Below are 49303 nucleotides of genomic sequence, written 5' to 3'. Positions count from 1 at the left end.
TCCGGGTGGCATGCCTCCTGCAGGCGCGGCTTTGCTTGAAAGCACATCATCTATCCTCAGGATCATGGTGGCTGCTTCCGTAGCAGAACTGATAGCCTGTGTCTTTACTCTGAGGGGCTCAACCACGCCTTCTTTCCACATGTCCACGACTTTTCCAGTGAACACGTTGAGCCCCGCTGTCTTATTGCCCTTCTCATGCTGGCTTCGCATCTCCACAAGCATATCAATGGGGTCAAGACCAGCATTTTCAGCCAGAGTCCTGGGGATGATTTCAAGCGCCTCAGCAAATTTCGCGACAGCCAGCTGTTCCCTGCCTATTAATGTGGCTGAGTATTCTCGCAGGCGCAGCGCCAGTTCAACCTCTGGCGAACCACCACCTGCTACAAGTGTCTCATCCTCAATTGCAACTCCAACAACACGCAACGCGTCATGAAGCGCACGCTCGGCTTCATCCACAACATGCTCGGTTCCTCCGCGAAGAATAATGGAGACTGCCTTGGGGTTGTGGCACCCGGTGACATATGTCATTGCCTCCTCACCGATCTTTTTCTCTTCTACAAGATCTGCTTTTCCAAGGTCAGACTCGCTGATTTCCTTTAGACCTGTCAGTATCTTTGCGCCGGTTGCGCGTGCCAGTTTTTCCATGTCGCTTTTCTTTACGCGCCTTGCTGCGTATATGCCTGCTTTTGCAAGATAATGCTGTGCAATGTCATCTATTCCCTTCTCAACAAAGACCACATTTGCGCCGCTATCGATCACTTTGCTGACCATGTCGTGCAACATCTGTTCTTCCTGGTCAAGGAATAACTGGAGCTGGTCTGGTGATTTTATTGAGATCTCGGCTTTCACTTCTGTCTTTTTGATCTCGAGGGCTTCGTTTAGCAGAAGTATTCTGGCATCATGGACATTCTTTGGCATATTGGTATGGACTCTTTCCTTATCGATTACCATGCCTTCGATCAGCTCTGATGCTTCTATACTGCCACCCACTTTCTTCTCAACTTTGATATCTTCAATATCTGCTGTATATTTGCCATTCTCTTTATCAACCACTGCTAATATGGCATTTACAGCAAGGATGGCGAAAACATCCTTGGACGCTTCAGCTCCCTTTCCGGTAATCGCTGTCACAGCGATTTTTAATAATAAATCCTTATCTTCCAGGGTCACTGGTTTTGCAAGGGTTTTGAGGATTTCTTTTGCTTTTACCGATGCAAGCCTGTATCCGCTGGCGATGACTGTGGGATGCACACCCTGCTCTAAGAGTTCTTCAGCATTCTTCAGGAATTCACCTGCAAGCACTGCTGCCGTTGTTGTGCCATCCCCGACCTCATCATCCTGGGTCTTTGCGACTTCCACGATCATCTTAGCTGCCGGATGCTCGATGGCCATTGTCTGGAGAATGGTCGCACCATCATTCGTGATTACGATATCCCCCAGCGCGTCCACGAGCATTTTATCCATACCCTGTGGTCCCAGGGTCGTTCTGACTGCTGCAGCTACAGCCTTGGCAGCCATGATATTGTTATGCTGCGCTTCTCTTCCTTTTGTTCTTTGACTGCCTTCTCTTAGAATAAAGATTGGCTGTCCTGCTAATTGTCCTGCCATAAATAACCTCCATTTCGATCGTGACCTGGTCTTCAACCTCCGTGCCGGTACACGAAAATCACAAAGCTCTGGATGCTTAAAAGGGATTCGAGCCCGGGCGGGAACGAATTCCATAGTTATTCCGCACACAGTTTTACCTATGTTTGGTGTTTCTATATCATTCTAAACTTACGAGATTACCACGTAGGCTTAGATAATGATCACCCGGTTTACTCTCCATGTAATATGTTAGCATTAATAGCATTTATAAATTTTGGTTATCAGAACAAAGGTGGTTACCAACGCATACTCAAAATCATTGGTAACTTTTTCCGTACCAGTGTAACTTGTTACAACAGGTAAAATCATTATTCAACAAATAGACTCCTCAACATATCCATATTCTCTTTAATCTTCAGTCTTTTATCCCATTTTTCTAAATGTTTCCGTTCTATTAAACCTCCTCCGATCTTTATTATTACTTCAGCAGCTTCTTTTTCATTAGGTACCTTCAGAATTGCTGATTTTTCAAAATCAACTCTTCCTAAGTACTTTTGTTTTGATCTCTTTTCTACCCTGTCTCAATATGTGAGATATTTGTACTGATATCCCTTGATTTCACGTATGAACTCCTTTGCCATTATTCCTGTTGTAACAGGTTACAATAGAATAAGAATTTGCTAACATAATTTTTACTTGCACATGTTGTAACTGTTACACTGGTTTACTGCAAGCATGAAAAACAGTTAAATTTAAATGGTGAACCTATGAATTGGTAACCACCACAAACTCAGATAAACTAATTGGATATGGCAAATCTTGAGACTCAAAAAGCCAAATTTTATAGGACTGCAGGCTAATTTAGGAATAGGGAGCGGCTTTAAACATCCTTATAAATAGTGACGAGTTTATTTCAGTCATAAAGAGACAGAAAGAGGAGGAAAATGACAGAGTACATTAAAGTTCCGCTAGAGAGAATAGCGGTCCTGGTAGGTCCGAAAGGGAGTACCAAAGAATTAATCGAGGAAAAATCAACTGCTACGCTCAATATCGATAGCGATAGCGGGAATGTGGAGATACAGGATCCCAGAGACACACTGAAGGGAGTGCGCGCACGAGAGGTTGTCCATGCTATAGCCCGGGGTTTCAGTCCTGAGAAAGCCCTGAAGCTATTTGATAACGAAGATCTCATGTTCGAAACAATAGATCTATCAAATATCGCCAGGGAAGAAAAAGACCTCGAGCGCATCAAGGGAAGGATCATTGGCAGTGACGGCAAGACACGGGATTTTTTTGAGAACCTGACCAATACGAACATTTCCGTGTATGGAAAAACCGTATCGCTGATCGGATATCCTGAACAGAACGCGGTGGTAAGAAAGGGGATCGACATGCTCCTTAAAGGGGCTGCTCACGGTCTGGTTTATAAGTTCCTTGAGAAAAATAGAAGTGAACTTAAACAGTCTGAAATGGGTTTATATTAGAGTTCTCTGGTTATCGGATACAAGGGGAAGTTAATCCGAAATCAATCCTGCTTTACCTTTTTCGTTCTTCTTGGGAGGTTCTTTCCGTATTTCTGAGAGCTCAGATTTCAGTTCCAAGACGGTTTTTTCAAGTTTTTCCACCCGCTCTGTTAAAAGAGCCAGCTTTTGCTCTATAAGTTCATCAATGTGCATTTGGATGATATTATTAATTCTGCCCATATACAATCCTCGGATCAATAAATGGTTAGTATCTATCAATACCTTCGCCATTATGGAGTATTAACACTACCGATTTTTGTTATTTTATCCTAACAATTCTTAAATATCGTTCTCTCATGCAGGCGCATGAGTTAATACAGGGGCTTTAAGTGTAGCGCGATGGAGCGACTGAGAGACGGAACGAGGCAGAGACCCTTAATTGCGCCCTATGTGGGGGTATCAGATATGAAACAATTCTTGATTATATTCAATCGCCACAGTCGTAGCACTAAAGTTTTTTCAATTCCGTGAATTCCACCCCCAGTGAATTTAAGGTGCTCCTCCAGCTATTGCCTTAAGATGCTTTGCAATGTCGGTTTCTGTTATTATGCCAACAATTCTCTCATCTTCAAGGACTACAAGTCTTCTGACACCCTTTTTTCTCATTAACTTTGCAGCTTCTTCTATGCTTTCATTTTTTGAGACGGTAAACAGGTCTTTGCTCATGATTTCACTGACTTTAACGTCTCCTGGATAGAGTTCCTCCGCCACAACTTTGTTGATTATGTCCTTTTCAGTTACAATACTAACGAAGTCACCTTTATGTTTCACCAGATCTGGGGGTTATAGGAATATTCAAAGATTTTTTTGTTATTTTTGTTATTCGGCATGAGCCTGCTCTCAGGGTCGGTAGCATTTACGGCACTCTCTGATTTTTCAATTTCTTTTTCAATCTTTTCAATCTGTTTCTTGATTTTTTCTTTTTGTTCTTTACTCCCTGATTGGTATCTCTCTTTTAGCTTTTCAGCTATCGTTTTATCGAAGATGTTATCAGGCAGATCATCGATGTTCTTATCACCATATATCCTATCCTCTTCCTCATCCACCCTGATGCCTTCTTCCAGTTCTCTTTCAATGAGTTCCTTCAATTTTGAAAAATCATCTTTTGTGATCGCACTGTAATTTGATGCATTGGCTCTTATCTTTGTCCCATCGATGCATATGTGACCTAGAGATATCATTCCAAGATCTTTTGCAAATTTCACGACTTCCTGAAAGGATGATTTGATAAGTTCAAGATTGTTTTTCCGAAAGTCGCCTATTGTCCTGAAGTCAGGCTGGAGAAGTCCTGCAAGGTACATATATACCACGTTCTCCCTCGCATTTTTTGCTATCTTTCTTGATGACCTTATGCCGTCTATCTGTCCCAGTATCAGCAGCTTGAGGATTATCTTCGGATGATATGCAGGGTGTCCTGCTCCCTCGTATCTTTTTCAATATCGGTTAAATCCATATTCTGAATTATCTTATCTACCAGATAGCAGATATGATTTCTTGGGATGAGATCACGGATATTGGGGGGCAATAATAGCTGCTGGTCTTTTAGGTCTTTATAGAATGTCATATTGTTTTTCAAAACTATATTTGTATGATATAAATGTTTTGAAATATTTTCGCAAGCTATAGACTTGATTTTAGGTAATTTTTTAAGATGCTATAAAGTGATTCGATTAATTATCGGACAGCCTCTTAATAGTGCAGGGCTTGTTAGCGTTTTTTGCTTATAAAGCTTTCTCGCTGATGGTGCAGTTCTGTGTTGAAATGTATTTCTCAACCATTTCCCACCTATTCTCCACAGATCCCTAAAAGCAGCTCAACGCTCTTTCTGTTAGCGTCTTTTTCCTTCAGTACCCTTTCAAATTTCTTTCCTCTGCTGCCGTCTTTGAATTGCATTTAGTACTTCCTCCTTCTTTATTACCTTGATAATGATTTCATCCCCTTCTATATCCCATTTCAGTAAGTCTCCTGGTTTGAGCTTGAAAAAATTCCTTACCATCGCCGGAACAAATGCGTACTGCGTGGTGGGTCTGCTTCTCGGCGACAGTATGGGTTTTACGTTATCGGGTAACGTAATCTGACTCATCTTGGTTAAGCTCCCCTGTGTTTATACTCGATTCTTGTATCTTTCATTTTAAGCTCAGAGTTCGCTTCTTTCAAGTCCTTTTCAGCTATTATTTTTTTACAGAGAGGACAGCCGATGCTCTTTTTTATTTCCCCTAACTGGTAATACAGGGGAATCATCATTCCCCATGTAGCTATAAAAAGTCCAATTATTTCAATGTCAGTTGCCATACTTTCACCCTCTTAGAATTATAACGTCAGCCTTCAAGTCGTCTGATGTCAGCTTGATAATGCCAGCCTTTGCTTTCTTTACAATTGCCCTACCGAATTCGGCCTTGATGAATTTCTCAGCAAACTTCTTGATTGGTTTCTTAGCCTTGGCAGGCTTTTTCGGTTCTATATGTATTGGTTCGACCCTGACCTCATGCTTTGGCTCATGTTTAGGTTCTGGCCTGGGTTCAGTCTTGACTGTCTCGACTGCTTTTTCAACCGCTTTTTCAACCTTTGGCTCTGGCTTTTCAGATGATTTCTCAACCAGCTTTTCGATCCTTCTCTTTAACTCAACTGCAATGTACCTGGGTGAGAGACCGCCTATCCTGATTGCCTCGGCAATCTTTTTATCAACGATTCTTTTAAGTCCATTCAGAACTTTCTCAGCTTCCTGCTTTGCCTCTCTCTCGGTCTTTATCCCTCTGACGATAGATGTTCCCGATCTGCCCTCAGTAACAGAATAACCCGCAGCACCCTTGGTCTTATGCAGGAACAGGTCATGTCCTTCAAAGCCTTTGATGGTAATAGGCTTCCCTTCCACTTCCTCGAAACTGTGTTTATCGGTATCAATATCAAAAGCACAGATAAAGAACTTATCCGGCTTCGCTACGAAATGAGCAGTAGGCTTTAACGGCTTCCTGGGCTGCTGGACTCCTTTGATGAACGGTTTGACCTTATTATAGTCCTCATCTGAGAGATGCCCTGTGGCTAAAACATCTTTCATTTCGCCTTTGGCTGCCTGCTTCTCGATGAGTTTGACCCGTGTACCCCATTCATAGGCATCGTATTTATCCAGGTCAATTCTAAGAATCTTCTCAGCTTTTTTTTTCGCTGTGAGTTCACTTAACTTGCGATCCTGTTCTTCCTTATGCTTTTTCGGCTCTTTTATCTCATACTTTTTCTGGACGATTGTTTTATGCTGCAAAACTACTTTATCACCTACTGGAATAATTGCATAATCCGCAAGGTCAATCCCCAGATTATGAGCTTCCTGTTCAACATCAATCCCGAATGATTGGTTTACGGACTCTATCTGATCCTTCCCAATTCTTTTCTCGGCAAATGCCCTGAACTTCGGAACTAACTGGCGTGCCTCCTCAAGTGAGACCTGGATATTCTTGTATATATCCTTCGCCATCACCTCATCGCTCAGGAATTTTGGGGATGCCAAAGCTCCTGTCGTCAGCATGGTGCTTTCAATATAACTCTTGAACATGAGTTCTGGCACTATGACCTTGGCAGGCTCAGCCTTCGGCTCTGTATGTACAGGTTTGACCTCAACCGGCTCAGGTTTTGCAGGCTCAGCAGCAGGCTTTTCCTTTTCTGCTTTTTCCGCTTTTTCCCGTTTATTCCTCTCTGCAATCGCTCTGGCTCTCATATCTTCCAGGATGCTAAGATACTTCTCAGAGGTCGCCTTTGGAAGTTTTTGAGCGTCCTGTATCAAATCCCTCACAAGATCGGGCACAAACCAGAGACTCCCTATCTCTGCTTTTGAATAATCATCCATGCGGTACTTCTCAAGCTCCCTCCCGATTCTGGCTTCTATTCTCTGAGCTTCGGTAAACTCCTTTGCATTCAGTAGTTCAGCCTCATCTACATCGCCAGGAGTCAATTCACCGGTCTTTAATAACCCTTTATTGGTTCGCCATACCCATTTATCATCCAGGCTGTTGAAATACGGCTGTTCTAGGGAATATAATGTGTCCCCTCTAACCCTGCTCGTACCTACTTGTTTTAAGAGTTTGGGTTCAGTCAGGGTCTTGGGAGTCCACATAACTTTCTCATCGCCTCTCACGCCATGAACCCATAACACGCTCTCGCCTTTCTGCAAGAACTCTTTGAGTTCATTGAATGTCCCGAATACTTTTTGCCACCAGGAAGAAAAGCCTTTCACATAATAATTCCATGACCACGTATTCAGGTGCGGAGCATACAGCGCAGTCCACTGCTCAAGTGTGTATTCAGGTCTCTTGTATTCAGGCTCTTTAGGCTTCTCTTTTTCTGCTGGCTTTTCCTCAGTCTTCTCCTTTTCTTTCTGTCCGAACTGCGTTTCAGCTTGCGCTCCTGTGATCCGGTTTGCGCTCATCAGTGCATACTCAGTCCTCTTTCGCTGCCACGCTCCAATTGAAGGCGACCAATGCCATCCTTCCCCTTTCAGCTTTGAAATAATGTCCTGGGAAGGCTTCTGGTCAAAGAATATCTGGACTCTATCATCTTCCTGATTATCCAGGATATGCCCATCCGTAAACTCAAATTCTCTGGTCTCAGTGACTTCTTTTCTTTGCAGTTGTGCTATTCGGTCTCTTAACCTGTGAATCTCCTGATTATTGTTTTGCAGGTGATATGAGAACCCTTTGCGTCCTGCAAAGTCCTCCGTCAATAACTCTCTTGCCCTCTGTTCTGAGAATCCAAGACTAACAAGCTGCTTTAGTTTTGAATCTCCCTCGATCCCAAGCTCAACCTTTTTCCGTATTATTTTATTCGCTTCAACCATCATTTCTTGAAGTTTCTCAAGGTCTTTTAACTTCTTTTCAAGGAGCGGAACTTCCCCTCCGGCTTCCTCAATCGCTTCCCCTTTGAGCTTCCTGATAATGGTTTTCTCTGCTCTGTCCTTCCAGTCAAGCATCTCCTGGAATCTCTTATCATAAGATGCATTGGCTTTTTCTGCTCGTCTTGTGGGGAATTTCGACCCACCGGTAATGAATGAGCTTATCGTCCTGCCATGCGCTGCCAATTTCTCATTGTACTTCTGGGCATATCCTGCCTGGAACTTCTGCATTTCCTCTATGAGGAGAGCTTTCTGAGCAGGGGTTTTGGCATATCTCTTGAGGTTGTCATATACGTTCTGAACGTCCTGTACGAACCCGCTTATCTCCTGTTCTGCTCTCTTTTCAGGGTCAAAACTTGTCCCCATGTGTGACCTGTCTGCAAGCGTTTTATTGATGAGCGATTTATTGGGTACAAATTCAGTTACTTTTACCGGCTCAGTCTCCGCTTCCTTCTTCTTTTCCTCTGCTGGAAGTGCTTGAACTACGGGTGTCACAGTTGATGATCCCATTATTATCGGGGCATCCTTACCAGTCTCATTGGCTATCTTTTCAGCATAGTACCGCTCAAGTGATTTTCCAGATGCGGGAGGCTCACCATACCCCAAATCCTTCCCAAGAGCTATCGCCATGCTAAGAGCATCATTGCGGTCTCTGAGATTCCCGATCTCACCTTTATAGAGTATGTACCTCAGCATCCCAATTCTATCATTTCGGATTCCTTTATAATCCTGAATGCCGTGAGCCTTTTTCGCCCATTCTTTAACTTCCTCAGTCGGTGCTGTCTCCTTCATATTTTTAGCCTCCGCTTCTTTCTTTTTATCGTAAATGTACTGCGTCAAGCCGGTCAGTCTCGAAAAAATATCGTCCTGCTGTTCTTTCGGCAGTCTATCATAAATTTCTTTATAAGCAGTTTGCCAGTCCGATTTGTATTTCTCTACGCCTTCGGGTGTGTCTATCTCCTTTTCAGATTTATCAAGCCAGTCGTTTAGTACCTGATAGTCGCTCTTGGCAGTCTCAAGTTTTCCAGGCTTTTCGGGTTTAGAGAACATTTCTTCAAGCCCTACTCCGAGCCTGGCATATTCCTTGTAGCTATCCCGCTCCTTATCTTTCAGGGAGTCGTAATACTCCTTTACGGTCTTGAACCCTGATTCCTTAGCTTCCTCCAAGAACCATGCATAGGTTTCTTTTGCCTGCTTTGTGACCTCTTTATCTTTGCCTATCTTCCGCAGGTCAAGAGCATGACCCAGAGTATGCCTGCCGACCTGGATACTGCCTGTGAGAGGGATAAGTCCATGTTCCCCGCATACAAGCCCTTTCTCTGTCAGAATGAGACCCCTGAAACATTCTGGACACCGGAAGGCTGTTTTGCCTTTCAATGCACCGGATGCGATTCTTAATCTGCTTGATCGCTCCCCTTTATCCACGATTAAGCCGGTCATGTCTATATCTGCCATACCTGTATGTGCAGGTTTAACCTTCTCGCAGGCATCCTTCATCCCGCATTCATCACAGGCTACCTTACAGGCTTCTTGTTCTCCCTGATTGCACTGCTCCATCGCATAATCGCAAACCTGAGCTTCGGCTTTTGCAGATTTATCCCCTTCCTTGCCTTTTGGCGATCCGTATGTCTTTATCAGCTTCTCTTTTGCTTCATGATAAGTCAGGTCAGAGACTTCTTTCATGAAGGTCTCAAAGTCCCCTAAATCCTCAGCACCTAACAACTGCTTCCACAGTCTCAATAGCTGCTGCTTCATTATCGGGTTCGGAGGAGAGCCTATAAGGTCTCCTGGGTTCTTTCTCAGACCCATCAGATCAGGGTACTCTTTCAGAACTTCCTCTGGCACTGGCAAACCATGTTTTATCGCTTCCTCGACATGCTCTCTATGGTACTGCGGGAAGCCAAAATCAAACCCTCCTGCGTGCTCGGAGCGCATATCGACATACTCTTTTAGGGTCATCTCCCAGGGCTGCTTTACGTCAGATTTATCAGATTTTTTAACCGGTGCTGCTGCAACGTGCACCGGTACAGGAGCGGGTGCAGAGGTCATCCCGACCTTCTTATACGCAAGGTCAAGTTTTTTCTTAAACTCAACCTCGATCATCGGCAGCAGTTTTAAGAAGTCATCATGAGACCACCATCCAGGGGTTTTCTCATAGAACGGCAGTGGATTGTACGCCGTGCTGCTTTTCTGGTTCTTGAACGCTATGTATTGCTCGACCAGACGTGCAAAGATTTCTTCCTGCCTGCGCCAGTAGCTCCCAAGGTGCGCTCTCAATAACCGTGCCTTCTCCTTTTCCTCTTTTGTCTTTTTCGGAGACAGGCTGAGCATATTATCAACACCGTAATAATTGTTTATCCGTGCTGAGGCTTCGCCTATCAGTTTTAAGTCGTATTTTGGCCCAGTCTGCGGTATCTCGTTTTTTGCTATGTCATCAATAAAGTGAGCAATTTCATGAGCGGTAGCATTCGTACCGGCTATCCCCATTGTAACGGTTTTCTCTGTTGGATGATACATGCCTCCCGCTTGCGATAAGAAGGGATACTTTCCGCTTGTATGAGCAACAGTGATGTTCTCTGTTTTCATTACCGGAATTATGTTGCCGATAACATCTTGAACATCTTTTAGACCTGAAACGATTTCTTCAATCTGCTGCTTTGTGATAGGCTTGCCGTCCTGACGCTTTACCTTGACACCGGCAGTCTCTTTTGTGCCTTCAACGACTGCTGCGCTCACATTCGCAAATGATGTTTTCCAACCCTTCTCATATCGCTCCCTGGCATCCCTGGCTTTTCTAAACTCATGGTATTGCGCTATGACATCGGCAGGAACGGGTTTACCTGTGGAGATCGCCTTCTTGACTTCCTTGATATATTGCTCATGGTAGTGGTCTTTATGTTTCTCAAGCCACTCAGGGGAATTGTAATTCTCAATTGCCTTTTCCCAATAAGGCATCCTACTAAGACTGGTCTCAAGTGTTTTTCGAGCTTGTTTCCAGTTCCATTTCAGGGTCTTATCCTCTGGGTCTTTTTTGAGCTTGGCTGTGAGTTCTTCAAAGTCTTTCTGCTCCCTCTTGACGTAATCAATATTCTTCTGGTACTTTTTGATCTCCTGGTCTCGATAGAATTTTATTGCATCCAGTTCCTTATGACCCCATGCATGCATCTTAGCGGTCTCCTCTGGGGTTATCGGCTGCACTTTTGATATTTCCCGCAGCCTTTCGCTATAAGCCCTGGATACTATCATCCCTGGATCGGTTTCACTTCTCAAGCCGGTCACGGATGGCAGGGAGTCCAGGAATGCCGATACATCTTTACCCACTGCATCAAGCTCCTCACGGTTCTTTGCAGCCTTGGTCCTCGCTATAAGGTCGCTTATCGATGATTCTTTCAGTTCTTTTTCTTTGTACAGCCTATCGATTGTAGCCTGGATAAGCGCATACACCTTATCCATCTTTTCTTGAGGTATATTGTACTTGAAAGATAGCTTGTTTAATTCATGGTTAATGTCTGCTGCTTCTTTAACCGTTTTAGATGCCCGTACCCTCTCCATGATATTCTCGACCAAAGCATCAACTTCGCTTTTTTTCCCGGTCTTGAGTTCTGTATGTACAGGTTTGGCTTCAATGGCTTCAATGTCTGGTAATGGCTTATCGCTTAAAACCGCAACGTGAATACAGTTCCTTGCATCTGTTCCAGGCTTTGTTTTAAGCATGAACTCATCTAAGTCCACGTTATGCTTGATCGCCCAATTATAAACATCAGCAGGGCTTAAATGATAGGTTTCAGCTAAGTATTTGGAGGTTAATGCCTGCCTGCTGCTTTTGGGTATCTTTTTGATCTCTTCTAAACTCAATCTCCTACCTGGAAGTTGTTTTATTGCCTCTGAATATGAGATGTGTTTTCTTGGAAGCTCAGTAGTCCCATGAAGGTTCTCTCTTATCCATCCCTTATTCCAGGCTTCAAGGTACGGTTTTGCTTCTCCAACTTTGCAGTCCTTTATTATCTTCAAAAACTCTTTATTGTGTGCGGGAGCGATTATACCTTCTTTAAAAGCCTTTGCCCCTAACGATTCTGCTAAAGCCAGCTTTTCCTTTTCATTATCTTTCTTTTCTATTTCAAACTCGGTCAGCCTGTGAGAAGTACTTGCTCCTCCTGTTAATGAGATTTGCCCTTTGACCTTGCTCTCTTCCTGCTGTTTTTCTTTCAGAGACTTGATCCATTCCTCAGCCTTACTTTTCCCTATCACCTTTGGAGTTTTTGGTTGGGCCTTATCTTTTCCGAACTCCTCTTTATGGGTCTCTACTGATGGTAGGTCATCAAAAGTAAGCTGTGGATTATCAATAAGTCCACTCATACAACTCCCCGTTCTTTCAGTGAAACAGACCCATCCTTCCCGATAATCATGCTATCAAGGAGGTCTATGCCAAGCAAACCAAAAGCGTCTTTTAATCTCTTGGTCAAATCCATATCCTCTTTTGAGGGCTCTGGATTGCCTGAGGGATGATTATGAACGAATATAACGTGAGCACTGTTATTCAAGACAGCACCTTTTACGGTTTCTCTGGGATGCACTATTGACGCATTTATTGACCCTGTACTGATGTTCTCGATACCCACTACCTGATTTTTCGTATCAAGATGGATAATTTCTGCATGCTCCCTGTCATGATCTTCCATGTTCTTCATGAGCCTGACAACATCTTCAGGAGAGTTGATTTTGACATTGGGTTTCTTCCTCATGATTACCTGCTCAATCCTGAACGTATATGGCAGGTCTTTGCTGTGCTTTGTCTGCTTCTCAAGCTCTTTTTGCTGCTCTTCCAGCAGCTTCTTATACTCCCGCTCCTGCCTGTCAAGGTCAGCCAGCCTCTCTGGATCGCTCTGACTTTTTGCTACCCGCTCCTCAAACTCCCGCTTCTCTTTTTCATAACCTTCTTTTCCAAGAAGCTCCTCAAGGGTTTTCTGCTTATCACGCAGGATCATGTTGCCGGTATCCCCTGCTTCACCATAGATAACTGGGTTCTTCCTTGCACGTTTAATCCTCACAACAGGGCACTGAAAATGGTCTGCAATCTCCTGTATCTCCTCCTTTGTGGGATTCTCGATGAACACCCTGGGATTCGATAGGCTGGCTTTTTGTCGAATTGCAGCACAGGCAATGCAATAGGGGTCACTGCCGGTTCTTAAACAGTCCCTTGTATGAGGGATATATTCAGGTTTCATACCTGCATGTACAGGTACGGCTTTTTTGCCTCTGACCTTTCTATGGATACTTCCGTCCCTGGCGATTATCAGAGTTGGGTTTTTTCTTACACCCTTTCTTACACCCAGGTCTTTTCTAAGCCTGCCATAGCATTTTTCACAGAGATGGAAGGGGAGTGTGCCAATCAAAACTCTTTTAGTGGCTTCTCCCTCGCATATTCCATATGCGTCAGTTGCATATCCTTCACATTTCATTTTATTACCTCTCGCTCTTTGAATGCTACCTCATTTTGCTCAGACCAGCCAAAATCAAGTCATCTGCAGGAATATTCCTCACCCTACAATCCCTCGCCTTGTGATTCGGGCTTTATCTCCGACTATCCAGAGCTTGCCTTTCTTATCAGAACAGAGTAACCCGTGCTTCAAATCATGAATGTAAGCCTGGTTATCAGAGCACTTGCGGTATATGATGGATTCCAGCTTCCCCAGAGCTACAAGCGATTTAGGAATCGAAGGATGCTCAACCCTGATGATTTCAGTGGGCTTCCTGTGATGGAATCTCTTATACATCTCCATCTCTTTGCTGAGGTCTTTTTCAATGCCAACCGGCACGCCTATAGCATCAGCAACCGCCTGCAATTCTTCCCGCGTAGGGTTCTCAATGAATAGTTTATGACCCCATACATCAGTTCCCGCTAACGGATTCTTTTTCACAGGATCACGTTTATTGAGAGATGTTTCTATTCTATATTTTTTCGCTAACTGAATGGTAATATCAGTTCCGTACTTTTCCTCAACAAGACCAAGAGCGATGTATCTATCATGCGTTTTTTTTGTCTGTTCCAGCAGGTAGCGTTCAGCCTCTTTTATGCTTTTATCAGGCTCAGGGTTCTTTCTTAGCGTCCTTTTTGTTTTTGCTCCTTCGCAGTCACAGGTATAGAATGCTTCGTAATTCTCTGTGACTATTCCCTGGGTCAAGGGCTTCCCACAGTGCGGGCATGTCTGGGGCATATTTAATGTGCCTCCTTTAACTTCCGACTCTCGCTTTCAGTCCATTGATCAACTGTTCGGTTTCGGTCTCGCCTACCAGATCAACAAGAGTTTTTACAATGTCCCTGAACTCCTGCTCACTGATATTGTCGTCATAAAGTGCATCATCTACTTTATCGATAAGTACCCTCACCTGGCTCAGTTTCTTCTTCGCAAGCTGCCATTTTAATCCAAGTAGCACTGATGCAACTGTTACTATTGCAGCTACTATCATGTATCCTGTATCTAAATCGAACTCCATGTTAGAACTCCTCCTCAGTCTCAGTTGTTTCGGTGTACTCATCGGTGGGTTCTTCGTAGTATTCCTCTGCTGGTTGAGCCTGCGCCTGCTCCTCAATGTACTGATTGAGGGCATCGATTGATTCAGCCTGGCCCTGAGCAAGTGAAATCAGGTATCCGAGTGCTGTAAATAGACCGGCTGCAATTAGACCGGCTGCAATTATCGGTGCTACTCCGAGGTCATCAATGCCATCGATGCCTCTTAGTCCTTTAAGTCCAACTTTTCCCTTTACCTTGCTCCATATGCTCTGAGCAGTTGAAACAAACTTCTGTTTCACGGCTGCCCCTGCATTTTTCACCTTTGAGACGACCTGTTTAGTCAAGGCTAAGGCTTTTCTCAATTTCTCCATTGTAGGCTTGATCTTGCTTGCAAGTATGTTTTCATGAGATTTCTGAGCATCTACAAGTTTCTGGAATCTCGCTTTCTGCTCCTGGGTTCTGAGCTTAGGTTGCAGCGCAAGCAATTTCTGCCTGTTAGAGGCAAGTAAAAACATTGCTTTTGCATACAACGAATTTATTTCTTTTATTTTATCATTTAGTGCCGACATATCTTACCTCACCTTTTGGTAACTTTAGCAATGATAACGTCCTTGACAATCCATCCCCCGATTGCCAGACCTCCCAGGATCGCACCTGCTTTGATGAGTTTATCTTGCCAGGTGCCTTCCTTTTCAGCCACCTGTCGCTTAGTCGTCTGGGATTTCGCTCTGAGAATTGCAGTGTTCTGCTTCAATCTCAGATTCTTTTGAGCCTGGGTCTCGCCTGGCTTTGCTTTCAGTAAAACAGATGGCTTAATTACCGTCTTTTTGACCTTACTGACCGGCTTGGCAGTTGTCTTACTGACCTTCTTTTTCTTTTTCTTGGTTGCAGTTGCACCCAATTCCCATATCCCAAGACCTGCACTGCCAAGACCTCCCATCTCAAAGTCCAATGATCCATCCCCTCCCTCCTCTGAATACTCTTGATAGAACTCCTCAGATGCAGGTTCGGTTACGGATTCTTGCTCTGGGGCCGGCTCGCTATAGGTTTCTGCCTGTGGATCTGGCTCTGGCTGCGGTTCGGGTTCTGGGGCGGGCTCAGGCTCCCAGAATGACGGTTGCTCAGGCTCAGGTGTGAATTGCGATGCGGGTTCTATATAGGAAGGTGCTGGTTCTGTGTATACAGGTTCGGGTGCTGTCTGGGGTGCTGCCGGTTCTGACGGCTGGCTCTCCTGCTTCTCCTTAGCAAGTTTCAGCCTGCGCTCTAACCTGAACTCAGGTCTTGGAGGTTCCTTGCTCCAATATCCCCGTTCCCCTCCTGGTCTGATTATGTCGCCTTCCTCGGAGCGCACCCAATTACCACGATAAGGATCATATTCTGATGTGACTTTCTCTATCGGTTCTTTTGAGACTGTCTTTACAAGTTCGACCTGCTTTGCAGCAATCTCTTTTTCCTTCTTGGCTTCCTGTGCAAGTATCAGGGCATTCTTCTGTTGGTGATCGGCTTTCAGTTTCTCGGCAGCAGTCGTAGCCTGCTGTCTGAGCTTTTCCTGTACCTGCTTTGCCTGCTGTGCAGTGATGCCCCCCTTCTTTATCAAGTCCTGCACGGTGTTCCACTTATTTTGCAGGATGTTCTTTGCATCAGCCTTTTTCTGCTCTGTGATCTTTTGCTGGGTCGCTAAGGCAGTCTGTGCCTTCTTTACAAGTGTAGTTCTTGTCTGATCTGCTTTCTTTGCGATAGCACTGAGCAGGGGTTTTGTGGGTGCGGATACTGTCTGTATTGCTTTCTTTTGTACAGCAGTCACAATGTTCCTCGCCTGAGTTGCTGCGCTCACGATGCGGTTTATTACAGGTGCAGTTTTCGGTGGTGTAGATACAGGTTTGGGAGGCGGTGGCGGAGGTCTCCATACCGGCAGGGAGATCTTGGGAATGGAGATTTTCGGAATAGAGAGTTTCGGCAAACTCCATCCCAGTTCTTCAAGTTCTCCGAGGTCATTAACCTCTCCAAGCCTTCTTATGGCTGTGGTTGCCTGGTCTCTGCTGATCTGACCTGACCTCACCCGATTTAAAACGAGGTCACGCATTTGCTTTTTCCTGTTCATTAATTCGGCAGAAATTTTTCCAGTTCTTGTTTTTGTATTCCAGTCTTTATTCCAGCCTATTTTTCTGCCCCTGCCCTGGGAACGTCCACGTCCAGTTTCTCCGAGGCTGCTGCTTCCCATATTAAACAAATCATCCAGTTCCTTCATTACTTCGTCTCCTGCTGAATTTTTATCAACTACATAAGAAATCGTAAACGGTGGCCTCCAGTCAAAAGGGACTTTTCTGGTCGTCTCCATCCAATGCCATTCATCATCAAGGAGGACTTGCGCTATCACATGAGAGAATTTTCCTGTTAGTTGTGGGTCAACCAGAACAAGCCTTGTTTCATACCCGATGCTTTCAAGGAGAGCACTTAGGGCGATGCTGGAATCATCGCAATCGCCTGCTTTTTCCAAAAATAAAGTTCGCTGAGGAGTGGCGAAACGCTCAACATTCGCTATATCCTTGATGTACCGGATATTATCTCTGACATAGGCATGAAGTGATTTAACTTCGCATAGGGCATCTTTTCCTCTGCAATTGCTTGCGGTTCTTACTGCCAGTTCCCTTACCTGCGGGTCTCTCTTGCCGTACTCGATAAGAAGCCTGGCGTATTTGCCTATGACCCTGAGTTTTTCAGAAGTATCTAATCCGTTCAGAACTATGCGCCTCAGCTTTGTCATCAATAAAATAATTTAAGACTTGAATAGATATAAGATAGAAGCGTTTTTGAGATTGCTATCAGTTATCTCAAGAACGCTATCAGCAGTCTCAAGATTGCTATTAATCATCCAATTCTATTCTTTGCAGTGCTGGCATACATAGCAGATAATATCGCTAATTGATGGGTCATCCCTTCCCGTTCGCTCGGATACGATTTTTTTCTTATTGAAGAGTTTTCTAATCGCTTCGTCTGAAAGGGTAACGGATCGGCTCATGCTCAACCCTCGAACTGTTCATCGCCATCTTCCTGCCTCCGATTCCTTCTGGGTTTTTTGGATCCATTGGGTTCAGGTTCGGGTTTAGGTTTCTTTGGGTTGTTGGGTTCGTCTTCATCGATAACATTATATTCGGCATCTATGACTGTATGATGGCATGACGTGCTGATTTTCTGATTCCAGCCTTTCGGCAATGGGGTTTTGGCAATTCCAAAACAATCGTAGGGAAGGTCAAAAAAACCGCGTACTCCTTTCTGTGAGTGATCGGGATTTCTTTTATTAGAGCCTCGGCAATGAATGCGTATTTCTGAACAAAGCCTCTCTCAGCCTCCGCTCCGAAATAATTAAGTTCCTTGAATATCAGGGTCTTTGTCGATTCTACAGGGGTTTTATTCAAAAGAGTAGTGCTGTGCACGTTGAAAAGAACACAGACTCCTCTTTTCTCGATAATATTGGAGAGATGCCGCAGCTTCATGTAGTCATCATCCGCCTGCCTTATACTATCAAAGAAGGTCTGGGCATCATCGATTACGACTACTCCATTATCGGGCACTTCCATGATATCATCTATTACTTCCACACCTTCCAGCACATCAGGACTCAGAGTAATTGCATAGATCGGCTTCTTGGCTGTCGCCTGAGCCAGCCAGAAACACAGGGCAGTTTTACCTGCTCTCTGTCTGCCGACTACAAGATGTATCCCAGACGGGTCTTTAATAAACCTGTGAAGCCAGTTTTTAGGGCAGTCTCGTCTTGGCATTTCTTTTATGCCAAGCCTTCTTAGAACTTCTCTGACCTGTGGGCTTACTGCGCTTTTTCTGCCTTCGCTATCCTCAGAATCTTCCAGGATAGCATCTGCAACTCCAAGTATGCCGGTAAATGCCCTGCCCCATTTGGAATCAAGGGCTGATGCTGCTACAGCTAATCCCTTTACCAGCTTGCGCTCATTGACCATTCAAAGCACTGCCTTTAGTCTCTTTGAATTTCTCATTCTGAAACCTTTTCCGATTGGAGTATTCGTTTCCTCTCTACTCGGAACTCAGGTCTTGGAGGCTCTTTGCTCCAATACCCACGCTCCCCGCCTGGTCTTATTATGTCGCCTTCCTCGGAGCGTACCCAATAACCACGTACAGAATCATACTCAGAGGTCAGTTCATCTGAACCTGAATCTCCTGGCTCAAGCTCAGGTTTCTTACTCATCATAAAGCACCTTCCTTAGAACCTCTTTATTGAATGCCCACCATTCCTCTGCTTTAGGATCTTGCATTACTTCATCAAGGAACTCTCTCAGATCATGAAGATCTGAGTTCCAGAACCACTCCGGGACATTCTCAGCTACCACGTCCTTAACCTTGCCATCTCCAATACCGAAGGGCAGGTGCTCCTTGATGCCCCTGAAAAGGGGTCTAATCAGATTCGGATGCTCCTGGGCTATCCGATTGGCTATTCGTATCAGTTGCGGGTTCATATATCTGTACATTCTCCACTAATGGTAGCAGTTTTAATCCCTGCGACTCTCTGATTTTGTTATTGAGCTTCCCAAGTTCAAGGTGTACTCCCTGAATTCCAAGACCGGCTTCTTGCTGAATCTTGTTGATCTTTTCCTGCGCCTTCGCTTTTATCTCCTCAATTTCGATATTCGACCTGTGGAAGGTATCAAAATCCCTCTTTGCGATTTTTGTAACGTCTATTCCCTGCTCTGCAAGTGATAGCTCAATTGCAGCGTCGAGAACGGCTGACTCCGCTATTTTGTATTTTTCCCGGTACTCTTTTGCCAAATCGTTTACATCTTTGCCTTCTTTGCCTTTATTCATGTTATTCACTCTCAGTCTCCTTAGTCTCAATCTCCTTTTTCTCTCCAAAAAGTTCTGTCTCACTCAAACCTTTATGTACAGATTCATGTGCAGGTACAGGTTCAAATGACTCTGCCTCAGCCGACTTCGCCTCAGCCTGTTTCTTCGCTACCTGTTCGCTCTGTGCGTTCAGGTCTCGGATGACTTCAAACAGCCCATCAAGCCATGCCCTTCCCTGCTCACTGTAAAGCAGGGGCAGCTTCTCTTGTGCTGATTTGAATTTCTCTAAGAACTGCTCGGTTGATTCTATTGTAATCAACCACTGGCTGAATGCATGAGATGGATATTGCACGCTTATGGTCTCTATGTAAGCGTTGGGGTCTCCATTTCGCTCAATGAACCTGTATAAAAGAATAAGGGGCTTCCAGTCGTTCTTTGCTGTTTTTTCTGCGGGTGGAAGGCTTTTTCTCTCATTAAAAACCTCATCTTTTTCATCTTCTTTGCCTCCTCTTGAGGCTTTGGCAATCTCTTTGAGGGTTTCCATCCCTTCTTTTGCAATTTCTTTTCCAGTATCCGTACCAAGTACTTTCGCAAGTCCGTCCCATGTGGATTTCGTTGCCCCTCCCATGAAGCGTTCTTCAAGAATTTGAAGGTCTTTTTTATGGCTTTCATCCTTCAGGTCTTCTATTTTTTTGAGGGCTTCTTTTAATTCCTGTTCTTTTTCCTGAAGCTGTTCTGAGAGCATCCCCACTCTCTCATACAGTGCCTTGATATCCCCTTCTGCATCCTTGTCATCTTCTTCTTCATTTGTTATTTTGCTGATGGCTTTTTCGTCTCCCTCCTGTATTTTCTGAAGCAGGATGGCTTCTTTTAGATTCCTCGGTTTGAACTTCTTCAGATACGGGTTTGTTTTGGTTATTCCTGTTTCTCTGTCTTCACTTTCGGGAAACTTGTCTTCACCCTCAAATTCGTAAAAACCGATCTTGCATTTTCCGAGGGACAGGGGCTTTACGTAGTATTTCCCTCCTCCATATACTTCAGACCATTCAAGGGCTGTGTCTATGGATGGGAATTCCTCATACACTCCCACGTTGATAAGATAGGGTTTTCGTTTCAGGGACTTGAATACATACCATTTCTGGTTAGGACGGGATTCAAGGTATTTGATCAACCTGCTTACTGTCCTGGCAGGACAGTTCAGATTGTGTTCTTTTTTGAAGTCCTCAATGTCCTCAAATGAAGGTATGAACCCCACAAGTTCATCTGAGTTTTCTGTATTTCTTGGGGTCTTCTTTCCTCCGAATAAGTTAAAAATGCGGTCAATCATGGGGTATGCCTCTTGATTTTTTCGATAAAATCTTCGCAATTTCTCCGTTATTTCTTCGCCTTTTTTCCGCTCGATCTCCGGTGGATGCTCCTTGAGCCTCCGTTGAAGTTTGCATAGCCTTTTTTGAATCCTTACGATGTCTTAAGACTTTCCGTAACGGGAATTGTTAACGCTTTACCTGAGTTATATTTTGTTTAATACTTTCACGCCGCTCTCCAAAGACATATCAAATATGTGGATAATAAATTGTATATTCTATCATATTTTCCAAATCACTCTAAAATATTCGATAAGTTATATATCCAATAAATTAAAGTAAAGGTAGAGACTCCAACAAAAATATAAAGTAGTAAACTCTTCAGGGTCGAAAATATTGCATATAATATGATAAATGAAAATGAAATAACAGTTCTGGATATGTTTTCCGGAGCCGGAGGCCTGTCAGAGGGCTTTTTCAGGAATGGCTTCAAATTCGTAGCCCATATTGAAAAAGATAAATATGCCTCGAAAACTCTGGAGACTCGCGCTCTTTATCATGCCCTGAAAAATAATAATATGCTGGATACGTATTATGGGTATCTGAAGGGAGAGCTTTCAAGAAATCAGCTTTTTGAGAATACCGAAGAATTTTCAAATGAAATCTCTTCAAGTATATTTAATATTGAGATCTCTAAAAAGACGGAAAAATTACTGGTGGAACAGATTCAGGAGCGAATGATAAATCACGATGTCCCAAAAATAGATGTTATGATTGGCGGTCCACCATGTCAGGCATATTCGTTTGTAGGTCGATCAAGGGACCCTGACGGAATGATAAATGACCCGCGGAATTACCTTTATCACCATTATTTATCTTTTTTAAAGGCATTCAAACCTGATTTCTTTATATTTGAAAATGTTCCAGGTATCTTTACAGCAAAGAATGGAACTGTATTCAATGATATGATTAAAAGCATTAAGAAAATGGGATACGTTACAGAGAATAAAATACTAGATGCAGCCGATTTTTTTGTCTTGCAGAAAAGAAAAAGAGTTATTCTCATGGGATGGATATCTGGGAATGGGTATAAATATCCAGACTTTACCAGAGCCGAACACAGCTTTTTTGTTGAGAATCTGCTTGAAGATCTACCATCCCTGCATCCGGGCGAAGGTAGCGAGGGTGTGCAGGAGTATATAAAGCCACCTTCACAATATCTTATCGAATCAGGGATAAGAGATGAAAAAGATGTTCTTATTCAACATCATGCCAGAAAACATAATGAACAGGACCGTGAAATATACAGACACACAATAAAAATATGGGGGAAAGAAAAAAGACGAATAAAATATTCTGAATTGCCTGAAAAGTTAAAAACGCATGAAAACCAAGAATCTTTTGAGGACAGATTCAAGGTTGTTGCTGGAGATCACTCCTGCGCTCATACAGTTGTGGCGCATATTTCGAAAGATGGTCATTATTATATTCATCCTGATATTAATCAGGCAAGATCCCTTACCGTGCGTGAGGTAGCACGTATTCAATCCTTCCCAGATAATTATAAATTTGAAGGGCCAAGAACATCTAGGTACGCCCAGATAGGAAATGCTGTCCCTCCTCTTATGGCAGAGGCAATCAGCATGGAAATAAGAAAAATGTTCTGAAGAGGTTAAATGGGATCTCTATCATGCAATCAGATTCAGAATGAGAATACCTATAGAAATATTGTAGAGAATATCAGGAGCGGAATACTGAAATGGGGCAGTAAAAACCTCAGAGATTTTCCATGGAGAAATACACGAGATCCTTATAAAATACTGATTGCCGAAATCATGCTTCATAGAACGAATGCTGATCAGGTAAAACCCGTTTATGAGAAATTCATTGAAGATTTTCCGGACTTTGAATCAATTGTCAGAGCTGGTTCTGAAAAAATTATGATGGAGATGCGTTCACTCGGCCTTTACTGGCGATCGGATTTTCTATATAGGCTGGCAGAAGAGGTGATGGAAAAATACAACGGAATACTTCCTCTGGAAAAAAAGAAACTTATGGAACTTCCTGGCGTCGGGCATTACATAGCATCTGCAATACTTTGCTTCGGATACAATCTTCCAGAACCCATTCTTGATACAAATACTGTGAGAGTGATTGGTCGTATTTTTGGAATAAAAATCACCGACTCCTCAAGGAGAAGTAAAAAATTTTATAAAATTATGCAGGATATAGTTCTATATGAGGAACCGAGGAGACTGTCGCTCTCCATGATTGATTTTGCTGCACTTGTATGCACTGCAAAAAATCCCAGACATGATCTGTGTCCTTTGAGGGATATTTGCTGTTTTTACAAAACCGAGGTGGCCTGATCAATGGTCAGAATGGTTAATCGGAATCCAAGTGGATAACTTAAACCGTAACGGTATCTCTTATGGAAAAAGATAATGAAATAAAAAACACAGATGCCTGCGATTTTGATATCGCTGCGCCAGATGCAGGAGCAATGATAGAATCACTTCGTGCTTTTGGTTATGATCTACCGACCTCTATTGCCGACCTTATTGACAATAGCATCTCGGCGGGAGCAAAAAACATCTGGCTGAAATTTTACTGGAATGGTGAGAATTCAATACTATCCCTGAAAGATGATGGCTGTGGAATGAGCGAAAGTGAGCTGGTCCGAGCCATGCGACCCGGTAGCAGAAGTCCTCTGGAGGAAAGAGACCCGGAGGACCTTGGCAGATTTGGTCTGGGACTGAAAACCGCTTCTTTCTCGCAGTGCAGAAAACTCACAGTGGCAACAAGATCTACAGGACAGAATATTGCCATCCGCTGCTGGGATATAGATCAGGTTGTTAAAACGGGAGAATGGCGTCTACTTAAAATGACAATAAAAAATATGGATAGTTATTTTTCAGATCTTGAAAAGATGGAACATGGTACAACTGTTCTGTGGGAAAATATTGACCGAATCGTCATCAATACAAAAGTTGACAGCAAGAGAGATCACAAATTATTCCTTGAGCGCGTTGATAGCGTTAAGTATCATCTTGCAATGGTTTTTCACAGATTTCTTGAGCGTGGCAGACTGAAAATATGGATTAATGACAGGCCAGTAGAGCCTTGGGACCCTTTTCTGAAGAATATAAAAGCAACTCAGTTACTCAACGAAGAAAGCCTTGATATTACCAGAAAAATTTTTATAAACCCATATGTTCTTCCACACCATTCAAAAATCGATGATGAAACTCATAACTCTGCAGCTGGACCTAAAGGCTGGAACGCCCAGCAGGGTTTCTATGTCTATAGAAATGAAAGATTAATAGTGACAGGAAGCTGGCTCGGACTGGGTTTCAAAAAAGAAGAACATTATAAACTCGCACGTATCCAAGTTGACATACCCAACTCTATGGATTGTGAATGGGAGATCGATGTAAGGAAATCCATAGCCCGTCCACCGACATTTCTTCGAGAAGATTTAAAGCGTATAGCAAGATTAACCAGAGAAAGGGCAGCAGATGTATACCGCCACAGGGGAAAAGTAATAGCCAGAGCAAGTGCTTCAAATTTTGTTTATGTATGGGAAAAAAGATAAGGCATGGGAAGATTTTTTATTCACTAAACAGGCAACACCCGTTGATCAAAGAAGTTCTGGAGAATTCTGACGAACATAATCCAGCAATAACAGCACTTATACGACTTATCGAAGAAACAGTTCCTGTTCCTCTGATAGCAATGGATAATTCAGAGAATCCTGATAAACAGATTAAACCTTTTGATAAATTACCATCGCAGGAACTTATTGAAGTCATGACGGAAGTTTATAAATCGCTTCTGGCTTCAGGTCTGACTGTCCAAGAAGCTCATAACAGGCTTGCTGTGATGGAGCCGTTTAATTATTATCCCGAACTTGTTGCGAGTTTTATAGAATCTAAAAAAGGAGATACAATATGATAGATTATGATAAAGCAAGACAGCTTGTAATGGTCATGCTGAAGGGTGAACAGAAAATAAGCAGAGAAGTCATTCGTGAAAAAGTTCAAATAGTCCAGAATATGGTCTCTTCAGAAAACCCCACTGGCAGCATAGACTGGGAAATGCTTATCAAAGATATAGAGAGCAGGTGTAACGTCTGGATTGGTACAGGCACGGTTCTTGATTATCGGGAGGATCATAAACCTTGGCTACCGGATCGCAGAAGCCAGATACAGTGGAAGTTCTGGAAACGCTACGAGCGATATCTTGAAGAGGAAAAAGGATGGAGTGATAAAACCGTCATAAGGCTTGGAGAATTCACCGACCAGATACTTGAAAGATTGGAGAACCCCCAAAGACTTGGAAAGTGGGATCGAAGGGGTATGGTCGTTGGACAGGTTCAATCAGGGAAAACAGCGAATTACACGGGTCTTATATGCAAGGCTGTTGATGCCGGTTATAAGCTCATAATTGTTCTTGCCGGGCAGCACAAGAGTCTGAGGAGTCAGACGCAATTGAGGCTTGATGCGGAATTTTTAGGCTTCGATACGCAACTGAACAGAGCCTTCAATCAGGAGAACCTGCGCATCGGAGTTGGACGTCTAACAGGAGAAGAATTTCTCACGGTTCATTCACTCACAAGCAATGCTGATAATGGTGATTTCAACAAAAAGGTCGCAATTCAGGTTGGTGTGATTCCGGGAGGTGGAGATCCTGTCCTCCTTGTTGTCAAGAAGAACAAATCGGTTCTGTCAAATCTACTGAACTGGGCGGTGAGTGTGCGCGGAGAGAAGGATATTGAAAATGGGAAAAAAATTGTGAAGGGCATACCTCTTCTGGTTATTGATGACGAAGCAGATAATGCCTCAATCAATACAAATCCAATTCCGCTGGATGAGAATGGAAAAATGCTGGAAGATTATGATGTAACAGCCATCAATGGCATGATCAGACAACTGCTGGATAGTTTCGAAAAAACTGCTTATGTCGGTTATACAGCAACTCCATTTGCCAACATTTTTATTTTTCCTCAGGGGGAAACAGATCGACATGGAAAGGACCTGTTTCCAGAGAGTTTTATTATCAATCTTCCTGCCCCATCGAACTATATAGGGCCCGCAAAGGTATTTGGTATTTATGAAGATGATGCTGGGGTCGAATCTGAAAAAGGACTGCCAATAATAAGACCTGTTGATGATTTCAAAACATTCATTCCAGATAACCACAGGAAGGATTATATTCCTCCAGGACTTCCTAATTCGCTCAGAAGAGCCATAAGAGCTTTTATTCTATCATGCGCGACCAGAATGGTGAGGGGACAGGAGAAAAACCACAATTCAATGCTTGTGCATGTTACAAGATATACAGATGTACAGAAAAAACTGGCAGACCTGATTAGCGAGGAGCTAACTTTTCTCAGACGGCGACTTGAATATGGTGACGGGAACACATCAGAACCGCTGATTGCTGAGCTTGAAGACCTGTGGCGGGAAGATTACTTGGAAACAACCCGGAGAGTGAAAGAACAAATTTCTGATCCTCTGATAAAAGATATTGATTGGAATGATGTGAAACAGAGCCTCTACAGGGCAGCAGATAAGATTCAGTTGAAAATTATCAATGGAACAGCCAGAGATGTTCTGGATTACAGGGATCATCCCAATGGATTAAGCGTTATCGTGATTGGTGGGGATAAGTTATCACGTGGATTGACCCTTGAGGGACTGACAGTAAGTTATTATTTAAGGGCATCCCGGATGTACGATACCCTCATGCAGATGGGGCGATGGTTCGGTTATCGTCCTGGCTATATCGATCTCTGCCGATTGTACACATCAGAAGAGCTTGTGACATGGTACAGGCATATTACTCTTGCAAGTGAAGAGCTCAGAAATGATTTTGATTACATGGCTGCTCTGGGTGGTACACCGAAGGATTACGGGCTCAGAGTGAGAACACATCCTGAAGGACTGTTCATTACTGCTGTAAACAAAATGAGAACAGGTACCGAGATGGAGCTATCCTATGATGGGCATCTGATCGAGACCGTGGTTTTCCACACCGACAGGACGACTGTTGAAAGCAACTATAATGTCGTTGATGGATTTATCCGTGAAAGAGGGTCATGCAGTGGAAACAATGGCCGTAAAATCTGGAGAGATATCCCCAGTACTGTCATCACTCAATTATTACGCGGAATTATAGTTCATCCCGAATCGAGGAAAGCAAATCCCGAAATTCTCAGACAGTATATAGAGGCACAGATGGAAAACAATGAATTGAACCGATGGACAGTTGCTCTTATTTCAAACACAAAACCAAAAGCGAAAACAGATAGAATTGGCGGACATAATGTCGGGCTTGTTTTGCGTACAAATGCAGATGAAAAATGTGAAAAATACTCGATGACAAAAGGACATCTTATAAGCCCAACCGATGAAATGATTGATCTGAGTGAAGAACAGATAATCAGGGCAAAGGAAAAAATGAAAGAAAAAACAGGGAAATCTCCTGAAATTCCAAGTGGTGGCTATATCAGGGGAGTCCGATCCCCAGAAAATGGACTTTTACTTATCTACCCTCTTGATCCTGAGCCTGCAGGTACCAGCAAACCTGTAATGGGATTTGCTTTCAGTTTTCCTGAAAGTTCCAGTGCTAGGAAGATAAAGTATAGAGTAAACAATGTTTACTGGGAGCAGGAATTTGGTGGCCATGATTGAAGAAACTTGGAAATCACTGGAAAAAGAATCAGAATCTGAAACCAAAACCTGTATTTTAAAACGCAGATTAGAGCCTTTTTCTTCATGTGATATCTCTCTCGGTTACGAGAAACCTGCAAACAGACGTATGTTGCTCCTCAGAGTGTTTCGTTCAAATACTCCTGATTCTGATTATCTGCCAAGGTCAAAAGGTTTTGAAATCAGGACTGTATCGCTGCCTGAAGATGACGAAGAACATGCCACTCTGGAACTTATATTGACCGATTCCAGATTCACTGATATTTTTACAAGTCTTGTGCAGGATGTAATTGACAATATTACTATACAAAAAAATGAAAAATCAGTGATAAGAGCTTTCATTGAAAGGCTAGTAAAATGGCAGCAATTTCTTGACAGGTATGGTCATGATGGACTCGGTGATGAAGCTCGGAGGGGACTATATGGAGAACTCTGGTTTATGCGAAGATACCTGATACCTATCCTCGGAATAAATAAGGCAGTTGACGCCTGGAAGGGGCCGTTCAGAAAAGCTCAGGATTTTCAGCTCTCAGACTGTGCTGTTGAGGTAAAAACAACTATCAGTAAACAGCACCAGAAAATACAGATAGTAAGTGAGCAACAGCTTGATGATACAGGTCTGGGTGGCCTCTTCCTTCAACATCTATCACTCATGGAAAGCAGTGGCAGTGGCGAAACACTGTATGAAATAGTGGAAGATATCCGAAAAATTATTACCGTCGAACCGGTAGCCAGCCAGAAAATGGAAGATTCTCTGTTTGAGGCAGGTTATTTGAACGCTCATTCAGACAGTCACAATAAAATGGGTTATACGATAAGATCATCCAGCATATTCAGGATACGTAAGGGATTCCCCAGAATCACTGAGCATGATCTGTTGAATGGTGTGGGTGATGTGCATTATTCAATAAATGTATCTGAATGTGTGCATTATGTTATAACCGAAAGTGAATTTAAAACTTTTTTAATGGAGAAAAAGGATGGATATTGATACAGGTCTTGATGAATTTGCTAAAAAATTTCAGCAGGATGTAATCAGCCAATCTCAGGTAGAAGATGATGAATCTTTCAGGGAAGACCAGTTTACAGAAATTATGATGGAATACTTAACTGGAGCGGACGAGATCGACAATCCAATTGTATGTTATTACTACAATAAACCACGCGGTATCAAAGTAAATGGCTACACTGTGAGCGAGAATGAAGAGTGCCTAGATCTTTTTATTTCCATTTATTACGGAGAGGTTCCTCCAACAAGAGTTCCAAAGAGCGATGTTGATGCAGCATTTAAAAGAGTTTACAATTTCCTTAGGAAAGCTTTTGGAAATTATCGTCTGGATCTTGAGGAGGCATCCCCCGTCTTCGATCTTGCAAATAGAATTCATGAACTGAAGGATGCTCTCATAAATATCAGATTATTTCTTTTGACAGATGGAATTGTAAAAGTAGAATCCATAGATGATATCAGTGAAAACAATTTGAGCATATCTCATCATGTATGGGACATACAGAGACTTTTCAGATTATACAGTTCAGGCAAAAAAAGAGAAGCAATAGAAGTTGATTTTGAAAACAAATTTGGAGGCTGCATACCCTGTTTGCCCATGACCGAATCAAACCCTGATTATGTGACATACCTTGCTATTATTCCAGGGAAAACGCTTGTTGAACTATATGGAAAATATGGTCCAAGGTTGCTGGAAAGAAATGTCCGATCTTTCTTGCAGGTCAGGGGAAATGTCAATAAGGGAATCAGAAAGACCATAATTGACGAGCCCCATATGTTTCTTGCCTATAATAATGGACTTTCAGCAACGGCAGAAAAAGTTGAAATTATTTCTTCAAACGGGATATATGGAATAAAATGGGCAAGAGACTTCCAGATTGTTAACGGAGGTCAGACCACCGCATCAATTTACCATGCATACAGAAAGGATAAAGCGGATGTTTCGAATATATATGTTCAGGTTAAGCTGACAGTTTTGAAGGATGCGAGCAGGATAGATACCTTTGTTCCGAAAATATCTCTGTATGCAAATAGTCAGAATAAGGTAAACGCAGCTGATTTTTCAGCAAACAATCCATTTCATATCAAGTTAGAAGAACTATCAAGGACTGTATGGGCACCAGCTCCACCGGGCATGCAGCTTCAGACCCGGTGGTACTATGAACGTGCAAGGGGACAGTATCTTGATGAGAAAGGGGGAGAGGGAACCCTTGCCCGCAAGAAAGCCTTCGAAGCCATAAATCCGACAAGACAGAAATTTACCAAAACTGATCTGGCGAAATTTGAAAACACTTGGAACCAGCTTCCGCATGTAGTGAGCAGGGGAGCAGAGAAAAACTTCATCGAATTCATGGCTCTCCTTCAGGAAAGAGGAGAGTTTCAGCCTGATAGGAAATATTATGAGCATCTGGTGGCAAAGGCTATACTTTTCAGACAGGCAGAAAAACTTGTTCAAAAGCAGCAGTATGGTGGTTATCGTGCCAATATTGTTACCTATGCCCTTGCTCTGATATCCCATAAAACATCCCAGCGAATTGATCTTGACAGAATATGGAAAGAACAGTCTATTTCTCCTGTTCTGATGGATACTATCATAGAGGCCTCTGAGATAGTTCACAGACATATTACAAATCCTCCAGGCGGCAGAAATATAACGGAATGGTGTAAAAAGGAGCAGTGCTGGGAAGACCTATTTGCTCTGAATTTAAAACTGCCAGATGAACTAGAAAAGGAACTCATCAGTATTGATGGAAGAGAAAGAACTGAAATTGACAGGGGAATAGATAGCTCTGATGATGAAGATCGTAAGAAGATATCAGAGGTTATGAAGGTACCGGCAGATACTTGGTTCAGGATTGCCCGCTGGGCAAAGGAGACCGGGAACCTTCAACCATGGCAGAGAAGCCTGTCATTTTCCTTGGGGAATCTGGCAAAAAGAGGAAGAGAAACAAGCAGAAAGCAGGCCGTTCAGGCATTGAGAATACTGGAGGAAGCCCACCGTCTGGGCTTTGAGATCGGCAGCAAAATGTAGAGAAAAATTGAAGAAATAAGCTGAACATGTGGTATAAAAATGAGCAATGAATCCTGTGTAAAAAAATTATGTATGCAGTTCGATATGAACACAATTCAGCATCTTGGTATTTCTATGTATGCAAAGTTATCTCCAGTTCTGGCTGAGCTTGTTGCAAATTGCTGGGATGCCGATGCAACTGAAGTTGTTATCGAATTATCTGATAGTGACCCACTTCCCAAGCATATAATTATAAGAGATAATGGAAATGGCATGAGTCTTGAAGATATTAATGAAAAATTTTTAAAAATAGGAAGGAACAGAAGATACGCTGAAAGTAAAGATACAACGTTTAAGAACCGCAAAGTAATTGGCAGAAAGGGAATTGGTAAATTATCAATTTTTGGAATTGCAGAGGAAGTCTCTGTTACTACAGTCAGGGATAAGGTTAAAAATCAATTCAGAATGTCGCTTTCGCGGATAAAGAATTCGGGTACTCTGTATTATCCTGATCATTTAATTGATGCTGAAGCATGTGATGAAAAAAACGGAACAATTATAGAATTAAAGAATTTAAAAAGAAAGTCTAATTTTGATATAGAAGCAATAGTATCGGATCTGGCAAGAAGATTTCTGATTTTTGATGATAGTTTTAAGGTCTCAATAATATATAACGACGATATTAATAAAAAAATTGATTTAAAAAATGAAATGCGGTTCAATAATATAGATATAGAGTTCAGCTGGAAATTTCCAAATCAAAATTTAAAAGGCGTTTATATCCATGAAGAAAAAGTAGTGGGCGAAATTTATACTGCAAAAAAGCCAGTTCCTGCAGCCATGAAGGGGATATATCTCGTAGCGCGGGGAAAGCTTGTACATAATAATGATTTTTATGGGATCAGGGCCTCGGATTATGCACATGCTTACCTGACAGGCTGGTTAAATGTTGATTTCATTGATGATGACGCTGGTGATGATCTTATTTCAACTAATAGGGAATCATTGAACTGGGAGAATGAAAAAACAGAAAAACTGAGGGAATATATTCAGAAAATAATATCATTTGTGACACAGGACTGGAGGAAAAAAAGAAGGGATAACAAGGAAGATCAGATCAAATCAAAAACAGGACTTGACATAAATGATTGGGTTAAAAGTTTACCGGCAAATGATCAGAAATTAGCCAAAAAAACGGTTGATATAATTTTGAGTAGCGAAGCACTTGATACGGATAAGAGCTCTGAGCTTGTTAACTATATTAAAGATTCATTTGAGTTTGAATCGTTTAAAGAATTTGCAGCGCAGATAGAAAAATATGATGAGGAGAGTCAGGAAGATTTTATTAAATTATTCAAAGACTGGGGCATTATTGAAGCTAAAGAATTATACAGGCTGGCAATAGTCAGAATTGAGGCCATAAAAAAATTTGAAAATTATATAAAAACCAATGCTAAAGAAGTTCCAGTAATGCACGATTTTCTGAAGGAATTCTCATGGTTACTGGACCCGCGAATTATGAACTTCAAGGATGAGGTGACTTATTCCAAGCTTCTGAAAGAAGAATTTGTTGAGGAAGAAGAGCTTGAAGAAAATAAAAGACTTGATTTTCTCTGCGTTGATTTTGCTAATACCTTTTTCATTATAGAATTAAAAAGACCCAATCATATGGCAAACAGTAAAGATCTAGACCAGGCGCTGGAGTATGTTTCTTTTATAAGGCAACATACCGGGAATGACCCGACCTTTTCTGCGACAAAAATAGAGGCTTATATAGTATGTGGTGGAATTGCAGATAAAGCTATTGTCAGAGAAAAAGCCGATTCGCTCAGTAAAACAAATAAAGTCTATGTGAAGACATATAATGAACTACAATCCAAAGCACTTAAATATCACAGTGAATTTATAGAAAAATACGAAAAAATAAAGAAATTGTAGATGTAGAGAAGATTGTTCATAGTTCCTTTTATCATAATTTCAGGCTGAAAATAATCCCATATACGTTTTCATACAAATGTGACTTTTCACGCAACCTATATATCAGGTTCTAACTGATGATGAGAACTCTTGGAATATCCCTTTGCCCATGCATCTTTAATAAAACGCTTCACGTTTTCTCTATCCTCAGGAAGTAGTTTTGAAATATATTTCTCTGTATTTTCCAAAGCCTTTAAATGGTTGTGTATATCTTCTTCAGTCATCTTTTAATTCCCCTTTTCCATTCTTATTCCGCAGGCTTTGGATGTGGGTTGGAGCTGCCTTACAAAGGGGTGCAGGTATCTTTAAAAAAGAATATTTTTCAATGAATGTGTATTATGGATACCTGCTATTTTTCCCTATGGCGCTGGGGTGCCTTAAGACTTTCCGTTACGGGGATTGTTAACGCTTTCATTGCTGTGTGTTTATAGAATGGTAGAATTGTACCAATATATAGCCAAAGAGCCATTTCCATAGTTATGTTTTCCTCACAATAGCGCATAAACAACTATTATAGGCAAAGAATGAATCAATAAATTCCTATGCATCAAGCAAACTAAGACTTGACAGTACCCTCCTTTCCCTGCGCCAGTACCATTTTGAGAATTTCATCGCCTTTCCGTTCCAACTCTGTGATTCTTCTCTGGTTTTCAAGATTTTCCTCAAGCAATCTCTTAACCACTGGAGTTAATTCCTGGTGCTTGCTGCAATTATCACAATATTGAGCTTCAATAGGCATTTCTTTATGGCAGTTCGGGCACTCTTTAGTTAATGGGCTCTGAGAAAGATGTCTTTGGGCAACAGCTTTGCCATGAAATGCTAATTGTGCCTGTTCAACATCTTTATTTCCAACGTGAATGTAAATCTCTGGCATGTCCGAGCTACCCGACCAGCCTGCAAGCTTTCTTAAAATTGATTCCTGCATGCCATCACCTGCCAGATTCGTCAAGGTAGTATGCCTGAACAAATGCGGATGCACTCTTTTCTCAATCCCTGCTCTTTTCTTAATACTTCTGAGAATTTTTCTTACTGCATGTCCAGCCATTCGTTCATAATGATTCCTTGTTCCAAGACTTGCGAATAACGGAGCATTTGTATCATTTTTAAGTGGATGCATGTTCAACCACTGCGTTAAGTGAGGCACCGAGCTTATGAGAGCTATATCCCTTGCACCAGTCTTACCATCTCTTATTCTCATTTTAAAGCCATAATCAGTCTTTGATAGATCGCCAATGTTAAGGTTCAGGGCTTCGGATATACGGCATGCAGATTCAGACAGAATAGCAATGAGTGAAGAATCTCTGGGACTCTGGCAGGCATCAAGCAGTTTTTTAATTTCATCCGGTGTTAGCAGGCTATCTTCGTGTATTGGTGTTTTGACTTTCTTTATTCTTACCCATCCCACTTTCTCAGGCTCTCCCCTCCAGCGGAAGTAATTTTTTAGATAAATCTTATAAAGGCACATCGTTTTTTCTGTTACATCAAGCTTGGTGATAATCCGCTTTAAATCGGTTTCATTACACTTGTCTAGCGGTTTGATCCTATCCAGGGACTCCAATACCCACTTAATAGTATTGATGCTTGACTCTTTAACTCCATTCGCTCTTTTTTCTTCATAGTATTCTTTAAGTGATTTTGACTTCATAACTTCCTATTTTATCATTAAAAGGTATATATGTAACTGTAAGATACTATAATACGGGGTATAGTGACTGCATCTTCAGCTTAAAATAATATACTATCGTATATATAGATTTCCGTTTAAGTTTTTAGTATCTCTTGCAAGGGCACATTGGTAAAGAGAGGTAGGGAGGCCCGATTTAGATAAACTATATCGGATTATCCAATATTTTGCCGATACCGATATGTATCAAAATATGCGATAGGACAGTACCTATTTGTAACCTCCCGCCAATTACCCCGGCATGCGCAAAAAACAGAAAGATTGGGCAAAGGACATGGCGTTCCAGCGGATTGAGCGGCTTTTTGAGCTTGCAGACCAGGAATTTGAGACTCATCCCGGGCGCAGCAACAGGTATGTGTGGCTTGCGCGCCGCATCGGGATGAGGTATCGTGTCAGGATTCCGCAGGAGCTAAAGGAAAAGATGTGTAAACACTGCCATGCTTATTTAGTCCAGGGCGTAACTGCACGCACAAGATTACGGGGGGATTATATAACTACTACATGCCTGGCATGCGGAGAACATATCAGGCGACCTTATTGAAACCTTATTGGAGAAGCTCCTATTTTTTTATCAAAAACCCTTTTGGCAGGGATATCCGTCTCTATGATGAATACATCAAGGTACATAAATGTCCTCGCGGTTTTTCTTATACAGCCAATAGCAATCTCTTTAGTATCTCCTGTCACCCCGTGGAGATGGATTTTGGGTGTATCGTTCTCCCAGAAAATGTTGCCTGCTCCGACTAGCTGATGACCATCATCAAATCCTGACCAGATTTCTACAGGTGGCAAGACGCTCTCTTTCGGTCCCGTAACAAATTCAGCTTTTTCCAGTCCTCCAAGAATAATGAAAAAAGCCGACTTTATTCTCTCCTTGAGGGCTAAAGAAGAGAGCTCAGCAAGTAAATCCTCGCCGTGGTCAACCCTTGCAATGAATATGCGTCCTATCGAGCCCTTCCTGTAGTCCATGCACTGATTATATTCATGCGAGATTTAAAACTTGTGATTTTTGAAAGCGAACTGATAAGAACTATATACCCCAAACGACATCTAAGCCCAGAGGGCCCGTGGTCTAGTCGGTTATGACGTCGCTCTTACACAGCGGAGATCCGGAGTTCGAATCTCCGCGGGCCCATTATTAACACATTTATTTTTTCCTGAAATAATAATAATATACTGACACTATCCCGACTATTGCCATTACCAACATAACCAGGCTTAAACCCACGGTCAGATTAGAGCCCGAGTTAGCTGATTGGGTTGCATTGGATTCATTTAAAGTATCATTCATAAGCGGGGAAACCGAGATCACTTCCGGTTTCTTAAGCCCGGCAATGGCAAAACTGCTGAAGTTTCCCACTAGACTTGCATAATAAGTTTGATTTCTTCTTCTCTCAACAATATCAGTATCCTTTTCCACCCAGCTTCCCTGCCATTTATACATACGTATATCTTCCGGATCCAGACCGTTCTTTTCAAGCCAGCTATTGTTGACACTGTAAGCCACAACACCATTGCTTACTTTCTTGCCGAAGCCGCTCGTGCCGGCATAGACATTGAAGTACTTATAAAGCTTGCCCGGCGCATCAGTCCCGGCATGTTTTGACCTGTTCTTCAGTATTTCTACTGCGACCGCTATTCCATTCTCGCTTGTGCTGCTTTCAAAGCTCACCACCATAACCGGGTCAACAGATTTGAAGGTATAAACTGAGGATGTTCTTGAAAATACATCCATTTCCCTTAGCTCCCTCTTCTCTATGTTATTGTAATCCTCACTGGGAGGTATGCCGCCACCGCCTCCCCCACTGCCGCCTCCACCCCGGCTGCTGCTTGCCGGGCTGCTGATAGAACCTACCAGGATTTCCACATAATCGGTATCGTTGATTAGCTTACCGGATGATTCGATCCTGCCCGTGAAGGTTGCCTGGTTTATAATACAATAGGGAAACGGTTCGTCGCATTTCTTCGAAGATAAATCATTAGTAGTAGCCTGGTAAGTATAGTTTATACTTCTGGGTTTATTGGCTTCAAGTTTTGAAATGTTAAAATATTTATCCGGATAAAAGGGATCGTAAATAGAAACATTTATCAAATTGACGCTGCTGTTAGCTTCAAGGGTATAAATTATAGGAGGGGTGTTACGGCCCTGACTAACCAGGACGGCATCAGCATTTGCTCGTTTCATTTTGTAAATAGGGATTACCGGAAGGGAAATAGTAGTGGTGTTTGTGTATCTATAGGTAAATTCACGACCATTGGAACCCTTAGCCTCTATTTCAAAAGTGAAATTAAATAAACCCCCTTTTACCTCGGTAGAATTTATTTCAAATACTTTTCTGTAAGAAAACGATTTATTTATTGCAAGTGGTGGTATTGATGACGAAAGATCGTTTCTTGAGTTATTATAAATCTCGGTTATCATAAGAACCAGGGATTCTTCCCCTGTATTCTTGAAGGTAGCATTGACCCCGATGAGTTTTCCTACATGACCGACCCTGGCATCAACCCATTGCTCAGAATCGTTTACTATAGCGGGCTGAATAAAATTTATCATGTGATCCAGGGGGATTATTACTTTAAAATCCTGTGTAGAAACGCTGCCGTATCTATCGGTAACGTTGATATACCAGTTATAAATCCCGCTGTTCTGCTGTCCTATTGTCCACGAGAGAACGCCCGTAGATGGATTAAAAGTACATTTTGCATCTGCTACACATGCCGCATTTGTAGCAAATACACCTTTATCACTGTCAGCATCGGTATAAGTGGGGCTGATGTAAAGAGTACCGACCTCATTCAGGAGATATCTGTCAGAAACATTTGTAAGAGTGATGGGATTGTTCGGAACCCGGGTGCTCATATATTCAAAATCCGATAACTGTCCAGATGTTGAATTATAGCCGGCTACAGAAATATTTACCCAACTATGAGGCGAACCCCTTGTGTTTTTAAAAAGCTCTGTTGAGCCGTTGCTCCAAGTTCCATTGATGCTTACATTATATGAATCTGCATCAAGGAAAGCCGACCAGGTATAATTTACCCAGAAGTTATCCGTGGTATAAGCAAGCTTTGGACGTCCGGTATTGGGATTTACAGTTACAGTAAATTTCCATTGAGAAATACTGCCGTATCCGTCGGTTACATTGATTTGCCAGTTATAAATGTTCTTATCTCCTCCACTTGTTTTCCATGAAACGACACCAGTAGATGTGTTAAAAGTACATTTTGCATTTGTTATACAGGCTGCATTTGTAGCAAATGTTCCTTTATCGCCATCAGCATCGGTATAACCTGGTCTGATGTAAAGAGTTTGCCCCTCGTACAAAAGGTAACTGGATTGTACATTTGTCAGGGTTACCGGATTATTCGGAATCCGGGTACTCATATATTCAAAACCCGATAACTGTCCCGATGTTGAATTATAGCCAGCTATCGAAATATTTGCCCATCCATGCGGCGAAGCTGTTATGTTTTTGAAAAGTGTTGTTGAGCCGTTACTCCAGTTTCCGTTGATGCTGACATTGAACGAATCCGTGTTTGCACCAGCCGACCAGGTATAATTTACCCAGAAGTTACCTGTGGTATAATCAAGATGTTCTGGACGTCCGGCAGTATCGTCTGCTGCCTTTGCTCCTGAAATCACAATAATTAGAATAGTTAAAAGTGCCACTATCCTCTCTTTTTTAAAATACATTTTAATCCCCTTATTATATCGTTAAGTTTTCTTGCGGATAACAGTTTGTTCCCAGCAAGCAACAAAGGTACGACATTTTCAAACCGTATATGTCTTACTTTGGTTTATCCCCAGAAATTATAACTATCCGCCTGATCCTATTAACACCCCTTTAAGCGGTTGTTGGTTATTAAGATTTCGCTTCCTTCAATACTTTGCTGGTAAAAAGTTATTTTATATCATCCTTGCGTGTCTAAAAACAAAAGCCAAAAGATAGTTACAATACCACTGATGGACTTTCGGGATATACCTGAGAGTAAAATTTACTTTGAGTGAGGGACTTTTATGCTTCTAACACATGCCTCTGATATATGCCTTTACATCTATCTTTACATCTTATTTGTTTTTAAATGAAGCCAGCCTTATAGAAAAACTGTAAATACATGAGTAGTATAATTAATAATCATTATGATTTAAATCATAATATAATACGATCTACAATTATGGGCTTTTAGGGGAGTTATAAAAAGTAACTTTGAATAGGTTCATTTTTATTACTCTTCTATCATTGTTATAACCACATTTCAAAAAATCCGAGATGCGCGGGGGTTTGCCTTAAAAGGTAGTGTGGTAAGTGCATCAAGCGCTAAGGTGGGGCGCTATACAAGGCAGCCTCAGGTGAGTCTTGCCAGAGGTAAATACACAAAAATAAGAGAAAAAATGTTGAAAAACCTAAACAGAGGACATAATCAAAGGAGAAATCAACTATGTTAAGTAAAAGAATTTTGATTTGTGCGATAGTTTTGCTGCTGGCTGTTGTAGGGACTGCAGCAGCAGTAGAACTTACGCCTAAAGAAATGCTTGGAAAGAATTTGTTTTTCGATGAGAACCTATCAGAACCGAAAGGGCAGGACTGTGCTGTTTGCCATGGTTCCGAAGCAGGCTGGACAGGTACTGATTCAAACATCAACGCTCACGGCTCGGTCTATGAAGGTGCAGTGCAGGGACGGTTCGGAAATCGCAAGCCGCCGAGCTCTGCATACGCCACTTCCAGCCCTATTTTCCACTTTGAAAAGGGAAAAGGAGGGTTTTTTATAGGCGGCAATTTCTGGGATGGGCGGGCAACCGGTGAAAAACTGGGAAATCCTGCAGCCGACCAGGCACAGGGACCGTTCCTGAATCCGCTTGAGCAGAATAATCCAGATGCTTCGGCTGTTGTCCAAAAAGTGTGCAGCTCAAACTATGTAGACCTCTTCAAACAGGTATGGGGCGATAATGCCTGTGATAACGTGAGTGAAGCGTATGATAATATCGCTTTATCAATAGCAGCATATGAAGCCTCAAGTGAAGTAAACCAGTTCAGCTCGAAATACGATTACTTCCTTACTGGCAGGGCAGAATTAACAAAACAGGAGAAGGAGGGCCTTTTATTGTTTAAAGGGAAAGCTAAATGCGATAAGTGCCACCCATCCGATGGCGAACGTTCCTTGTTCACCGATTTCACCTATGATAATCTCGGTACGCCGAGGAACCCGGAGAACCCTTTCTACAATATGGCAGAGTTCAACCCGCTTGGAGCGGCTTTTGTAGATACAGGGTTGGGTGGATTCCTCTCGACGCAGAGTGATTTTTTACAACTTCAGAAAGAAAATTATGGAAAGTTCAAAGTGCCGACGCTGCGAAATGTGGATAAGAGGCCGACTCCTGATTTCATAAAAGCTTACTCCCACAATGGCTATTTTAAGAGCCTTAAAGAGATCGTGCATTTCTACAATACAAGGGATGTTTTACCTGTTTGCGGCTTCGAAGGCAGCAGGGAAGGTGTGAACTGCTGGCCATTGCCGGAATTAGCTCTTAACATGAACACAAAAGAATTAGGGAACCTTGGATTGACTGATGAAGAGGAGGACGATATTGTAGCTTTCTTGAAAACATTATCAGATGGATTTATTCCACCCGAATGAGAAGGTAATTCTTCTCATTTATAAGAAGAACTAACACATCTTCTTATATAACCGCGCCTGGAACCCGTGATACTTGCAGTATCCTTCCGCATCCTTCTGGTCAATCGTCTTGCTATCAAACGATGACAGGTCGGCGGAATAGAGAGCATATGGCGAATCCCTTGCAACAACCTTCGCATTGCCTTTATAGAGCCTGAGCTTTACATTGCCCGAGACCCTTTCCTGCGTCTTATCGATAAAAGCATTCAAGTCTGAATATAGGGGCTCGTCCACAAGACCTTTGTACGCAAGCTCGCTCCAAGTCTCATCAACGAGTGACTTGAAGCGCAACTCATCCCTTGTAAGCACAAGCTTCTCAAGGTCTTTGTGGGCGGTCAGCAGTATCGTGGCTGCGGGATGCTCGTAATTTTCCCTGGCTTTAAGACCGAGCACCCTGTCCTCTATCATGTCCGTGCGTCCCACGCCGTGAGCGCCGCCTGTTTTATTAAGCGTCCGTATCAAAGAGACGCCATCAAGACCTTCCCCGTTCAATGATGCCGGGATGCCTTTTTCAAAACCGAGCTCTATAATCTCCGCGCCGGGCGACTTTTCAGGCGATACCGTCCACTCAAATATCTCTTCAGGAGGAATAAAATTTGGCTCCTCAAGCCTGCCGCCTTCGATGCTGCGGCTCCAGATATTCTCATCCACGCTCCACGGCTTTGATTTCGTGGCAGCTACGGGTATCCCATGTTTCTTTGCGTATTCCATTTCCCAATCGCGCGTCAGGTTCATGTCCCTCATCGGGGCTATGACCGGAAGTGCAGTGCTCCTGAACACAGCCTCGAACCTTAACTGGTCGTTGCCTTTTCCGGTGCAGCCGTGGCAGAGGGCATCAGCGTTCTCTTTCTGCGCTATTTCGACGACCTTGCGGGCGATGAGGGGACGGGCTATCGATGTGCCGAGGACATAGCCTTCGTAGCTTCCATTGGCTTTGATGAGAGGGAAGATATAGCCATTTACGAACTCGTCCTTTGCGTCTATCGTGTAATGTTTATCGCTTATTACAGCCGCTTTCTTCTCAGCCTGCTCTATCTCTTTTTCAGGCTGTCCCACGTCCACGGTCACTGTGATTGCATAATCGCATCCGTAATGCTCTTTTAATAAGGGTATGCAGACAGAAGTATCAAGTCCGCCCGAGTAAGCAAGTACTACTTTTTTCATAATGGCGGGTTAAACAGTGCGGAAAGATTAATAGTTTTTGTTTTTGGACAAAATATTACATCTGCCTATTATAAAGTTACATTGTTCCAGGATGGTTAGCTATAGGTAAAGTCCATAGCTAACAAAGAAAAAGCATTGATAAAGGAGTTTCTCATACCAATCTAAGGTTGGAAAGTTTTAAGTTACATATCGGTTCTCTGTATGTAATGGGTATTATGAAGGATTAATGATGGCACCGTTGCTCTGGTGGGAGACTGGTGAAGGGCTCTATGGGTTCGAATCCTGTCAACGGAGTGGGCATAACAAGTTTCATGTGCTTTTGCACAAAAGAAATGCCCTGAAAAGATAAAAATATGAAATAACTTGAATGGGGAATTTCACGCAAGTGGGACATGAGAGATTGTGTGCCTAAAAGAATATATGGGGGTAAAATACATGAAGAAAATATTGGCACTATTACTGCTGGTATCAGCAGTAGTCGGAATGACGATGCCAGCAATGGCAAGCATAACAATTGGAACGGAAATTGAAAACGAACAGGATGCATCAAACTGGGCAAGCAGTGCGATAGCTCAAAGCCAGGAAAACGAAGGTGACCAGGTCAACATTAACGCACAGATCGCCGTTGGCGGCGATGCCCAGGCAGAATCTGAAGCAAATGCTAATGCAGAAGCCGAGGACGAAAGCAGCCACGATGTCGGCGGCGAAGATTCAGATGATAATATCGGCGGTCTGGATAATTCCGGTGCGTCAAATGATGACTCTGGAAATGCAGTTGCTGTCGCTGATGCAGATGGTGGAGATGCAACAACCAATGGTGATAACGAACAGGAAAATTCACTCGATCAGACTGCCATTGCAGTGATATCAACAGAACAGGAAAATGAACAGGACATAGAACAGGACGTAGATCTGGACATTGAAGATATCGAGGAAGAAGATTAAACTGGAACTTGTTGAAATCGAGGACTCCCAGATCGTTGAAAACGATTCGGCAGTCGTTGAAGACAATGAGCTGTTCGGTGGATCAGAAATCGAAGCAGCTGACTAATTAAAGACAGCTTCAGGTATAGAGGGGGGTGACTTCCTCTATCTTTTTTGTTTTTATTGCAGATGGCGATTCAAAGGAGGAATTGTCCGAGGGGGGATTTTCACCCCCTATTTAGCAACAGAAGAGCAACCCGTAGGAGGTAGCGGGCTCGGACTCATGTATATTATCACAACTATTTTTCATAGTAATGATGATTATCATGTCAGCCTCCAATACATAATACAGCGGCTTAGCATATATATAACTTTCGGTAAGACATATTAATAAATATATTTAATTTATAATATAGATTTGACTTTCTGAACTATATCCTCAGGACTTCTTCCTACCGTGATGCCCGCCTTCTCAAATGCATGGATTTTCTCAAGCGCTGTACCTCCTCCCATCGATACGATAGCTCCCGCATGACCCATTGTCTTTCCCGGGGGCGCTGAAACACCGACCACGTAAGCGATAACAGGCTTGTCCATCTGCTTTATGTATTTTATCGAATCCTGTTCGGCTGTCCCTCCTATCTCCCCTACAAGCACGACCGCGCGGGTCATCGGGTCTTTTTCAAACAGCTGCAGTATTTCCTCAAACGACGTACCTATCAACGGGTCGCCGCCTATGCCAACGGATGTTGATTGCCCGATCCCGCTCTTTGATAAAAGGTCTATTATCTCATATGTAAGCGTACCGCTCCTCGATACCAGTCCAACGTTACCTTCCCGGTGGATCGGGTTTGGCATTATGCCGATTTTCGATTCACCGGGCGTTGTCATGCCGGGGCAGTTCGGACCGATAAGCCTTGAGGATGAGTTCTCAAGATAGGCGCACACGCGCATCATATCATGCAGAGGGACGCCTTCGGTAATGCACACTATCAATCCTATTTCACCGTCGATGGCTTCAAAGATAGAATCCGCTGCGAACTTCGGGGGGACAAAAATAACCGATGCATTGGGTTTTACCTCATCAACCGCTTCGGCTACGGAATCAAAGACCGCAACTCCGTATACTTCGCTTCCTCCTTTGCCCGGTGTCACGCCTCCCACGACGTTCGTCCCGAATTCCTGCATCTGTTTTACCTGGAATGACCCCTCACGCCCAGTGATTCCCTGTACAAGGACGCGCGTATTTTTATCTATAAGTATGCCCAAGTTCTATCACCTTCCTTGCTGCTTCCTCAGTGGATGATGCAAAGGTTATACCCAGCCTCTCAAGCATTGCCCGCCCCTCATCTTCGTTAGTCCCGGCAAGCCTCACAACAAAAGGCACTTTTATTTCCGGGCTTACATCGATTATTGCTCGCGCCACTTCATCGCATTTTGTAAGACCGCCAAAGATATTGATGAGTATTGTCTTTACATTTTTATTGGACGATACTATCCGCAACGCGGTTTTTACCTGCTCTTCACTTGCCCCCGCCCTCACGTCCATGAAATTGGCTGGCTCGCTGCCGTATTGTTTTATCATATCAAGTGTTGCCATCGCAAGCCCTGCTCCGTTTACTATGCATCCGATATCACCTTCAAGAGCGACATAGCTCATCCCGTGTTTTTTTGCAAGCCCGGTGAGAGTATCTTCTTCCTCCTCTTCGAACTGCTGCCTGAACAGGGCATTATCATCCAGGATCATTTTTGCATCAAGAGCAATGATTGCCCCTCCTGTTTGAGCCAGCGGGTTTATCTCGGCAAGCGTGCAGTCGTTATTCGTAAAAACACGGTAGAGTTTCTTTACGACATCGACAATTTGAGCCGAACTCTCCCTGCCCAGGAAATATGCGACCCTCCTTGCCTGGTACTCATGGAGCCCTGTCAGCGGGTTAATATGCACCCTGAAGATCTTTTCAGGGTTGCTCCTGGCTGTCTCTTCGATATCCACGCCGCCTTCCGTGCTTGCCATTATTATCGGGCGGCGCGCCTTCCTGTCGATGGTTATCCCCAGGTACATCTCTTTATCCGGTTTCTTGTATTCCTCGATAAGTACTTTTTTAACAGGCATTCCTTTTATCGACATACCAAGGATACGCTGTGCATCCTTTACTGCTTCATCCGGAGTTTCGGCTGTAAGGATACCGCCGGCTTTTCCCCTCCCGCCGGCTGTGACCTGAGCTTTAACGACAACGCTTCCCAGTTTCCTTGCTGCTGCGCCCGCATCATCCGCCCTTGTGATAAGCCTCCCTTCCGGGACCGGGATACTGTATCGTGAAAATATCTCCTTGGCAGCATGTTCATATAGCATCATGATTTACACCCCTTATCTGGCAACAATAAGACATTATAGCCCATTTAACTATTTATTAACATCATAAAGCTTAAATGTGCTGGGAACCGGGTAAATGCCAGTACAAAACCAGCATTGGATAATCGAAAAGTAAATGAAAAGAAGACAAAACATATCAATAAAAAGAAAACCCGTTTTTCTCAATGCGTTATTTACTTCCTATCTTATCTATCTACTATCTTATCTGTCCGATATCACGATCTCAATAGAGATATTCCCTGGGTATATTGTATTCCCTGCTTAATTTTTGAAGTCCAAGCTCGTATTTTCTGGCGATCGCATCGAGCTTATTTACACATATTTCAGAGTACACTGCTTTACCATCGCTATCATAACCTACAGGCTGGCATTCTGCCTGATATTTAAGGTTGCTGTTGTGACGTTCGTTACGTATTTCATTGTACTCTTCAATAGCTACGCCGTAAGGGATTATGTATTGCTGACCATAGCTGAACGAGACTATAAGTGCACCATCGCGATCCTCGTTCCAATAGTACGTCATGTTCGGGTCGCTGGATTGATTTTGGTTGTCATCAGTTGTGCTTGCTGCATATACCACTGCTACTGCTATTGATAGTATTGTGAGTATTAGCAGTACATATATGGCTATAACTCCCTTTGTTTTTGCTTTCATAATTTTACCCCCTGTACGAGTATAAACTCATGCTAACTACGTTTTTTACTCACTTAAGGCTATCTATCAAAAGCATATATGTTTACTATATAGAGAATACACAAATTACAGAAGTTTATGAGTTTTAAGGCGTGATATTAACAATATCCTGGCTGCCTGTTTTAAGATATAATCAAAAGTGATTTTGGTCTACAGTAATACTTACTTTTTTACGTAATATTTAATACCTCTGAAAGCATATTGACGGTCTAAGCATCAGCGTGTACGCGCTGATGAAAATACGGGTGAACCATGAACGTCGATATAGAATCAGACCCTAAACTACAAAAGGCGGCTGCTTTACTTGAATTATCCGATGGTACAAAACATGTATATTTCTATTATATGCAGAAGTTTTGCGACCTTGTAGGGAAAACACCAACTGAACTCATCGATGAATCATACGCTGAATTGAAACAGGGGATATTACCCGCAGAAAGAAAATCCACAGATTACATTCTTGCATTTAGACAGTTGTTGAAGGATATGAACCAGAGTTCAAACACAGTCAATACGGCGTTATCCGCTATCATGAGTTTCTATCGTGCTTTTGATGTAGAATTATCTTATAGTGTCGGGAAGTTGAAAAGAGCAAAACCGTATAAGGAAAACCAATGTTTCTTGAAAAAAGAGGATGTTAAGAAGCTTATCATAAACGCTAAAAACTTGCGCGATAAAGCAATCTTCCTTACAATGGCAACAAGCGGGTTAGCAAGGACTGAAATCATAAACTTGAAGGTAAATAGCATTGAATACGACTCGACAGGTATCGGAATAGTACAGTTACGGCGACAAAAGACACATACCGACTTTTGTACATTTATCAGCCCTGAAGCCCGTATTGCGATTGATAATTACCTGGATGAAAGAAGCAGGATTGAGAAATTAAAACCTACCACGAACGATTACCTGTTCGTATCATATATGACTGGCAGCCAGTTAAATAAAGAATATTTTACACAGATATTCAATAACCTGGGCAAGGAGTTAGGTTATACTAACGGACGGTACATGATCAAAACGCGTTCCCATTCACTACGAAAGTTTTTTTCATCGACTTTAGAAAACGCTGGATGCCCAAAGCCCAAAGTGGATTATCTGTTAGGTCACTATAAGTCAGCTTCAGACGTGGCATACTTCGATTCTGACCCTGATGTGTTAAAAACCCTGTACATAAAATATCTGCCTTTCTTAACATTTGAAAAGAACATAGAAATGCTATCTTTAGATAATAAGGATGCCAAACGGTTAGCTGAATTGGAAAATATGTTCGCGGCAATGCAGGAAGCCCTTGGGCTGCGGCAAACCGCCGATGGCAAGTTTACGTTCGAGGCAAAATTACGGGAATTACCGGACGACCTTCAAAAGAAGCACGGCAAAAAGTTCGCTGTCGTGACAACTGAAGAACTCGAAAAGAATGTCAAAATATGAAGCCGTGGTGGAAGTTATGGAAGTGAAGTTACAAAATGATAACTGATTATGTTATTCCGGCAATTATAGGAATAATAGCAGCTTTAGCGACAAACATTCTTTTTTTGAGTATCAATTTTATAAAGAAAAAAAGTTGGAATTCTTAAAAACGCAAATAGATGAGTTACTACTTCCATTATTTATCAAAATGAAATATTTTGACAACCTAATGGAATACAATAGAGACTTTGACGTTTCATGGGATATGATATTAGAAAAAGAGGACGAAGACCTTGAAGATATTAAGAAAATAGCAATTGAAAAGTTAAATCTTGCAAACCAAAAATTATCCACCCTTCTATTAGACTTTATTACATATCAATTTCTGAATGATGAGGTTATGAGGCGTGTAGAAACCAAAGTTGTTATACAAAATTTCTTAGAACTTAAACAAGTAGTTTATAATGAATATGAACAAACAGTAAAAGAATATCAAAACATAAAATGGTGGAAATTCTGGTGAACTTCCTAACAGTACAAACCCGCCCGTACGGGATGGTTTAGACAGTTCCCCCGATAAGACTGAGAACGCGCCCCACAATTAAGGGATGAGTTAGTCGCGCAGGTCAGGCTTGGTAGCTATCTTTTTTTAACTTGTACGTAATTTTCGATAGCAGGCTAAGCACAACTATATGATTATTGAAAACAATATTAAGCGGTAGTAACGGCGACCACCGATAGTCCATTTGACATTTGACTTTTTTCAAAGGGCTTATCTTGCGGTATTGAAGTTGCGCGGTGGGCTGGTACAGGTTAATGATACCATGCAACAGACAATACCCATTGGATTTAGTATAAACCGTGAATTATTGAAAATCTTGGATACAAAAAGAGGACGTATTCCGAGATCAACGTACGTGTGCGATTTGCTTAGAGAACATTTCGGGATTCCTTTGAAACTCACCTATTGACCCTATTACTATGACTGAACAAGACGACGAAACAGATGAAGTAATACGCGGTCGTGCCTCCGTACTAATGTACGCAGATAAACACGGGATGAAGGACAAAGACATCAGGAAACACCTGTTGGCTTTGCATCCAGATAACGACCCATTTTACATACCACAACGGTGGCAAGAAAAACATGCGGTATGGTTTGCTGAGGTCTTCAAACAAAGGGCAGAAGAAACCGGCGACGATGAAGTGAACCCGCGGGGCGAACATTACTACGCATACGCAAAAAACCTAATGGACTGGGATGGTGAACCGTATTTGAATGAAAATAAATGGACAAAACGCACGACTGACGCATCAAAATTCGCACGATATATGGGTCTAATCGACTATGATGCAATCGTTGATGCTAAAAACCCGCCGCCACAAATCCATAGAAGGTATGGTCGCTTAAAATACAATATTGATACCGATACCGATGATAAAGAGATAGAGTTACCGAATATAAAGTACGCTGATGGCATATATTGTAAAATCGATATCGACAGATGGGTTCGGTCGGAAGCAGACAAATATAAAGAAATAATCACCGCAGATATGGGGGTATTCCCTGATGATTTGCAGCCATATCACACCGAATTATTCATTGAAAAAACCGACCACGACAGAATCCTCGACCCCATCTGTGCGAAATACTTGACGAATTATCAAGCATTCAAAGGCGAGGGGTCACTGAAAGCAGTGACATTGCTGATGGAGAGGATTGAACATGTAAATAAGCCTGTCCTAATTTTCTATATCAGCGATTTCGACGGGAAGGGAGAACATATGCCCACTGCCTTCGCACGGAAAATAGAATTTTTAGTCAGGTCTAAGGGTGTGGATAAAGACATAAAACTAAAGCCTATCGCTTTACTCCCCTGGCAAGTTAAAGAATACAAACTACCGAGGAGACCCATAAAAGATGGAGATAAAAGCAAAAAAAAGTTTGAAAAGAAACATGGTAAAGGTGCAGTTGAATTGGATGCTTTAGAAGGTATATGTCCAGGGGAGTTTAAAAAAATCGTGGAAAATGCACTTAAACCGTATTTCGACGAAAATATAGTCAGTGCAGCATACGAAAAAATAGACGAAGTTAATAGCGAAATATACAATCGCGCGATAACTGCATTGACAGACAAATCGTTGTTTGAAGAAATCAAATATCTTAATAGTCTGATAGATAAGCACGAGGACATTGAAGCACCATATCAAAACAGCATTGATGAACTGTATGATGAATTGGATAGGAAGCGCGAGGAACTTAAAGCACCATACCTTGCCAAAATCCAAGCGATAGAAGATGAGATGGAAGCGGAATGCAAAAAGCTTGAAGCACCGTATAACACGAGAATAAATGAAATAGAAGAAAAAAAGGCGGATGCTATAGAAAGCACTGAGGCGGAGATTGATGAAAAATATCAGGATATACTTAACGCATTACCGGATATCGACCTTTCCGATATAGATGAAGAGTTTGTAAAGCCGGAAAGCGATGTGTCGCCTATAGAGGGCGATGAGTGGTTGTACGACAGCAGTTTATCGTATTTTGACCAACTGAAACGATATAAAAATGTAGCTACTATCGAGAATGGTGATGCTTGCTAACGGTTTTTTCAGCTTTATAACATCACGAATAGTATTAATGTGCATATGAAACAGCGTATAAACATCACTATTGAACCGAAAGTTCTTGAAAGTGTCGATAAGGAGCGTGGATTAATAAAACGTTCAACGTTCCTTGAAAATATTTTGAAACAGAGGTACAATATAAAATAATTGGCGTGAATAAAAATGAAAAACGTGAAGAATGGGCTGGCGGGGAATCAGTCCGCCAGCGAATGGTCGATTGGTTTTGCCTTGGGTGGCTAACCATGAACATATTCAAACGATTGGGGGCGATTGAAATATGAACAAAGGTAGTACGTATACACACGGTAATAAAGTTATACCATTACCAGAAATTTACAGACGATTGCTTAGAAAAATTGAAAGATACCCCTTCAAGCGAGGTGGGCGCATAGTTCCATTTAGGATCTGTGCGTAAATAACTTACC

The 49303-nt window shown here is 42.4% G+C and carries 43 protein-coding genes and 1 tRNA gene; 17 read left to right on the top strand and 27 right to left on the bottom strand.

What is annotated here, in order from left to right; genetic code table 11:
* A partial coding sequence (gene thsB / locus MNV_RS06990) for a thermosome subunit beta (RefSeq protein ID WP_096204767.1) occupies positions 1-1608 on the bottom strand: 1608 nt, incomplete at its 3' end.
* Between the two features lie 923 nt (positions 1609-2531).
* On the opposite strand from thsB, the gene MNV_RS06985 reads away from it, so the two are divergent.
* Positions 2532-3071, top strand: coding sequence for a KH domain-containing protein (locus MNV_RS06985; protein ID WP_096204765.1), 540 nt, complete (start codon positions 2532-2534; stop codon positions 3069-3071).
* Positions 3072-3101: 30 nt separating this feature from the next.
* Here MNV_RS06985 and MNV_RS19465 read toward each other — a convergent pair whose 3' ends face one another.
* The 18 genes from MNV_RS19465 to MNV_RS06910 form a co-directional block, all read right to left on the bottom strand.
* Positions 3102-3290 carry a hypothetical protein gene (locus MNV_RS19465; RefSeq protein WP_096204763.1) on the bottom strand — a complete coding sequence of 63 codons (189 nt, stop codon included), beginning with the start codon at positions 3288-3290 and terminating at the stop codon, positions 3102-3104.
* Positions 3291-3599: 309 nt separating this feature from the next.
* On the bottom strand, positions 3600-3881 hold the full coding sequence (locus MNV_RS06975) for a CBS domain-containing protein (protein WP_096204761.1): 282 nt from the start codon (positions 3879-3881) through the stop codon (positions 3600-3602).
* Positions 3878-4471 (bottom strand): transposase, encoded by a 594-nt coding sequence (locus MNV_RS06970; RefSeq protein WP_256999982.1) that lies wholly within the window; start codon positions 4469-4471, stop codon positions 3878-3880. The genes MNV_RS06975 and MNV_RS06970 overlap by 4 nt, the downstream gene beginning before the upstream one ends.
* A gap of 26 nt (positions 4472-4497) precedes the next feature.
* Positions 4498-4674, bottom strand: coding sequence for a hypothetical protein (locus tag MNV_RS19460; protein ID WP_179293849.1), 177 nt, complete (start codon positions 4672-4674; stop codon positions 4498-4500).
* 291 nt (positions 4675-4965) lie between these two features.
* The gene (locus MNV_RS06965; protein WP_096204757.1) at positions 4966-5193 is read right to left on the bottom strand and encodes a hypothetical protein; all 228 of its coding nucleotides are present in this window, start codon (positions 5191-5193) and stop codon (positions 4966-4968) included.
* A 5-nt stretch (positions 5194-5198) separates the two neighbouring features.
* On the bottom strand, positions 5199-5402 hold the full coding sequence (locus MNV_RS06960) for a hypothetical protein (protein WP_096204755.1): 204 nt from the start codon (positions 5400-5402) through the stop codon (positions 5199-5201).
* 4 nt (positions 5403-5406) lie between these two features.
* The gene (locus MNV_RS06955) at positions 5407-12345 is read right to left on the bottom strand and encodes a hypothetical protein (protein ID WP_096204754.1); all 6939 of its coding nucleotides are present in this window, start codon (positions 12343-12345) and stop codon (positions 5407-5409) included.
* The gene (locus tag MNV_RS06950) at positions 12342-13448 is read right to left on the bottom strand and encodes a JAB domain-containing protein (protein ID WP_096204752.1); all 1107 of its coding nucleotides are present in this window, start codon (positions 13446-13448) and stop codon (positions 12342-12344) included. The genes MNV_RS06955 and MNV_RS06950 overlap by 4 nt, the downstream gene beginning before the upstream one ends.
* A gap of 78 nt (positions 13449-13526) precedes the next feature.
* Positions 13527-14204: a hypothetical protein gene (locus MNV_RS06945; protein WP_096204750.1), complete on the bottom strand. Its 678-nt coding sequence runs from the start codon at positions 14202-14204 to the stop codon at positions 13527-13529.
* Between the two features lie 16 nt (positions 14205-14220).
* Complete coding sequence (locus MNV_RS06940; protein ID WP_096204748.1) at positions 14221-14484, bottom strand: hypothetical protein; 264 nt, start codon at positions 14482-14484, stop codon at positions 14221-14223.
* 1 nt (position 14485) lies between these two features.
* Entirely contained in the window at positions 14486-15070 is a 585-nt protein-coding gene (locus MNV_RS06935) for a hypothetical protein (RefSeq protein WP_096204746.1), read from the bottom strand.
* Between the two features lie 8 nt (positions 15071-15078).
* Positions 15079-17265 carry a transglutaminase domain-containing protein gene (locus MNV_RS06930; protein ID WP_096204745.1) on the bottom strand — a complete coding sequence of 729 codons (2187 nt, stop codon included), beginning with the start codon at positions 17263-17265 and terminating at the stop codon, positions 15079-15081.
* Between the two features lie 114 nt (positions 17266-17379).
* A complete protein-coding gene (locus MNV_RS19455) occupies positions 17380-17520 on the bottom strand; it encodes a hypothetical protein (protein ID WP_179293848.1) in 141 nt (46 codons plus the stop codon).
* A gap of 139 nt (positions 17521-17659) precedes the next feature.
* Complete coding sequence (locus tag MNV_RS06925) at positions 17660-18475, bottom strand: hypothetical protein (RefSeq protein ID WP_096204744.1); 816 nt, start codon at positions 18473-18475, stop codon at positions 17660-17662.
* Positions 18476-18507: 32 nt separating this feature from the next.
* The gene (locus MNV_RS06920) at positions 18508-18723 is read right to left on the bottom strand and encodes a hypothetical protein (RefSeq protein WP_143311678.1); all 216 of its coding nucleotides are present in this window, start codon (positions 18721-18723) and stop codon (positions 18508-18510) included.
* Positions 18713-18988 (bottom strand): hypothetical protein, encoded by a 276-nt coding sequence (locus tag MNV_RS18980; RefSeq protein WP_143311677.1) that lies wholly within the window; start codon positions 18986-18988, stop codon positions 18713-18715. The genes MNV_RS06920 and MNV_RS18980 overlap by 11 nt, the downstream gene beginning before the upstream one ends.
* Positions 18927-19343, bottom strand: coding sequence for a hypothetical protein (locus MNV_RS06915; protein ID WP_143311676.1), 417 nt, complete (start codon positions 19341-19343; stop codon positions 18927-18929). The genes MNV_RS18980 and MNV_RS06915 overlap by 62 nt, the downstream gene beginning before the upstream one ends.
* On the bottom strand, positions 19336-20640 hold the full coding sequence (locus MNV_RS06910) for a hypothetical protein (RefSeq protein WP_096204739.1): 1305 nt from the start codon (positions 20638-20640) through the stop codon (positions 19336-19338). Before MNV_RS06910 ends, MNV_RS06915 begins: the two co-directional genes overlap by 8 nt.
* A gap of 384 nt (positions 20641-21024) precedes the next feature.
* On the opposite strand from MNV_RS06910, the gene MNV_RS06905 reads away from it, so the two are divergent.
* The 8 genes from MNV_RS06905 to MNV_RS06875 all read left to right on the top strand — a co-directional run bounded on the left by MNV_RS06905 (position 21025) and on the right by MNV_RS06875 (position 32285).
* A complete protein-coding gene (locus tag MNV_RS06905; protein ID WP_096204737.1) occupies positions 21025-22284 on the top strand; it encodes a DNA cytosine methyltransferase in 1260 nt (419 codons plus the stop codon).
* Positions 22285-22293: 9 nt separating this feature from the next.
* Positions 22294-22986, top strand: coding sequence for an HhH-GPD family protein (locus MNV_RS06900; protein WP_096204735.1), 693 nt, complete (start codon positions 22294-22296; stop codon positions 22984-22986).
* Positions 22987-23048: 62 nt separating this feature from the next.
* A complete protein-coding gene (locus MNV_RS06895; RefSeq protein WP_218837932.1) occupies positions 23049-24212 on the top strand; it encodes an ATP-binding protein in 1164 nt (387 codons plus the stop codon).
* Positions 24197-24571, top strand: a complete 375-nt coding sequence (locus tag MNV_RS20130) for a hypothetical protein (protein ID WP_218837931.1) — start codon at positions 24197-24199, stop codon at positions 24569-24571. Before MNV_RS06895 ends, MNV_RS20130 begins: the two co-directional genes overlap by 16 nt.
* Complete coding sequence (locus MNV_RS06890; RefSeq protein ID WP_096204733.1) at positions 24568-27312, top strand: Z1 domain-containing protein; 2745 nt, start codon at positions 24568-24570, stop codon at positions 27310-27312. Before MNV_RS20130 ends, MNV_RS06890 begins: the two co-directional genes overlap by 4 nt.
* A complete protein-coding gene (locus MNV_RS06885; protein ID WP_179293847.1) occupies positions 27305-28321 on the top strand; it encodes a PD-(D/E)XK motif protein in 1017 nt (338 codons plus the stop codon). The genes MNV_RS06890 and MNV_RS06885 overlap by 8 nt, the downstream gene beginning before the upstream one ends.
* Positions 28311-30368, top strand: coding sequence for an AIPR family protein (locus MNV_RS06880; RefSeq protein ID WP_096204730.1), 2058 nt, complete (start codon positions 28311-28313; stop codon positions 30366-30368). Before MNV_RS06885 ends, MNV_RS06880 begins: the two co-directional genes overlap by 11 nt.
* 39 nt (positions 30369-30407) lie before the next feature.
* The gene (locus MNV_RS06875) at positions 30408-32285 is read left to right on the top strand and encodes an ATP-binding protein (protein WP_096204728.1); all 1878 of its coding nucleotides are present in this window, start codon (positions 30408-30410) and stop codon (positions 32283-32285) included.
* A gap of 95 nt (positions 32286-32380) precedes the next feature.
* On the opposite strand, the gene MNV_RS19450 is transcribed toward MNV_RS06875, so the two are convergent.
* Positions 32381-32548: a hypothetical protein gene (locus MNV_RS19450; RefSeq protein ID WP_179293846.1), complete on the bottom strand. Its 168-nt coding sequence runs from the start codon at positions 32546-32548 to the stop codon at positions 32381-32383.
* A gap of 332 nt (positions 32549-32880) precedes the next feature.
* On the bottom strand, positions 32881-33969 hold the full coding sequence (locus MNV_RS06870) for a tyrosine-type recombinase/integrase (RefSeq protein WP_096204726.1): 1089 nt from the start codon (positions 33967-33969) through the stop codon (positions 32881-32883).
* Between the two features lie 280 nt (positions 33970-34249).
* Here MNV_RS06870 and MNV_RS06865 point away from each other — a divergent pair, with 280 nt between their 5' ends.
* Positions 34250-34549, top strand: coding sequence for a ribonuclease P protein component 4 (locus MNV_RS06865; protein ID WP_096204724.1), 300 nt, complete (start codon positions 34250-34252; stop codon positions 34547-34549).
* Here MNV_RS06865 and MNV_RS06860 read toward each other — a convergent pair.
* Positions 34543-34977 (bottom strand): PPC domain-containing DNA-binding protein, encoded by a 435-nt coding sequence (locus MNV_RS06860; protein ID WP_096204722.1) that lies wholly within the window; start codon positions 34975-34977, stop codon positions 34543-34545. The two genes, MNV_RS06865 and MNV_RS06860, sit on opposite strands and share 7 nt — an antisense overlap.
* Before the next feature lie 92 nt (positions 34978-35069).
* Between MNV_RS06860 and MNV_RS06855 the strand changes: the two genes are divergently transcribed.
* A tRNA-Val gene (locus MNV_RS06855) sits at positions 35070-35143 on the top strand.
* 12 nt (positions 35144-35155) lie between these two features.
* Here the strand turns inward: MNV_RS06855 and MNV_RS06850 are convergent.
* Positions 35156-37702, bottom strand: coding sequence for a PGF-pre-PGF domain-containing protein (locus MNV_RS06850; RefSeq protein WP_096204720.1), 2547 nt, complete (start codon positions 37700-37702; stop codon positions 35156-35158).
* 746 nt (positions 37703-38448) lie between these two features.
* On the opposite strand from MNV_RS06850, the gene MNV_RS06845 reads away from it, so the two are divergent.
* Complete coding sequence (locus tag MNV_RS06845) at positions 38449-39645, top strand: cytochrome-c peroxidase (RefSeq protein WP_096204718.1); 1197 nt, start codon at positions 38449-38451, stop codon at positions 39643-39645.
* Between the two features lie 30 nt (positions 39646-39675).
* On the opposite strand, the gene MNV_RS06840 is transcribed toward MNV_RS06845, so the two are convergent.
* Complete coding sequence (locus MNV_RS06840; protein ID WP_179293851.1) at positions 39676-40851, bottom strand: argininosuccinate synthase; 1176 nt, start codon at positions 40849-40851, stop codon at positions 39676-39678.
* A gap of 444 nt (positions 40852-41295) precedes the next feature.
* On the opposite strand from MNV_RS06840, the gene MNV_RS06835 reads away from it, so the two are divergent.
* Complete coding sequence (locus MNV_RS06835; RefSeq protein ID WP_143311675.1) at positions 41296-41793, top strand: hypothetical protein; 498 nt, start codon at positions 41296-41298, stop codon at positions 41791-41793.
* 384 nt (positions 41794-42177) lie between these two features.
* Here the strand turns inward: MNV_RS06835 and sucD are convergent, their stop codons facing one another.
* The 3 genes from sucD to MNV_RS06820 all read right to left on the bottom strand — a co-directional run bounded on the left by sucD (position 42178) and on the right by MNV_RS06820 (position 44801).
* Complete coding sequence (gene sucD / locus MNV_RS06830) at positions 42178-43041, bottom strand: succinate--CoA ligase subunit alpha (protein WP_096204713.1); 864 nt, start codon at positions 43039-43041, stop codon at positions 42178-42180.
* Positions 43022-44128: an ADP-forming succinate--CoA ligase subunit beta gene (gene sucC / locus MNV_RS06825; protein ID WP_096204711.1), complete on the bottom strand. Its 1107-nt coding sequence runs from the start codon at positions 44126-44128 to the stop codon at positions 43022-43024. Before sucC ends, sucD begins: the two co-directional genes overlap by 20 nt.
* 241 nt (positions 44129-44369) lie before the next feature.
* Positions 44370-44801: a hypothetical protein gene (locus MNV_RS06820; RefSeq protein ID WP_096204710.1), complete on the bottom strand. Its 432-nt coding sequence runs from the start codon at positions 44799-44801 to the stop codon at positions 44370-44372.
* A 291-nt stretch (positions 44802-45092) separates the two neighbouring features.
* Between MNV_RS06820 and MNV_RS06815 the strand changes: the two genes are divergently transcribed.
* From MNV_RS06815 to MNV_RS20615, 4 genes are all read left to right on the top strand, one after another.
* Positions 45093-46271 carry a tyrosine-type recombinase/integrase gene (locus tag MNV_RS06815; protein WP_096204708.1) on the top strand — a complete coding sequence of 393 codons (1179 nt, stop codon included), beginning with the start codon at positions 45093-45095 and terminating at the stop codon, positions 46269-46271.
* A 187-nt stretch (positions 46272-46458) separates the two neighbouring features.
* On the top strand, positions 46459-46773 hold the full coding sequence (locus MNV_RS06810) for a hypothetical protein (protein WP_179293845.1): 315 nt from the start codon (positions 46459-46461) through the stop codon (positions 46771-46773).
* A 458-nt stretch (positions 46774-47231) separates the two neighbouring features.
* Positions 47232-48854 carry a hypothetical protein gene (locus MNV_RS06805; protein ID WP_096204705.1) on the top strand — a complete coding sequence of 541 codons (1623 nt, stop codon included), beginning with the start codon at positions 47232-47234 and terminating at the stop codon, positions 48852-48854.
* Positions 48855-48899: 45 nt separating this feature from the next.
* Positions 48900-49025, top strand: a complete 126-nt coding sequence (locus tag MNV_RS20615; RefSeq protein WP_256999981.1) for a hypothetical protein — start codon at positions 48900-48902, stop codon at positions 49023-49025.
* The last annotated feature ends 278 nt before the right edge of the window (positions 49026-49303 follow it).

This window comes from Candidatus Methanoperedens nitratireducens, assembly GCF_900196725.1.
Taxonomy (GTDB): Archaea; Halobacteriota; Methanosarcinia; order Methanosarcinales; family Methanoperedenaceae; genus Methanoperedens; species Methanoperedens nitroreducens_A.
The sequence above is the reverse complement of the archived record's forward strand: the minus strand, read 5'-3'. Positions and strand labels throughout refer to the sequence as shown.

What these genes read in the sequence shown, in the direction of transcription:
- MNV_RS06935 (WP_096204746.1), bottom strand. Translation starts at nt 15,070, where the DNA reads ATGTCGGCACTAAATGATAAAATAAAAGAAATAAATTCGTTGTATGCA.
- MNV_RS06925 (WP_096204744.1), bottom strand. Translation starts at nt 18,475, where the DNA reads ATGGTCAATGAGCGCAAGCTGGTAAAGGGATTAGCTGTAGCAGCATCA.
- MNV_RS20615 (WP_256999981.1), top strand. Translation starts at nt 48,900, where the DNA reads ATGAAACAGCGTATAAACATCACTATTGAACCGAAAGTTCTTGAAAGT.
- MNV_RS06945 (WP_096204750.1), bottom strand. Translation starts at nt 14,204, where the DNA reads ATGCCCCAGACATGCCCGCACTGTGGGAAGCCCTTGACCCAGGGAATA.
- sucC (WP_096204711.1), bottom strand. Translation starts at nt 44,128, where the DNA reads ATGATGCTATATGAACATGCTGCCAAGGAGATATTTTCACGATACAGT.
- MNV_RS06865 (WP_096204724.1), top strand. Translation starts at nt 34,250, where the DNA reads ATGCGCAAAAAACAGAAAGATTGGGCAAAGGACATGGCGTTCCAGCGG.
- MNV_RS19465 (WP_096204763.1), bottom strand. Translation starts at nt 3,290, where the DNA reads ATGGGCAGAATTAATAATATCATCCAAATGCACATTGATGAACTTATA.
- MNV_RS06805 (WP_096204705.1), top strand. Translation starts at nt 47,232, where the DNA reads ATGACTGAACAAGACGACGAAACAGATGAAGTAATACGCGGTCGTGCC.
- MNV_RS06845 (WP_096204718.1), top strand. Translation starts at nt 38,449, where the DNA reads ATGTTAAGTAAAAGAATTTTGATTTGTGCGATAGTTTTGCTGCTGGCT.
- MNV_RS19455 (WP_179293848.1), bottom strand. Translation starts at nt 17,520, where the DNA reads ATGAGCCGATCCGTTACCCTTTCAGACGAAGCGATTAGAAAACTCTTC.
- MNV_RS06820 (WP_096204710.1), bottom strand. Translation starts at nt 44,801, where the DNA reads ATGAAAGCAAAAACAAAGGGAGTTATAGCCATATATGTACTGCTAATA.
- MNV_RS06885 (WP_179293847.1), top strand. Translation starts at nt 27,305, where the DNA reads ATGATTGAAGAAACTTGGAAATCACTGGAAAAAGAATCAGAATCTGAA.
- MNV_RS06985 (WP_096204765.1), top strand. Translation starts at nt 2,532, where the DNA reads ATGACAGAGTACATTAAAGTTCCGCTAGAGAGAATAGCGGTCCTGGTA.
- MNV_RS06895 (WP_218837932.1), top strand. Translation starts at nt 23,049, where the DNA reads ATGGAAAAAGATAATGAAATAAAAAACACAGATGCCTGCGATTTTGAT.
- MNV_RS06875 (WP_096204728.1), top strand. Translation starts at nt 30,408, where the DNA reads ATGAGCAATGAATCCTGTGTAAAAAAATTATGTATGCAGTTCGATATG.
- MNV_RS06810 (WP_179293845.1), top strand. Translation starts at nt 46,459, where the DNA reads ATGAAATATTTTGACAACCTAATGGAATACAATAGAGACTTTGACGTT.
- MNV_RS19460 (WP_179293849.1), bottom strand. Translation starts at nt 4,674, where the DNA reads ATGACATTCTATAAAGACCTAAAAGACCAGCAGCTATTATTGCCCCCC.
- MNV_RS06965 (WP_096204757.1), bottom strand. Translation starts at nt 5,193, where the DNA reads ATGAGTCAGATTACGTTACCCGATAACGTAAAACCCATACTGTCGCCG.
- MNV_RS06850 (WP_096204720.1), bottom strand. Translation starts at nt 37,702, where the DNA reads ATGTATTTTAAAAAAGAGAGGATAGTGGCACTTTTAACTATTCTAATT.
- MNV_RS06950 (WP_096204752.1), bottom strand. Translation starts at nt 13,448, where the DNA reads ATGAAATGTGAAGGATATGCAACTGACGCATATGGAATATGCGAGGGA.
- MNV_RS06910 (WP_096204739.1), bottom strand. Translation starts at nt 20,640, where the DNA reads ATGATTGACCGCATTTTTAACTTATTCGGAGGAAAGAAGACCCCAAGA.
- MNV_RS06920 (WP_143311678.1), bottom strand. Translation starts at nt 18,723, where the DNA reads ATGATGAGTAAGAAACCTGAGCTTGAGCCAGGAGATTCAGGTTCAGAT.
- MNV_RS19450 (WP_179293846.1), bottom strand. Translation starts at nt 32,548, where the DNA reads ATGACTGAAGAAGATATACACAACCATTTAAAGGCTTTGGAAAATACA.
- MNV_RS20130 (WP_218837931.1), top strand. Translation starts at nt 24,197, where the DNA reads ATGGGAAAAAAGATAAGGCATGGGAAGATTTTTTATTCACTAAACAGG.
- MNV_RS06860 (WP_096204722.1), bottom strand. Translation starts at nt 34,977, where the DNA reads ATGGACTACAGGAAGGGCTCGATAGGACGCATATTCATTGCAAGGGTT.
- MNV_RS18980 (WP_143311677.1), bottom strand. Translation starts at nt 18,988, where the DNA reads ATGAACCCGCAACTGATACGAATAGCCAATCGGATAGCCCAGGAGCAT.
- MNV_RS06960 (WP_096204755.1), bottom strand. Translation starts at nt 5,402, where the DNA reads ATGGCAACTGACATTGAAATAATTGGACTTTTTATAGCTACATGGGGA.
- MNV_RS06905 (WP_096204737.1), top strand. Translation starts at nt 21,025, where the DNA reads ATGATAAATGAAAATGAAATAACAGTTCTGGATATGTTTTCCGGAGCC.
- MNV_RS06890 (WP_096204733.1), top strand. Translation starts at nt 24,568, where the DNA reads ATGATAGATTATGATAAAGCAAGACAGCTTGTAATGGTCATGCTGAAG.
- MNV_RS06815 (WP_096204708.1), top strand. Translation starts at nt 45,093, where the DNA reads ATGAACGTCGATATAGAATCAGACCCTAAACTACAAAAGGCGGCTGCT.
- MNV_RS06930 (WP_096204745.1), bottom strand. Translation starts at nt 17,265, where the DNA reads ATGACAAAGCTGAGGCGCATAGTTCTGAACGGATTAGATACTTCTGAA.
- MNV_RS06870 (WP_096204726.1), bottom strand. Translation starts at nt 33,969, where the DNA reads ATGAAGTCAAAATCACTTAAAGAATACTATGAAGAAAAAAGAGCGAAT.
- MNV_RS06900 (WP_096204735.1), top strand. Translation starts at nt 22,294, where the DNA reads ATGGGATCTCTATCATGCAATCAGATTCAGAATGAGAATACCTATAGA.
- MNV_RS06940 (WP_096204748.1), bottom strand. Translation starts at nt 14,484, where the DNA reads ATGGAGTTCGATTTAGATACAGGATACATGATAGTAGCTGCAATAGTA.
- MNV_RS06955 (WP_096204754.1), bottom strand. Translation starts at nt 12,345, where the DNA reads ATGAGTGGACTTATTGATAATCCACAGCTTACTTTTGATGACCTACCA.
- MNV_RS06880 (WP_096204730.1), top strand. Translation starts at nt 28,311, where the DNA reads ATGGATATTGATACAGGTCTTGATGAATTTGCTAAAAAATTTCAGCAG.